Below are 56027 nucleotides of genomic sequence, written 5' to 3'. Positions count from 1 at the left end.
ATTCGGGAAATCCATGGCAGCGAAATGTTACAGGGGATTCTCGTTTCCTTTACGGAACGAAGACTTTGCTACCGTTTGACGTCACTCCTTCGCACGCACTTCGAGCACGATCTTGCCTATGTGATCGCCGCTTTCCATACGCGTATGGGCGGCCGCGACCTCAGCAAGCGGGAAGATCTCGTCCATGATCGGCGCAATCGTCCTGTCCTCGAACAACGGCCAGGCGTGGGTATGGATTTCGTCGGCTAGCAGAGCCTTGAATTCGTCCGAACGCGGCCGCAGGGTCGAACCGGTAAGCGTCTGCCGCTTGCTCATCAGCTTGGCCATGTTGATTTCGGCCTTCAATCCACCGAGCACGGCGATGGTAACGTGGCGTCCATCGACGGCAAGACAATCGAGATTGCGCTGGACGTAATCGCCCGACACCATGTCAAGGATGACGTCAGCCCCTTTGTTGTCCGTGAATGCGTTGACCTTCTCGACGAAATCCTCGCTTTTGTAATTGATCGCAAGGTCCGCCCCCAACTCACGGGCCGCGTTGCATTTTTCGTCCGAGCCGGCCGTTGTTACGACCTTGAGATCGAAAGCCTTGGCAAGCTGGATTGCCATCGTGCCGATGCCGGATGTGCCGCCATGCACGAGCAGCGTCTCCCCTTCCCGCGCCCAGCCGCGCTCGAAGACATTGTGCCATACCGTGAAGAGCGTTTCGGGGATTGCTGCGGCGCTTGCCATGTCCATATGCCTCGGCACCGACAGGCAATGTGCGGCATGGGCCAGGCAATATTCGGCATAGCCGCCCCCGCTGACCAGCGCGCAGACGCGGCGATTGAGCATTTCAGGCGTGACGCCCTGTCCGATGGCAACTATCTTTCCGGATACCTCGAGACCGGGAATTGGCGAGGCCCCCGGCGGAGGGGGATAGAATCCCCGCCGCTGGATCACGTCGGGCCGGTTCACCCCCGCATGGCTGACTTCGATCAGGACCTGACCCTCGCCCGGTTCAGGCATGGCGAGTTCTTCCGGGCGGAAAACATCGGGGCCGCCTAGATTATCATAACCCATTGCAGTCATGGTCGAAGGTAAGTCAGTTGCCAAAAGTGCCCCCTATAGCCTGACGCCATAGTCAATCGAACGGTGCATTACCGTGGGGAATTGTTGACAGCAACCGGAGAGCGGTGGATTGTATTACCCATGGAAGACGATGATCGTCCCAGGCTTAGAGGCGATGCAGCGAGCAAGCTCGCAAGCGAAGATCTCGGCCCCTATTCTCAGGACGAGCTTCAGGAACGGATCGAATTGCTCGAGACCGAGATTGCCCGAGTGGAATCGCACCGCCTCAAGGCCGCGGCACATCGGGACGCTGCCGAATCCCTGTTCGGGCGAAAAGAGTAGCGACAGTGCGGGACCTTCAAACCTGCCGTTTCGCCACCATATCTTCGGAACATACAGCTTTGGCTAACCTTCGAACGGTAGCCTGTCTCTACTTCGCAATGCTGCGAGTCCTTTGGAAAGCAGAAACCTGATGCCCAGTTTTGCCGCCAACCTCGAAAAGACCCTCCACGCCGCGCTTACTGATGCGGCCGAGCGGCGTCACGAATACGCCACCCTGGAGCACCTGCTGCTTTCGCTGATCGGCGACGAGGACGCTGCACAGGTCATGGCCGCATGCGGTGTCGATACCGATGAGCTGGCGGCGGTCGTAAAACAGTATCTCGAGCAGGAATACCAGTCGCTCAAGAGCGAGGAAGGGGCAGATCCGCAGCCAACTGCGGGGTTTCAGCGCGTGATCCAGCGCGCCATCCTGCATGTCCAGTCATCCGGCAAGGATACCGTCACCGGCGCCAATGTGCTGGTGGCGCTGTTTTCCGAACGTGACAGCTATGCTGTCTATTTCCTGCAGCAGCAGGATATGAGCCGTCTCGATGCGGTGAGCTACATCAGCCATGGCATTGGCAAGGGCGGAAAGCAGGTCGACAGCAAGCCGCCGCAAGGGGCGGACGAAGAACAGGCCGGCGAGCCAGGTGCCGAAAGCGGCAAGCCGGGCGACAAGAAGGAAACCGCGCTCGACCAGTTTACCGTCAATCTCAACCAGAAGGCGGAGGACGGCAAGGTCGATCCCTTGATCGGACGCGGACCCGAGGTGGATCGCACTGTGCAGATTCTGTGCCGCCGCTCGAAGAACAACCCGCTTTATGTCGGCGATCCGGGCGTCGGAAAGACCGCGATTGCGGAAGGCCTTGCGCGCAAGATTGTCGAAGGCGACGTCCCCGAAGTGCTCGAAGACGCCGTCATCTACTCGCTGGATATGGGCGCACTGCTCGCCGGGACGCGTTATCGCGGCGATTTCGAGGAGCGTCTCAAGCAGGTCGTGAACGAACTCGAAGGCATGCCCGACGCCGTTCTTTTCATCGATGAAATACATACGGTGATCGGGGCAGGCGCGACCAGCGGCGGGGCGATGGACGCCTCGAACCTGCTCAAGCCGGCGCTCTCTTCCGGCAGCATCCGCTGCATCGGATCGACCACCTATAAGGAATTCCGCAACCACTTCGAGAAGGACCGCGCTCTGCTGCGCCGTTTCCAGAAAATCGACGTCAACGAACCGACGATCGAGGACACGGTTGCCATTCTGAAGGGTCTGCGCAGCGCCTTCGAAGAGCATCACAAGGTCAAGTACACGCCTGATGCGCTCAAAACCGCGGTCGAACTGTCGGCGCGCTATATCAACGACCGCAAGCTGCCAGACAAGGCGATCGACGTGATCGATGAGGTTGGCGCGATGCAGATGCTGGTCCCGCCAAGCCGCCGCAAGAAGAAGATTACCTCGAAGGAGATCGAAGCGGTAATCGCCACCATGGCGCGCATTCCGCCCAAATCGGTGTCGAGCGACGACAAGAAGGCTCTCCAGAATCTCGATCGTGACCTGAAGCATGTCGTGTTCGGACAGGATGCCGCCGTCGACAAGCTTTCGACCGCGATGAAGCTCAGCCGCGCTGGCCTTCGCGATCCGGACAAGCCCATCGGCTCATTCCTGTTCAGCGGGCCCACCGGCGTCGGCAAGACCGAAGTCGCCCGCCAGCTCGCCTCGATCATGGGGATCGAGCTCAAGCGCTTCGACATGTCCGAATATATGGAGCGCCACAGCGTCTCGCGCCTGATCGGTGCGCCTCCCGGCTATGTCGGATACGATCAGGGCGGCTTGCTGACCGATGCGATCGACCAGAACCCGCATTGCGTGCTGCTGCTCGACGAAATCGAGAAGGCGCATCCGGACCTGTTCAACATCCTGTTGCAGGTAATGGATAACGGACGTCTGACCGACCATCACGGCAAAACGGTGGATTTTCGGAACGTGGTGCTGATCATGACCACCAATGCCGGCGCGTCCGACATGGCCAAGCAGGGTATCGGCTTCGGAGACGTGTCGAAGGAAGATGCGAGCGAGGAAGCCGTGAAGCGCATGTTCACACCGGAGTTCCGCAACCGTCTCGATGCGATCGTGCCATTCGCCTATCTCGGAAAGTCCACCGTCGCGCGGGTGGTCGACAAGTTCATCCTCCAGCTCGAATTGCAGCTGGCCGAACAGAATGTCGACATCCAGTTTGACAAGGAAAGCCGCGCCTGGCTGGCCGACAAAGGCTATGACAGGCTCTATGGTGCGCGTCCGATGGGCCGTCTCATCCAGGAAAAGATCAAACAGCCGCTGGCCGAGGAATTGCTGTTTGGCAAGCTGGCCGATGGGGGTGAGGTTGCGGTGACGATGAAGGACGGAAAACCTTCTTTCGAACTCACCCCTTCGCCTCCCAAGGCCAAGCCGAAACCTAAAAAGAAGCCGGCAGCAAAGAAGAAAGTGTCTCCGAAAAAGCCTGGGGCCGACGCCAGCGAAGGCAAGGATCCGGGCGAAGGTGAGAGCTGAAGTTCGCGAGGCTAGAAATCGAGAGGGGTCGACGCAAGTCGGCCCCTTTTGCATTCTCGTCGGTCTATGCCTTGCCCCCTTGTAGATCAGGCCATAGTTTCAACGCTCTGCCGGGCCGGGGAATTTCATGGCAATTCTGGAAGTATCCAATCTCGTCAAGCGCTTCGACGATATATTGGCCGTGGACGATCTGTCTTTTTCGGTCGCGCCTGGCGAAATCTTCGGCTTTCTCGGCGGGAACGGCGCGGGCAAGACGACTACGCTGAGAATGGTGCTCGACATCATCCGTCCGACTTCGGGCACCATATCCGTTCTTGGCGGTGCGCCTGATCGGCGGCAGGCGGGTGCAATCGGCTTCCTGCCGGAAGAACGCGGCCTCTATTCGGGCATGAGTGCGATCGATACCATCGTCTACTTCGGCCGGCTCAAGGGAATGAACTTCGGACTGGCAAAGTCGCGCGGGATGGAATTGCTTGAGCGCTTCGATCTGGCCGATCGGGCCAAGAGCGACATCGGCGACATGTCGAAGGGGATGGCGCAAAAGGTTCAACTGGCCACTTCGCTGGTCAACGATCCCGAGTTGCTGATGCTCGATGAACCGTTTTCCGGGCTGGATCCGGTCAACCAGGGTTTGCTCGAAAACGAAATCCTTCGCGCATCCGAGCGCGGTGCCGCCGTAATATTTTCCACCCATGTCATGCAGCACGCCGAACGCCTTTGCGACCGGCTGCTCTTGCTGCGCAAGGGACGTAAACGTTTCGAAGGCACGCTGGAGCAAGCCCGCGCGCAATTGCCCGTAAGTCTTATCGCCGTATCCAGACATGATCCCAGCACCATTCCAGGCGTTGCCTCAGCCCGCCCTAATGGCGCGGCCGACGATGGCTGGCAGGAATGGGACGTAAAGCTCGATCCGGGCGTCGCGCCGGGAAGCGTGCTAGAACATTGCACGGCGAACGGCATAGGTCTGCGTCGCTGGGACGAACGCCATGCGAGTCTCCACGATGTCTTCGTCGAGCTTGTGGGCGGTGAGGGCGTGGAGCAATGATGAACAATATTCTCCTCGTTGCCCGCCGCGAGATTCGCCAGATTCTGGCAATGAAGAGCTTCTGGCTGACGCTGTTGATCCTGCCTCTCGCGCTTGCACTCGGCCCTATATTGGGGGAAACGCTCGACGATAACGAGCCGACCCGGGTGGTGGTGGTGGATCGCTCCGGCGGTGCAGCAGCTGCAGCGCTCGAAGCCCGTTTTGCCGAAGATGACGACCGCGATGTCCTTCGTAGCCTGTCTCGCTATGTCCAGCGCTACGAACTCGAAAGCGCCGATCCGGCTGCACCCTGGACACAGCACGACCGGTGGTACACCGCCGCCGATATCGACGCATTCCGGGCTAGTGGCGGAGTCGAAGCTGCGCTGAAAAGTATCGATGCGGTGCGGCCCGAAGGTGTCCCCGAATTCGAACCAGATGCTCGCGAATATACCTTCCTTCCCGTTCCGGACGAACTCATCGGCCAAGATGGTGAAGCCTTCGCCGACGTAGCGCAGACCTTGTTCGACAGCGACGCAGAGGACGCGCCCGAAGTGATCGTGCGGGTCGGTGAGAATTATCCCGCCGATCCGAGGATCGGGCTCTATTCGGCCAACCAGCCGCGCTCGAGCTTCGTTACTGCCCTGCAGGAAACCCTTACCGGTGACTTGCGCACACGCCTGCTTGCCGAACGCGGAATTTCCGGCGCGGAAGCCGCGGCGATCCAGGCGGCGGCTCCAGCGATCGAAGTCACCACTCCGCCACCGGGGGACGGCGCGCGCGAGGCCCTGCTGGTGCGTTCGATAGTCCCGCTGGCGCTCGCCTATATCCTGATGATGAGCCTGATGCTCTCTGGAAGCTGGATGTTGCAGGGATCGGTGGAAGAACGCTCGAACAAGCTCCTGGAATCGCTGCTCGCCTGCATCTGGCCCGAAGAGCTGATGTACGGCAAACTCCTCGGCGGCCTCAGCGTGGGTCTGCTGATGATCGCCGTCTGGGCCGGCTGTGCCGGCATTGCAGCTTACGCCACGCAGGGAGTGATTGCGGATATGATCCGGCCCGCACTCGAGCCGGTATCTTCACCCGTTATAATCCTCGCGATCCTCTATTTTTTCATCGCAGGATATATCCTGATTTCGGCCATTTTCGTCGCGATCGGCGCAATGGTGGATTCGATGAGCGAAGCGCAGGGTTACCTCATGCCGGTATTGCTCGCGATCCTGCTCCCGATCACCTTTCTGTTGCAGGCCATTCTGGCAGGCAAGGAAGGACTTCTTGTACAGGTTCTTACCTGGGTGCCGCTATGGACACCCTTCGCCGTGCTGGCGCGATTGGGCATGGGTATCGAGACCTGGGTGCTGGTAGGGACCGGCATCCTGCTCGCGGCCGCCATTGCGCTGGAGCTGGTATTCCTCGGTCGCCTCTTCCGGGCGAGCCTGCTGGCGTCTGGACAGAGGTTGTCAATCAAGCGCTTGATCGAGCGGTTCAGCGCACAGAAACAGTAGGCACTCCTTCAAAGTAGCGGGAACGCAAAGCGAGCCTTTACACTTCACTTAGCAATGGCCGCGCCCTTCTCCTGGATCAAACCCGAACCGCACGGGATCTATGTCGAGCCTGCCGATTGCTGGGTCGATCCGTCCCGCGCCGTGGGCCAGGCGCTGGTGACGCATGGCCATGCCGATCATGCGCGCGGCGGTCACGGACAGACCGTTGCCACCCCCGAGACGCTGGCGATAATGGACCTGCGCTACAACACCCGCGCAGGCGCAACGCCTGTCGAATATGGCGAAACAATCCGGCTCAAGGGCGGCGTAGATGCGACATATATTCCGGCGGGCCATGTTCTCGGCAGCGCGCAGATCCTGCTCGAACATGCTGGCGAGCGCGTGATCGTCACCGGTGATTACAAGCGCCGCGCCGACCCCACCTGCCCGCCCTTCGAAGTGACCGCCTGTGATATTTTTATCACCGAGGCGACCTTCGGCCTTCCGGTATTTTGCCACCCTCCGATCAAGGAGGAGATGACGAAGCTGCTGGATCGGCTCGCTGCCCATCCAGACCGGTGCGTTCTGGTCGGCGCTTATGCTCTGGGCAAGGCGCAGCGCGTAATTGCCGAATTGCGCGCGGCGGGCCACACCCAGCCAATCTACCTCCACGGCGCGATGGAGAAGATGTGCCGCCTTTACGAAGAGCACGGCGTCGACTTGGGCGAGCTGCGATTGGTTATGGACTATTCCAAGGAGGATATCCGCGGGCATATCGTGATCTGCCCGCCAAGCGCACTCAACGACCGCTGGAGTCGGCGTCTCCCCGATCCGGTCACCGCCATGGCGAGCGGGTGGATGCGCGTACGGCAACGTGCCCGCCAGCGTAACGTCGAGCTGCCGCTGGTGATCTCCGACCATGCCGACTGGGGCGAGTTGACCCGCACGATCGAGGAGGTCGATGCGCAGGAGAACTGGATCACCCACGGGCGCGAGGATGCGCTCCTGCGCTGGTGCCAGCTTCACCAGCGCCGTGCCCGAGCCCTGGCCCTTGTCGGCTATGAGGACGAGGACGACTAGCGGTGGAGAAATTTGCCGCCCTGATCGATGCGCTGGTCTACACGCGCAGCCGGAACGAGAAATTGCGGCTTATCGCCGAATATCTCCGTGCAACACCCGATCCCGACCGGGGCTGGGCCTTGGCCGCACTGTCGGACGGGCTCGATTTTCCTGCAGTTAAAAGCTCGACAATCCGCAACCTGCTCAAGGATCGCGTCGATCCGGTGCTGTGGACGCTAAGCCGCGATTTCGTGGGCGACACTGCCGAGACGGCGAGCCTGCTTTGGCCCGCACCGGATACGCCGCCTGCCCCGCCTTCCGTTAGCGAAGCGGTGGAGATTCTCAATGCAATGAACCGCAAGACGGTCGTAACAGAACTGCCCAAGCTGCTGGACCGGCTCGATTCCTCCGGACGGTACGCCCTGCTCAAGTTCGCCACAGGAGGTATGCGGATCGGGGTTTCCTCCCGGCTCGCCAAGACGGCCTTCGCACAGGCCTTCGAAGTCTCGGTGGATGATGTCGAGGAATACTGGCACGGCCTTACCCCGCCCTATGCCGAGCTCTTCGCCTGGGCTGCCGAGGGCGATGCTCCGCCCGATATCGAGAATCTCCCTACCTTCCGACCCTTCATGCTGGCGCATCCGCTGGAAGAAGCAGTGGTCGATCTGGCCGACTACGCCGCGGAATGGAAATGGGACGGGATCAGGGTGCAACTGGTCCGCGCGGGCGGCGAAACGCGGCTGTTTTCGCGGTCCGGGGACGATATTTCGGCGACCTTTCCGGAATTTCTCGGCATTCTTCCCATGAATGCGGTGGTCGATGGCGAGTTGCTGGTACGCGGCAACACCCAGGGCGGAGAGGCAGGCGGGGCAGCAAGTTTCAACGCGCTCCAGCAGCGGCTCGGACGCAAGACCGTTTCGAACAAGATGCTGAAGGATTACCCCGCATTCATAAGGCTTTACGACGTGCTCTTGCTCGAAGGGGAAGATATGCGTCCCCGCCCTTGGACCGAGCGGCGCGGACAGCTCGAGGCGTTGGCGTCACGCCTCCCCGATTCGCATTTCGATATCAGCTCCGTTGTCGAAGCCACGGATTTCAAACATCTTTCGCGAATCCGCGAGGGCAGCCGAGATGACGCCATCGAAGGGCTGATGCTCAAACGCAGGGACAGCCCCTATATCGCAGGGCGGCGCGTCGGATACTGGTACAAATGGAAGCGCGATCCGCTGCTGGTCGATTGCGTGCTGATGTATGCGCAGCGGGGGAGCGGCAAGCGATCGAGCTTCTTTTCCGATTACACCTTCGGCTGCTGGGATGGCGATCCCGATCAGGGTGCAGACCTGCTGCCGGTGGGCAAGGCCTATTCGGGCTTTACCGATGAGGAATTGAAGAAACTCGACCGCCATGTGCGGAGCAATACGGTCAACCGCTTCGGCCCGGTGCGTGAAACCGACAAGAGCCTTGTCTTCGAAGTTGCATTCGACAGCGTTCACGAGAGCAAGCGGCACAAGTCCGGCCTCGCCATGCGTTTCCCGCGTATTCACCGGATACGCTGGGACAAACCGCCGCACGAAGCGGACCGGATCGAAGCCCTGCGTGCCCTGATCGCGGGCTGATCAGCCCAGCGCCTCGTTCACCGCTGCGGAGTGGTGCTTCGCGTTTTCCGCGTAATGGGCCACACCCATGCGCATGCCCGCCACGGCGGCATCGTTGAGATCGCGCATCTTGCGGGCTGGACGGCCGCCCCAGAGCTCGCGTTCGCCCATCACCTTGCCCTCCGTAAGCATGGCGCCTGCCGCCAACATGGCGTCACTACCGATCACCGCCTTGTTCATCGCGATTGCACCGAGACCGACGAAGCCGCGATCCTGGATCACGCAGCCGTGGATCATCGCCATGTGACCGATCAGCACGTCGTCTCCGATCAGCAGGGGGCTACCGTCGGGATCTCCGGGCCGCGGCGGATCGCAGTGAAGCACGCTACCGTCCTGAACATTGGTCCGCTCGCCAATCACTATGCGGCTGACGTCGGCCCGCAGCACGCAATTGTACCAGATGGAGCTTTCCGCACCGATCGTGACATCGCCGACGATGGTGCAGCCGGGCGCGATGAAGGCGCTTTCGTGGATCTTCGGCGTCTTGCCGTGGATGGGGACGATGTTCACACCGGGGCGGCTCGTCATGAATGGCTCTCCCATTGCTCTTGCGTGAGCGAGTACTGGATGACCGGATTGTCCTCCTGCGGATAGTCCGGGTCTTCGAAATCCAGGTCTTCGCGGCGCACCATGCCGAGTTTTTCCATCAGCTTCCAGCTTGGCACATTCGCCTCGCTGGTGAGCGCCACGACATGGGGCGCTCCGACACGGCCGAACGCCCAGTCGATCACAGCGCGGATCGCCTCTTCGGCGTATCCAAGCCGCCAGCGGTCTTCGCGCACCAGCCAGCCGATCTCGTGCTCGCCCTGATTCGGGGCGTGGGGATTGTCGACCAGCTTTATCCCCGCATGGCCTACCATTTCGCCGGTGGCCTTTTCGATCAGGAAGAGGAAACTGAAACCGCGCTGCGCGCAAAGCTGCATGCTCTTGGCGTGCTTCGCTTCGATTTCGTGCAATTCCTTCGGTCCGCCAAGCCGAGCCATGACCGTGGGTGTGTTCAACAGCCGCATCTGCTCCACGGCGTCACCCTCGTCGATGGTGCGCAGGATCAGGCGATCGGTTTCGGCGATAATGTCAGCCATCGCGCGCCAGCCATTTTGCCCGCTCGATCGCATAGACGATGATTGTATCGTCGCCGAATTCGGAGTTGGCGAAATCGAGATCCTCGCGCCGTTCCATGCCGAGCCGCTTCATGAGACCCCAGCTTCCCATGTTGGGCTGGACCGTCAGGGCAATTACTCGCTCAGCCCCGAAACGTTCGAAGGCGAGTTCGAGCGAGGCGGCCGCCGCCTCCTTGGCATAGCCCTGACCCCAGGCATCTTCGCGCAGGCGCCAGCCGACTTCCATTTCGCCAAGCGGACCGCCCTGCTGGTTGCACCGTTTGAGCCCGCAAAAGCCGAGGATGACGCCATCTTCCTTGCGTTCCACCACCCAGAAAGTGTGTCCGTAATCGCGTTGATAGGACGCGATTCTTTCCTGCACTGCCTGACGCTTGGCGTCATCGCATATGCCGCCGAGCCACTCCATGACGGCAGGCGTGTTGGTTGCCTGCCAGAACGGCTCCCAATCATCTTCGCGCCAGTCGCGCAGGATCAGCCGTTCGGTTTCGCAGCGAAATTCAGCCATTGAGGACTCGCGCGGCAACCGGCGCATGATAGGTGAGGATACCCGAGCATCCGGCGCGTTTGAAGGCGATCAGCTTTTCCATCAGCAGCGACTCGCGCTCCGCCACGCCAGCGGCCACACCTGCTTCGATCAGGGCATATTCGCCGCTCACCTGATAGGCGAAGACCGGCACTCCGAATTGCTGCCTGGCGCGCCAGATCACGTCGAGATAGGCGAGCCCCGGCTTGACCATCACACTGTCGGCCCCCTCGGCGATGTCGAGTGCTATTTCTCGCAGGGCCTCATCGCCATTGGCGGGATCCATCTGGTAGCTCTTCTTGTCGCCCTTGAGCAGGCCGCCCGAACCCACGGCGTCGCGGAAGGGGCCGTAGAAGGCGGAAGCGTATTTGGCGGAATAGGCCATGATCTGGACATTGGGGTGGCCCTCCATCTCCAAGGCCATGCGGATGGCTTTGACGCGGCCGTCCATCATGTCCGACGGGGCAATGATATCCGCGCCGGCCGCCGCCTGGTTTACCGCCTGGTCTACGAGGACCGCGACGGTTTCATCGTTGAGAACATAGCCTTGCGCATCGACCAACCCATCCTGCCCGTGGCTGGTGTAGGGATCGAGCGCGACATCGGTGAGGATGCCGATGTCGTTTCCGCAGGCGTCGCGTACAGCCTTTATGGCGCGGCACATCAGATTGTCGGGGTTGAAAGCCTCGTCACCCTCCTCGCTGCGCTTCTCCGGAGGAGTATTGGGGAACAAGGCTATACAGGGAATGCCAAGTTCCACGGCTTCCTTCGCGCGCTTCGCAATACCGTCGATCGACCAGCGCGAAACCCCGGGGAGACTGCCGACCGGTTCCTCCACGTCCACGCCACTGGTGACGAAAAGCGGCCAGATCAGGTCGGCGGGGGTCAGCACGGTTTCGCGGTGCATCGCCCGGCTCCAGGCATGGGCTCGGGTACGGCGGAGGCGCGTGGCGGGATATGCGGCGTCGGTCATGCGGCGAAGCCTTGCCGCAAAGCGGAAAGCTTATCAATCAGCCGATGGGCCGAGGCCTGTCGAGCTTGTCGATCTCACGCTCGGGCTCTTCCGAGGCGGCCTCGTCGGCGGTGGGGGCCAGATCTGCCAGCGCGGCGCCCTCCTCGACATCGCGCAGCGCACTCAGGGCCGAGCGAAAACGTTCTAGCTCGGCTCCCGATAGCTGCTTGCGTGTGACGAAGCTCACCGATGCCGGATTGATGGCCCGTCCGCCACGATACATTTCATAATGGAGGTGGGGTCCGGTAGAGAGACCGGTGGACCCGACGTAGCCGATCACCTGGCCCCGACGTACGCTGGCGCCGCGATTCACCGCCACCCGGCTCATGTGGCAGTAGCGGGTGTCGATGCCATTTGCATGGCGGATGCGAACCGCATTGCCGCAGCCGCCCATCCGCCCCGCACCGGTAACGCGCCCGTCGGTCACTGCGACGATCGGCGTGCCGTAGCTGGCCTTGAAATCGACGCCCGAGTGCATGCGCCTGTAACCGAGGATCGGGTGGCGGCGCATGCCGAAGCTCGAGCTCATCCGGCCCGGGACGGGGGCCAGCAGCCCGCCGCGTTCTTCACCGGTGCCGTCCGCGTCGAAGAAATCGCCTTCGCTACCCCAGCGCATCAGCTGCACAGCTCCGCGCGAGCCCCGTTCGAGCCCGGCGAACAGCAGCTGTCCCGCCTGGCGTTCGCCGGTCGCGGCGCGGCGGTGGGCGACGATGATGTCGAAAGTGTCGGTCGCGCGAACGTCGCGCTGAACGTCGAGCTGCTCGCCCAGCGCCTTGAGGTAGGCCTGAACGGCGCTGGTCGGTGCGCCCGCCGCACGGGCGGAGCGATAAAGGCTGTCCCCGACTGTGCCGCGGATGCGAAGCGGGGTCTCGTCCACGCGAATAATCCGCCGGGTGAGATTGAGTGGACCCGTCTCATCCAGCCGATCGACTTTAAGTTCGAGATCGAACCGCGCGCGAAAACTCAGTTTTTCGAGCGGGCGCGTGGCACCGGGTTCGGGCCGGCGGCCGAGCGTGATATCGATCTGCGTGCCCGGCTCGAGCTCTTCGAGCGGCACGGCGCTGGAGATCAATGACGTCACGAGGTCGGCTTCGTCGCCCCCCAATCCGGCCCGGCGCAGGGTTCGGTCAAGGCTGTCCCCTCGCCCAAGTGTAGCCAGCATCTCCAGCTGGGGTCGTTCTGGCGCCTCGGCGAGCGGTCGGACAAGATCGGTCGGCCCCATCCTGCGCCCCGAATCGGCACCGAGGCCGAGGGGCATGATCATCTGGCTGCGGTACTCGCTGCGGATGGACGCATCCTTGGGCAGGGGCGAGGCCGCTTCCAGCGGCGCGAAATCGGGCCAGAAGGCAAGCGCCACGACGGATAGGCCAACGAATGTCCCCAATCCACGAAACCAGCGCTTAGAGCCGATGTCGGCGCCGAGATCTGGCGCGATGTCGAAGGCTTCTATGTGGCGGTACACCTTGTCGCGCAGGCTGGAGAACGATGCGGAATGCTTGTTGCCAGCGCCCGCACCCGCCGCCGTGGAATCCGCATGTGCGGATTCCGGACCGGCCAAAGCAAAATGCAACTGTTCGTCGTTCTGGCGCTCGGCCAAGACGTACCCTCCGTTTGCGGCCTCGGCGCAAAGAAAACGCGCAAGCCCCCTATCCAATCGACCTGATGCGCTGAAATCATGCAATATCAAAGTAAAGATGCGATTAACCTTCGACAAGCCGATTCCTGACTGCGACAAATCGAGTTCGATGGCGTTGGTCGGTTGCACCGGCGCAGCGGCGCTGCCACCTATGGCCGAGTGAACGACGCCTCGATCAAGGCGGTCCTCGGACCCACCAACACCGGCAAGACTCATCTCGCCATCGAACGCCTATGCGCACATTCGAGCGGGGCGATGGGCTTTCCGCTGCGCCTGCTGGCGCGCGAGGTCTACGATCGGGTCGTGGCGATCAAGGGCGAAAAGCAGGTCGCGCTGATCACCGGAGAACAGTGGATCGAGCCGGAAGGCGCGCGCTATCTGTGCTGCACGGTCGAAGCCATGCCGCGTACGGCGAACGAGCGCGCCTTCGTGGCGCTGGACGAAGCGCAGCTTTCCGCAGACCGCGAGCGGGGGCATGTTTTCACGGACAGGCTGCTGAATGCGCGAGGACGGGAAGAAACCATGCTTCTGGGCGCTGCGACACTAGCCCCTATGGTCAAAGCGCTTATCCCGAGTGCCGAAATTTCCGAACGCCCGCGCTTCTCCACCCTCACCCATATCGGGCCGCGCAAACTGTCTCGGCTCCCTCCGCGGAGCGCCATCGTGGCGTTCAGCGCAGAGCAGGTCTATGCGGTTGCCGAGATGTTGCGGCGCTTTCGGGGCGGGGCAGCGGTCGTGATGGGCGCACTTTCACCGGAAACGCGCAATCGCCAGGTCGAATTGTTCCAGAATGGTGAGGTCGATTATATCGTCGCCACCGATGCCATCGGTATGGGGTTGAACCTCGACGTCAATCATGTCGCCTTCGCAGGATTGACCAAGTTCGACGGCGTTCGCATGAGGCGGCTCTATCCTGCTGAAATGGCACAGATTGCCGGCCGAGCTGGACGCCACCAACGTGATGGGACTTTCGGTACCTTAGCCGGTGGCGGCGGCAAGGCCGGTCCCGCGCCCGAATTTACCGATGAGGAGATCTATGCGATCGAGGAGCATCGTTTCGCTCCGATCACGAAACTGTTCTGGCGCGAGCCGGAGCCGCGTTTTGACAATATTCCGACCTTGATTAACGATCTCGAACGTCCGCCCGAACACGAAGCGCTACGGCTCGCTCCCGAGGCGATCGACCTCGCCACACTGAAGCGCCTTGCCGAAGAGCCCCTCGCCGCCAGCATCCGCGGGGCGGGCATGGTGCGGCGCTTTTGGGAAACCTGTTCCTTGCCGGATTTCCGCCAACGCGGCCCCGACGTCCACGCCCGCTTCGTCGCTCGGCTGTGGCAAGACCTGTCGCAAGGCTATATCGGGGCCGACTATGTTGCTGCGCGCATCTCCGAACTCGACAACTCCAGCGGCGATATCGATACACTGCAAGGGCGAATCGCCGCGATTCGCAGCTGGGCCTATATCTGTCAGCGGCCCGACTGGGTGCTTGCGCGCGACGAGATGGCGTCGCGTGCACGCGGGGTCGAGGCCAAGCTGTCGGATGCGCTCCATGCGCGGCTGACCGAAAGATTCGTGAACCGAAGGACTGCAATCTTGATGAAATCGCTGGGACAGGACGCCTCCATGCTCCCGATAACGCTCGCCGAAGACGGCACACTGCTGGTCGAGGACGAAGCAATGGGCAAGGTAGAAGGCTTCCGCTTCGAGGTTGACCCAGCCGCAAACCACGCCGATCGCAAGATGCTGCTGGCAGCAGCCGAGAAAGGCCTGCCCCGTATACTCGGGGAACGGGCCGAAGAGCTTGCCGCCTCGGATATGGCCGACGTCGAACTATCGCGCGGCGCTATTCTCTGGAAGGGGCATGTTCTTGCCAAGCTCCGGCCGCGCGAAGGGCAGATGAAACCGACACTCGAGCCTTCGCGTGAAATCTCCGCCTTGCCCGAAAAGGCGCGGAAAACACTGCTCGAGGCGATCGATGGATGGCTCGACAAGAAGCTCGAGCCCCTCGAACCTTTGCGCCGGATGCATATCGCGTCAGCCAATCCCGAAGCCGGCAGCCAGGCCCGTGCGCTACTGCTCAACCTTATCTCCGGTCATGGCTTCGTGACGCGCGAGCAGGCCGGTATCGAGCACCTTCCAAAGGACATGCGGCCTTTCTTGCGCAAGATCGGCGTCACATTCGGGGCGCTCGACATCTTTGCGCCCATGCTGCTCAAACCTGCACCACGACAATTATTGAGCGCTTTGGGAATAGACCGCAGGCCGCTGCAAGAGGCGATGCTGCCCGTCATTCCCGGCGCCAAGAAGCTGCCTTCCGGCTATCGCCATGCCGGGAGCCAGGCCATCCGCCTCGATCTGGCGGAAAAAATCTTCCGCGCCGCGCATGAAGCCCGCGCCAAGGTGGACAAGAACCGAAAATTCCGCCTCGATCTCTCGCTACCGATCTCGATCGGGCTTGAGGGAAAGAACGCCGAACGCCTGCTCGGTCAGGCAGGGTTCCGCGTCCAGCGTGCGAAGCCGCTGGCAGAGGATGCCTTCGGCCCGCCGCGCCCGGCCAGTTGGGAGTGGCGCCCATCCCACAGCAGGAAGCAGCGTCAGCGGCCTGCGCGCACCCAGCCCCCGCGCGAAGGCAGCGCCTTTTCCGGCCTTGCCGAGCTGTTGAAGCAAGGCTGAGCTTGCGGATCGACCGTCTGCTCTGCTTCCTGCGGTTCGTGCGCACCCGCAGCGCGGCTCGCAAGCTTATCGAAGAAGGCCATATTCGCCGCAATGGCGAGCGCGTCCGGCGCGCCAGTCGCGATATCGCAGCGGGGGACGTACTCACCCTGCCTATCGGTGGCAGCGTGCGTCTGGTGGAGGTGGTCACCCTCCCCGAACGGCGTGGCCCGCCGCGTGAAGCGCAGGAATGCTATCGGGAACTTGACCCCGGCGCATGAATAGCCATAGCAGCGCTCGAACAACATTATTCTCACGAGGGACCCACACCCCATGACCTATGTCGTCACCGACGCCTGCATCAAATGCAAATACACCGACTGCGTCGAGGTCTGCCCGGTCGATTGCTTCTATGAAGGCGACAATATGCTCGTCATCAACCCCAGCGAATGTATCGATTGCGGCGTGTGCGAACCCGAGTGTCCGGCCGAAGCAATTCTGCCCGATACGGAAGACAATCTCGAAAAATGGCTCGAGCTGAACACCAAGTTCAGCGCCGAATGGCCCAACATCACTCAGAGCAAGGCTCCGCCGGAAGATGCCGACGAGCATAAGGGCGAAGAAGACAAGTACGAGAAGTACTTCAGCGCAGAGCCCGGCGAAGGCGACTGATTGCTGATCCTTTAGTTTCGGATTTCAAACGTGCTTGGGCGACCGGCAACGAAGACATATTCCTCTGATCGCCCCAGTATCCTCGGTCCTGTGCTGACAATCTGGCTGTAAGTCAGCTCGTTGATACTGCTGCCCGCGGCGGAGTTTGTGGCTGGGAAGGGGAGCTCGAACGAGCCTCCGCAAGACAGTCACGCCATAGACTCGCAATAATCGCCAGGTTGTGCTATATAATGCAACAACTGCACCGGTTGCCGCCGGGCAGATGTGAGAATTGAAAGGGCCGTACACCCCCACAACGATACAGGAAGACCGCCGCCGCGTAATCGAAGGTGAGACGCGGTAAAGCTTCTTGTGTCGCTGATTTCCCCCTCGGCCCCGACGAAAGGATTGATGCATGGCGAGCAAGGCAGACGCCTTCGACGTTGGCGATTATGTTGTCTACCCCAAGCACGGCGTGGGCCGTGTCATCGAACTGCAGAGCGAAGAAATCGCAGGTATGCAGCTCGATCTCTATGTCCTCCGCTTCGAGAAAGAGCGCATGACCTTGCGCGTTCCGGTCAACAAGGTCGAATCGATTGGCATGCGCAAGCTGTCGAGCGACAAGACCCTGAAAGAGGCGATGGAAACGCTCAAGGGCAAGCCCAAGGTCAAACGCACCATGTGGAGCCGCCGCGCGCAGGAATATGAAGCGAAGATCAATTCGGGCGAGATCGTGCTGATTGCCGAAGTTACGCGCGACCTCTTCCGCCCCGACGATCAGCCCGAGCAGAGCTATTCGGAGCGCCAGATCTTCGAGGCGGCTTCCAGCCGCCTCGCCCGTGAACTGGCTGCGATGGAGAAGACCGACGAGCCGACAGCGCTCGAAAAGATTCTCGACGTTCTTCGTGAACATGCGCCGCAATATTACGAGAACACCGAAGAAGCCTGATCGGCCAAGCGCCATTAGCACTCGACAAAGGGGCCGCTCCGCAAGGGGTGGCCCCTTTGCTTTGGGTTGAAGTAGATCTATGGCTGTATTATATCACCAATACGGTAACTGGATTGTCGAGCAGGAAGGAAGAAAAATGCTTCACAAGGTTCTCAAGGGCGTGGCTCCGCTGGCGGCATTGGTTGCCGGCGTCCTCCCCGCCGGATGCAATGGCAATATAACAATAGGCGATAGCGAGGGCGTGCCGCTCGCCGAGCTCGACACAAGTGGTGCACCACCCACCAAGCTGGTGCTGGCGGGGCCCGATAATGTGGTCGTCAGTGAAGGGCCGGGCCTCGACATCGATGTCTCGGGTGACCAGAAAGCAGTCGACGCGCTGCGCTTCACGCTCGACGATGGTGCGCTAGGCGTGATGCGAGACAAGAATGCGGACAAAAGGATCGGTAGCGCCACGGTAAGGGTCACCATGCCGAGCCTCAACTCCATCGTCATGGCAGGCTCGGGCGAAATCGAGGCCGATTCGCTGAGCGGAGAGACTGAGGTAACCATTGCCGGTTCGGGCCGTGCGAAGGTGGCCAAGGTCACTGCGACCAAGCTCGATCTCACCATTGCCGGATCGGGTGAGTTCGAAGCGTCCGGCGCTGTCGAGAACCTCGATCTGACGATCGCCGGATCGGGCGCAAGCAAGATGGCAGGATTGCAGGTCGAGCGGGCTGATATCTCTGTCGTCGGCTCTGGTGATGCCGAGTTCGCATCGGATGGCAAGGTCGATGCCAACATCATGGGATCCGGAAGCGTGACGGTGGAAGGCAGCGCCGATTGCACTGTCCAGGCGATGGGTTCGGGCAGGTTGCGCTGCCGTGCAGCAGCTCAGCCCGCCGACACGCGGGAAGCGCCGCAGCCGCCCGAAAATGCCGATGGCTGATTAATCGACGAATCATCCCTCATGGTTTAGGCGGCGCATTGAAAGGAATTCCAATGCGCCGCCTTGCCATTTTTGCCGCCCCTATATGCGCATCGATGCTAGCGGGCTGTCTGGGTACCGTGGCCGATGTCGTTACTGCTCCGGTCAAGGTGGCAAGCAAAGGGGTCGATCTGGCTACCACGAGCCAGTCCGAAGCAGACGAAAAGCGGGGTCGGGAAATCCGGCGGCGCGAAGAACGGCTCGCCAAGCTCGAGCGAGAGTATGACAGGCAACTCGCCGAATGCCAGGATGGCAACCGCCGCGCCTGTGACGAAGCGACAGGGACCTATGCGGAAATGCAGCAAATCATCCCGACTATCCCGGTAGAGCCCGAAGGCAATTAATCCGGCGGCGTTGCGGCACGTCGCAAGCGATCGTTGATGGCCCTTCCAATGCCCTTATCCGGAACGGGCGCCACGGCGATACGTCGCTTTTGCGAAGCAGCCCCCAGATGAAGACAGCCATATAGGCGTGACGCTGCTTCTTCCAGTGAACCTGATGGCGACAGCGAACAATCGCCGCTAACCTCTCCGTATCCGATAAAAAATTCGTCGCTCGCAGCCCTATTGGCGTCGAGGCGGAGGGGCTTGCCCGGTGCATAGTGGCTGGCCAATTGGCCTGGTGCTTCAATCATACCCCTGGCGGCAGCCCCACCGGTTCCTGAGGTGAGCTCGATCGGTCCGGGCCGCAGGACCTGTGTCGAACCGTCACCGCGTACCGCCACAATGGTCGATTCCAAACCTGCCGAGCATATCCCGCCATCGATGACGCCATCGATTCGCCCCTCGAGGGAGGACAAGACATGCTGTGCGCTCGTAGGGCTGATATAGCCGCTGCGATTGGCCGACGGGGCTGCAAGCGGAAAGTCGACGAGTGCCAATATTTCTCGCATTACCGGATGGTTCGGTACACGAAGTGCCACCGTTTCGAGGCCTGCCGTTATTGCAGCCGCCAATCTGGCGTCACGGCGGCGGGGCAGGACGAGCGTCAGCGGTCCTGGCCAATGCGCGTCGGCCAATGCATCGGCCTGGGGGGAGAATTCGGCGATAGTGGAAGCCGCCCGCCTGGAAGGAACGTGGACGATCAATGGGTTGAAGCTCGGCCTTCCCTTGGCTTCGTAGATTTTTGCGACGGCAATGTCGGAATCGGCACGGGCGGCGAGTCCATATACGGTTTCCGTGGGCACAGCTATCAATCCGCCTGCACGCAGGATCTCCGCGGCATGCCCTATGCCACCTTTGTCCGCTGCAAGCGTTTCCGTAGCGTATTTGCCGCTCATGCCTGCGCGCTATATCTGCGGGCTAAGAAAGCCAAGAGGATTACCCGTGACCTATACTCCTGCCACCAAGGACCAGCTGCTCGCCATTCGCGTGAATGCAGGGATCGAAGAACTCGCCAAGAGTGAAAAATTTGCAGCTGCCGAATCTGACATGGTCGATGCAATCGTCGAAGGGGTGGGACAATTCGCAGCAGGCGAATTCGCGCCCTTGAATCGGCTTGGCGACCTGGAGGGGGCGAAGCTCGAGAACGGGGCGGTGCGGCTGCCTGACGGCTTTGCGGAAGCTTATGCGCACTATGTCGAGCAGGGCTGGAACGCGATCGCATCACCCAGCGAGTTCGGCGGACAGGGCCTGCCCTTCACACTCGCCTGCAACGTGCTGGAAAACCTCGGCACGGCCAACATGGCGTTCAACCTGCTTCCTATGCTCAGCGTCGGAGCGATCGAAGCGCTCGAGCATCACGGATCGGAGGAGCTGCAGCAGAAATATCTTCCAGATCTGGTCAGCGGCAAATGGTCGGGCACGATGAACCTGACCGAGCCGCAGGCAGGGTCCGACGTCGGCGCGCTTCGCACCACAGCGAAACCGGTGACCGAAGGGGAGAATGCCGGCAAATACCTGATCAAGGGACAGAAAATCTATATCACCTGGGGTGAGCATGAGCTCGCAGAGAACATCATCCACCTCGTGCTCGCCCGCCTTCCAGACGCGGCCGAAGGAAGTCGCGGAATTTCGCTGTTCATAGTACCCAAATATCATGTGAAGCCTGACGGCTCTCTCGGCGCACGCAACGATCTTCGGAGTGTCAGCCTCGAGCACAAACTCGGAATAAACGCCTCACCAACATGCGTGATGAGCTATGGGGACAATGACGAGTGCATCGGGGAACTGGTCGGCGCGGAGAATCGCGGACTCGCGGCCATGTTCACCATGATGAACAATGCGCGTATCAATGTCGGCAATCAGGGCGTTCAGATTGGCGAGAGAGCCACACAACAAGCGCTCGATTACGCAAAGGAACGGGTCCAGTCGGCCCGGGCCGGGTCACCGGACAAAGCGTCAGTTGCAATTATTGAGCATCCGGATGTCCGGCGCATGTTGCTGCGCATGAAGGCGCTTACCGAAGGTGCACGTGCCCTACTCTATTATACCGCTGGCCAGGTCGATCGCGGGGTGCTGGGGGATGATCTTGCGCGGGCACGTGGCGAAGTCCTGACGCCGCTCATCAAGGCATGGGGTACCGATATCGGTATCGAAGTGGCAAGCCTTGGCATCCAGGTTCATGGCGGAATGGGGTTCATCGAAGAGACCGGAGCTGCACAGCACTGGCGTGATTCCCGAATTGCCCCGATTTACGAAGGCACGAACGGCATCCAGGCCGCCGATCTCGTGACCCGCAAGCTGGGGCTTAACGGCGGCGAATCACTGATTGGCCTGACCGAGGATATCGCGCGCGAATGTGCCGACGAACCGACACTCTTTGCCCTTGCCGGAGACTGCGCGGTAGTGGCGAAATGGATGCGAGAGGACGCCAGCCTGGATGATCGTCTCGCAGGTAGTGTGCCCTTCTGCACCATGCTCGCTGTCGCGACAGCGGGGTGGCAGCTGCTCAGACAGTTGAATGTGGTTCAGCAAACCGAAGCTACGGCGCTCGCCAAGAGCAAGTCTGCCACGGTGCGTTTCTTTCTCGATAGAATCGTTCCCGAGGCCGCCGGCCTCAAGGCCTCGGCGATTGCCGGTAGTGCAGGACTCTACGAGATCGAGACCGAGGCCCTGTTCGTTTAATTTTCCGGCACAATACGAGCGTAGTCGTCCTCGCCGAAGGACGCTTCCTGCCCCCGCAGTTCGCGTTGCGGGGGAAGACGGCGACCGGTCACACGCTCGATATCCGGCTGGGGCGTAGCTCCGGGGGCGGAAACTCGCCAGATGATCCCGGCGGTATCGTCGCTGACGAGCAATGAACCGTCACCTGCCCATTCGACCCAGGTCGGGCGTCCGCGTGTGTCGCCATTGTCTTTGAGAAAGCCGCCGAGGACCGGAATCGGTTGGCCGACGGGATTGCCACGCTCATCGAAGGCGACATACACGACGTCATAGCCCGAAGGCGGTTTGCGATTCCACGAGCCGTGGCGGGCGATGAACGCGCCGCTTGAGAACTTCTCGCCCAGCGCCGCGCCGCTTTTGCTGAAAACGAAGCCGAGCGCCGCCACGTGGGGCCCGAGAGAATATTCGGGACGGCGCACATAGCTGATGTACTGGGGGACCGGGTAATCAACCCGGCGGTCGTAATTGTCGCCCCAGTAGATCCATGGCCAGCCATATTGCGCGCCGACGGGTACATTGGTCAGATAATCGGGTACGAGATCGGAACCGAGCATGTCGCGCTCGTTCACCGTCGTCCAAAGTTCGCCCGACCATGGGCTGAAATCGAGTCCATTGGGATTGCGCAGACCGCCAGCAAACTGACGCATGCTGCCGCTTTCAAGATCGATTTCCCAGATCAGGGCACGGCCATCTTCGGCTTCCATGCCCTTGTCTGCGATATTGGTATCGGAACCCACTGCGACATAAAGCCTGCCTCCATCAGGATGGAGTTCGAGATTGCGCATCCAGTGGCCACCGGCTGGGGCAAGATCGGCCACCTTTCGTGGCTCGGAAGTTACTGCCCCAGCACCCAAATCATAATCAAATGCGAGCACCTCGTCGTGATTGGCGACGTAAAGCGTACCGTCCTCCCAAGCCAGGCCCGAGGGTGAATCCATCCCGTCGAGAAGAATGCGCCGGGCTTCCGCCCGTCCGTCTCCGTCGGCATCGCGCAGCAGCACTACCTGATTGGCTGAGGGACCCGTGGCACCCGCCTTGGTCATCAGCTTGTCGGCGATCCAGCCCATGATGCCGCCACCGCCCTGGCTGGGCGAACGGGTGAGCGAAACAAGAATATCGCCATTCGGAAGCGCGTAGAGCGTTCGCGGATGATCCAGGCCCTCGGCGAAGCGATTGACCGAAAGTCCCTCTGCTGCGTCCGGAGCTTCGCCTTGCCCCCAACCGACCGGGTCGGCAATCGCCACAGTCGGAAAGGTTTCGGCATCCGGCTCGTCCAGCGTAGGGTCGACCCCGGTCACCTCGTCCATGGGCAATTCGGCCGTATCGCCCCGTGTCACGACGAAGGCGAATATCCCGAGTATGACGATCAGGATGAGAAGGGCGATGCCCAGCTTCTTGAGAATGCTCATGGGTTGGGAATAGGCTAGCATCGCCCCTCTCGCAACGCCCCTTGCGTTGCTGTTCGATGTACCTAGATCGTCTGCCATGTTCGATTTCCGACCCGTAGGCGATTGCCCCAAGCCCGATGCCTATCGCCAGCTGCACGACGCAGCCGAGGCCCTTACCTCCGACGAACCCGATGGTGTCGCGAATATGGCCAATATCGCTGCACTATTGTGGGATTTCCTGCCCGACACCAACTGGACGGGTTTCTACCGTATGGTCGGAGGTGAACTGGTGCTTGGACCATTCATAGGCCGGCCGGCTTGCATTCGCATCCCGCTGGGCAAGGGCGTGTGCGGTACGGCTGCTGCCGAAGGTGAAACGCAGCTAGTGGAGGATGTGCACGCTTTCCCCGGCCATATTGCCTGTGATTCGGTCACCAACTCCGAACTTGTAGTGCCTGTCTTGCGTGACGGTGACGTCGTGGCGGTGATCGATCTCGATAGCCCCTTGAAGGCGCGCTTCGACGAGGATGACCGCCAAGGAATTGAAAGGCTTGCCGAGATTATCTCGAACCGGATCTGAAGATCAGATATCGCCGCCGGTCAAGCGCTGGCAAATAAGGTCAAGCTGGTCGAGCGTGCGATAGCCGATCGTTACCGTACCATTGCCTGGCGCGCCCTCGGTCTTGATCCTCACGGGCAGACCGAGAAATTCCTCCAAATGCCCCTGTACCGCAGCAATATCGGCATCGTCGGATGCGTCAGTGATTGACGTGGAAGCTGTGCCGCGGGATTTCTTCGGTCTTTCGCCGCGCGCCAACTTCTCCACCTGGCGGACCGACAAATTATCATTCACCGCCTTATGGGCGATATCTGCAGCCTGGTCGTTTCCGATCAATGGACGTGCGTGACCCATTGAAAGCCTGCCGTCGGCGAGCATATCGAGCACTTCATCGGGCAGAACGAGGAGGCGCTGGAAGTTTGCGACGTGGCTTCGTGATTTATCGACGAGTTGGGCGATTTCGGCCTGCGTCATACCCTCATCTTCGGCAAGCTTCTGATAAGCCCGGGCTTCTTCAAGAGGGTTGAGATCTTCGCGCTGGAGGTTTTCGATCAGGGCCAGCGCCATGATTTCGCGCTTTTCGAGGTCGCGGACGATCGCGGGGATCGTGTGGAGCCGCGCGCGCTGCGCAGCACGCCAACGGCGCTCGCCAGCGACAAGCTGATAGCGCCCCGCCCCCTTTGGCGTGACGATAATGGGCTGGATTACGCCGCGCTGGGCGATCGAAGCGGCAAGCTGATCAAGGGTTTCGTCGTCGAATCGTGTGCGCGGCTGTCCGGGTAGCGGCGAAATATTCGCAATCGGAATATCGGTTAGGCCAGTGCCTGATGGTGCCGAGGCAGGATCCGGCAACTGATTGCTATCGTTACCATTTTCCCGAACCAAGGGCTCTTCACGCTGGATTTCGCCCATCAACGCGCCGAGACCACGGCCAAGTTTCTTTTTGCGATCGATGGCAGTGCTCATGCTGCTTTCCTCTGTTCGGGCAAACGTCCGATAAGCTCACGCGCAAGCCCTATATAGGCACGGCTACCGGGACAATTATGGTCATATATTAGGGCCGGCATGCCGTGGCTGGGCGCCTCCGACAGCCGGACATTTCGCGGAATAACGTTTTCGAACACGAGCTTACCAAGGCAATCGCGCACATCGTCGGCCACCTGGTCGGTCAAGCGATTGCGGCGGTCGAACATGGTCAAAGCGATCCCGACTATACCCAAGTCCGGATTGAAGCGCTGCTGAACTCGTTCTACCGTCTGAAGGAGTTGGCTGAGGCCCTCGAGCGCAAAAAACTCGCATTGCAGGGGAACCATCAGCGTGTCTGCGGCACCAAGTGCGTTGAGGGTCAACAATCCCAAAGACGGCGGGCAATCGATAAAGGCGATATCGTAATCGGTGAAACCGGCTTGCTGCGCGCCAAGCGCCTTCTGCAGACGATGGGTGCGATCGTCGACAGAAACCAGCTCAACTTCGGCACCTGACAGGTCCTGGGTTGCAGGGACAATCTCAAGGCCGGGTATTTCCGTCTTCTGCGCAGCCTGTGCGAGCGTGGCGTCGCCCAGCAGCAAGTCGTATGTGGTATATTCCCGCGCGGAATTTTCGATGCCAAGTCCGGTGGACGCATTGCCTTGGGGATCGAGATCGATCAGCAATGTCTTCCAACCGGAAGCCGCCATAGCTGTGGCGATATTGATCGCGGTCGTGGTTTTCCCCACTCCGCCCTTCTGGTTTGCAATCGCAATTGTGATCATACTTACGCCTCCACCTTGCCTTGCCCGAGAACGATTCCCGCATCCCGGTCGGTGATCGATTGTTCCACGTGGAACATCTTCCGTAGCTTACGCGGCAGTTCATCCACTTCCTGCGCTGCGGAACGGCCTTTGGGCAACACCCAATACGTCCGCTCTGTGGAGAAGCGTGCGGATAAAGTGAGCAGTTTGGGCAAAGGGGCGAACGCTCGCGCTGAGATTACCGCCGCTTTTCGCGTTTCGACATGCTCCAGACGCTTTCCCTCGATTTCACAGTTCGGAAGGTCAAGCTTCACCTTCATCGCCTCAAGCCATTCAATCCTGCGTCGGCGCGATTCGATCAGGATAGTCGGCTCATCGCGCCTCAGGATCGCCAGGACAAGACCGGGAAAGCCGGCACCGCTCCCCAGGTCGAACCATGCCCCGCGCGTTTCACGTGGAACATACCGCATGAGCTGTGCCGAGTCGGCGAAGTGACGAACCCACACTTCCTGCAATGAAGCTCGTGAAACCAGGTTTTGCTTCTCATTCTCTGAACGCAATTCAGCGGCAAGCAATTCAAGCCTTTCGATGGCATCAGACGGACCAAGTTCGTTGAGGGTGGCGCGTGCTTGTTCTTCACTAAATGTCACGCCGCCTGTTCCTTCAGGCGACGCGCATGGACGAGGAGCGCGGCAAGTGCGGCAGGTGTAATGCCCGGAATTCGTCCTGCTGCCGAGAGTGTCTCGGGCTGAGCTTTGGAGAGACGCTCGACCATTTCGTTAGAGAGGCCGGGAACACGCCCATAAGGAAAGTCGGATGGCAGTCTTAGTCGTTCTCCTGCTTTCAAATCCTGGAGTTCTGCGTCCTGCCGTAACAAGTACGGTTCATAGATGGCATCCTCGACCATCTCTATCGTCAGCGCATCCAGAGGATCGATGCCCGTTACAATATCCGCTAGCTCATCGATTGCGATCTGCCCCCCACGAAGCCAATCGCGAACCTTTTGAGATCCTCGGTCGGCTTTCGCCTTTAGGCCCCCCTCGATAAGAGCATTGGCATGCAATTCTTGGTTAAGCTGGGTATCGATCGACGCGCGACGTGCTTCACGCTCGGCAAACCAAGCCGCCCGCTCGGGACCAACCAGCCCTGCTTCTATCCCTAGTCTCGTCAGACGGGTATCCGCATTGGCGGCACGGAGGCGCAAACGGTATTCGGCCCTTGCCGTCAACATTCGATAGGGTTCGCTGACGCCCTGTAAGGTAAGATCGTCGACCATAACGGCAATGTAGGAATTGGCGCGGTCGAGGCCGAGAGGTTCGCGCCCCGACACCTTGGCCGCAGCATTCATCCCGGCGACCAGCCCCTGAGCAGCGGCCTCCTCATAGCCCGTGGTTCCATTAATCTGACCCGCACAATAGAGGCCGGGAATAGCTCGCAGCTCAAGGCTGTGCCGGAGTGCGCGGGGATCTATGTAATCATATTCGACCGCGTAGCCCGGTACTGCCATCTCGACCCGCTCCAGCCCCTTCATTGCGCGTAGCATCTCATGCTGAACATCGACAGGAAGCGAAGTACTGATGCCATTGGGATAAACCAGGTGCGTGCCCAGCCCTTCCGGCTCCAGGAATATTTGATGCCCCTCACGATCCCCGAAGCGATGGATTTTGTCTTCGATCGAGGGGCAGTATCGCGGACCCGCGGCCCCGATGGCCCCTGAGAAAAGCGGCGAGCGGTCAAGATTGGCGCGAATAATATCATGCGCCTTCTGGTTCGTCCGTGTAATGGCGCAGAACACTTGTGCGTTCACTCGGCCGCTGGAGATCGAGGACATGGTCCAGGTTTCTCCATCTGAAGGCTGCTCTTCGAGTGCGGCCCAATCGATGGTTCGTCCATCCAGGCGCGGCGGTGTGCCGGTCTTAAGGCGCGCCATTGGAAGGTCGGCTTCTCGCAGCTGGGACGCCAGAACGCGGGCCGCACCCTCTCCGACCCTCCCGCCCTCGAACCTCTCCTCGCCCCGAAACAAGGTGCCTCCCAGAAAAGTACCGGTGCAAAGCACTACGGCAGAACTCGCGAGGGTATTTCCATCCGCCAGTCGAACGCCACGGATCGAACCACCTTTGATCGACAGCGACGCCGCTTCACCTTCAACCAGGATCAATTTGTCTTGCCTCGAGACGATCTCTTGAACGGCTCGGTGGAACAACGCTCGGTCGGCTTGGACTCGAGGCCCCCAAACCGCACTTCCCTTCGACCGGTTGAGCATTCGATAGTGAATCGCCGCCGCGTCTGCAGCGCGGCCAATGACCCCATCGAGTGCATCGACCTCCCTTACGAGATGACCCTTCCCCAAACCGCCGATTGCCGGATTGCAACTCATCGCACCGATTTTGGATAGGTCGAAACTTACCAGTGCCGTCTTGCACCCCATCCTCGCGGCGGCACAAGCAGCCTCGACGCCAGCATGTCCGCCGCCGACAACGATAATATCGAAACTCTGCATGCTCGCGCCGATACCGCAAAGCACCAATCGTTCAAAGGCCAATCAGTGTTCCACGTGGAACATCGGGCAGTTCTCTACTTCCCGATACAAAAGCGTCCAAACAGGGCGTCGAGCATATCTTCGGTCGAGTGGCGTCCCAAGAATCTGTCCAATTCCAGCCGCGCAATTCGCATGCGCTCGGCGGTGAGCAAGGCATCATCCCCGGATTCGACCCCTTGAATAGCCGTCAAGGCATTGGATAGCGCCGATGACTGTCTGGAATTGAGCGCGGCTTCACCCGGTTGAGGAAGTATGCTTTTGGCCTGAGAAATGAGGCCTTCAATAAGATTACTGACCCCAGAACCAGTTACGGCCGAAACTTCATAATCGGCAGTCGCTTTTGAGCTGGCCTGGAGATCCGATCTCGCTGCGATCTCGATCGCGCCCTCTGGCCCCTCCCCTTCTTCGCCGAGCCAGAGAACGATGTCGGCGCGCTCAACCTGAGCCCGCGCACGATCAATACCAATCCGCTCAATCTCTCCAGCGCCATCTTCCCGCAAGCCCGCCGTATCGACCAAAACGAACGGGACGCCGCCTAGCGCAACTGGCCGCTCGATAACATCACGGGTGGTCCCCGCTTCCGCAGACACGATCGCCGCTCCTTCGTCCAAAAGAGCATTGAACAGAGAGGACTTACCTGTGTTCGGCGGTCCGGCGAGAACGACCCTTACCCCGTCCCGCAATCGCTCTGCTCGTGGAGCATTCAATGCAGCAATCCATTCCTCAAGGAGTTCGGAAAGTTCCACGTGGAACATATCGGGCAATATGCCCACGTCATCTTCGTCCCCGAAATCGAGCTGCGCCTCAACCAATGCGGACAGGCTAAGCAGGCGGGAACGCCAATCTTCCACTTTTGCAGATAAACCGCCGCTTGCCGCGGATTGCGCGGCTCGCCGCTGCAATTCAGTTTCAGCAGAAAGCAAATCGCCGAGCCCCTCTGCCTCGGCAAGATCAATTACCCCATTAGCGAAAGCCCGTCGTGTGAATTCGCCGGGTTCGGCGCGGCGCAATCCGTCCATAGCGGCAAGCTCGCATTCTATGGCGGAGACGACAGCCCTACCTCCGTGACAATGCAATTCGGCAAGATTTTCTCCTGTTGCGGTACGAGGGCCAGGAAACCAAAGCACTAATGCGCGGTCCAGCATCCTTCCGTCTGTCGACCGTAAGGAGCGCAGACTCGCCTTTCGCGCCTCAGGCAACGCCCCGGCCAAACGCATCACTGCTGCATCCGCACATGGCCCGCTAATCCGAACGACTGCGATGGCGGCAGGTGGCGCCCCGCTCGAAAGGGCGAAAATCGTGTCGGCCATGATCGAATCGAGATCAGTCGTCGGTTGGGTCAGGCTTCTTGCCTTGAGCCTTTGCTGCGTTGGCGCCTTCCATGAAACTCTGGAACAGCTTGAATCCGGCCTGCCCCATCGGTGCAAGCTGCTTCGCATATTCCTGCAATTGGTCGGTGTTCGAAACGCCCTTCATAGCTTTCGACATCATATCGACATAAACATCATTCGCTTTGCCCACATCGGGCAGGCCCATGAAGGTCCGCGCCTCCTCCGGCGTACAATCGATCTCGATATGGACCTTCATCGCGTTTCCTCCGTTGTGTCTCGTGTTCGCACTATCTGGGTTTGCCAAGGAAACCGCACAAGGGCTAGGCTCAAACTACGGCAAGGGAGAACGACTGAATGAGCGAAATCGTCAGGCTGGACACGCTGGACAAGAAAAACGGCTTCAACGCCTATGTAGCCCGTCCCCAAGGTAAACCGAAAGCCGCTATCGTAGTCATCCAGGAGATTTTTGGGATTAATGCGGGCATCCGCTGCAAATGCGACAAGCTGGCCGAAGAAGGATATCTCGCCGTCGCCCCGGACCTGTTCTGGCAGTTCGAGGACGGCATCGAACTTGACCCCGATATCGAAGCCGAAATGCAGAAGGCGTTCGACCTCTTCGGCAAGTTCGATCAGGATCAAGGCATTCGCGACATAGAGGCGGCGATCAAATGGGCGCGCAGCCAGGGTTGCCGGAAGGTAGGCGCAGTGGGGTACTGCCTCGGAGGGCGTCTGGCTTATATGACATCTGCCCGAACAGACAGCGATGCAACGGTCGGGTATTACGCCGTGGGAGTGGACAGTCTGCTTCACGAGAAACATGCAATCGCCCACCCCCTGATGCTGCACATTCCGACCGAAGACGGTTTCGTAGACAAGGACACGCAGAAGGCCATGCACGAGGGACTGGACAATCACCCAAAGGTCACGCTGCACGATTACGAAGGTCTGGATCACGGCTTCGCGACAGAATTCGGGAAGCGCCGCAACGAAGAGGCAGCTAATTTGGCGGATAGCCGCACAGCAGAATTCTTCGCCGAGCATCTCGCTTGATCCCGAACAAGGCGAAGTGGCGCGATTCCGCAGAGTTACTGGTCCGTTTCGGCGTACCGATCAGCCTGCTCGCGCTTTCGTTGCTCTTCGTTTCAACAGGTTGGCTGCGTTGGGCGCTTGTTGTCACCCTACCGCTTCTGCTGATCGCAATTTGGGATTTCTTTCAACGTAAACATACGCTTAGGAGGAACTATCCACTTCTGGCGCGTATCCGCTGGATCATGGAAGATCTGCGGCCATTCGCCCGCGCGTATGTTGTCGAAGGCGATCTTGAGGGACGTCCCTTCAATCATGATGAGCGCAGCCTCGTCTATGCCCGCGCCAAGGGCCAGCTGGATTCTCATCCTTTCGGTACCGAACTCGATGTCTATTCCGAAGAATATGAATGGCTTGCCCATTCGATCATACCAAATGAGCAAGCCCCCACGGAATGGCGAGTAAACGTTGGATCCAGCCAGTGCTCGCAGCCCTACTCGGCTTCGCTCTTGAATATCTCCGCCATGAGCTTCGGTTCGCTTTCCGCAAATGCAATCATGGCTCTCAACAAAGGTGCCGCAGTCGGGGGGTTTTACCACGATACCGGCGAAGGCGGGCTGTCACGATACCATCGTTCGCATGGTGGTGATCTGGTCTGGGAAATAGGGAGCGGCTATTTCGGCTGCAGAAATTCGGACGGATCATTCAATCCGGAAAAATTTGCCGAGACTGCGAGCGATCCGCAGGTCAAGATGGTCGAGATCAAGCTCAGTCAGGGTGCGAAGCCCGGTCACGGCGGGGTGCTCCCCGGTCCGAAGGTCACCCGCGAGATCGCCGAAGCTCGGGGAGTTCCTATCGGACGTGACGTGGTGTCTCCCGCCGCACATTCAACCTTCTCGACCCCGATCGGACTACTCGAATGGGCAGTCCAGCTACGCCAGATGTCCGGCGGCAAACCTGTCGGCATCAAGCTCTGCGTAGGGAAACCTCACGAGGTATTCGCCCTCTGCAAGGCGATGATCGAAACCGGCATCAGGCTAGATTATATTGTCGTCGACGGCGCCGAAGGCGGCACCGGTGCAGCTCCTGTCGAATTTTCCAACCGCGTCGGCATGCCTCTGCGAGAAGGGCTGATACTGGTCCGGAATGCACTCGTCGGAACAGGGCTCAAGGACGAGATCAAGATTGCTGCGGCAGGTAAGGTCCATTCGGGCGCCGGATTGGCCATGAATTTCGGGTTGGGGGCCGACTGGTGCAATGCCGGCCGCGCTTTCATGTTCGCTCTGGGCTGCGTTCAGTCGATGCAATGCCATACCGACCGCTGCCCTACTGGAATCACGACCCAGGATGCGACTCGCCAGCGGGGCCTCGTAGTACCTACCAAAACGGAACGCGTCGCGCGCTTCCAGCGACACACCCTCCATGCGCTTCGCGAAATGGTAGTCGCCATGGGTTTGGACAATCCATGGCAGATAGAGCCGTGTCATATCTCGGAACGGCAGAACTCCGCCCGTAGCGATACGATCGACAATATCTACGGATTCATTGAAGATGGACAGCTCGTTTCCGATCCCGAATCTACCCAATATGCGCGGGATTGGACAGCCGCCCAGGCACATAGTTTCGGAGAGGCGATATGTCGGCAGTAAAGGGACTGGAACGCTGGCACACTGTGATCGGAAACGGGAGCAGGCCCGCAGAACTCGCCGCTATTATCCGCGAAGATGCGGTATTCCACTCGCCGGTGGTGCATACGCCGCAACAAGGCCGCGACCTCGTGGTCGCTTATCTATCGGCCGCAGGACAGACGCTTGGCAATAACAGTTTCACCTATGTCCGTGAATTGGTGGATGGCGAAAGCGCGTTGCTCGAATTCACTACGGTGATCGACGGTATACACATCAACGGGATCGACCTGATCCGCTTTGACGAAGACGGAATGATCTCCGATTTCAAGGTGATGGTGCGTCCTCTGAAGGCGGTGAACAAAGTCTGGGAGCAGATGGCAGCCATGCTCAAGACGATGAAAACATCATAACCGGTCAACGATGAATGAAGCACGATCCGATGGCGAAACCAACGGCAAATCAACGATATCGTAGCCATAGCACCGCCAGGCACGGGACACTGCTTCGTCACTCGCAATGGCTTCGTCCCAACCTTGGATGCGTTCTTCGTCGGTCGAATAGATCGCCTCCCAAGGCGACGCCCTGAATACCGGCCCGTCGAACCGCAATTCGCGGCATGTCCAGTCGATCCGGTTAGACACAGGGAGGCCTTCAACCCATAGAAATCCGACAATATCGGCGAATCCGCGATCGAACACGATCGGTCCTGAATTGTCACCGCAATCCCAAGCCATTAGCTGTGCGTCCAACATAGCTTCCGCAAAACCCGTTGGGTCGTCTCGCCGCAATTCCATGCCGCCGCTCCGCTTGAGAATGGAGCGGGCAACTTCGGGGATGACGGAAAAGCCGCGCCTGCCAAGTTCGGCCAACACAGTCGATTTGCCCGCGCCGGGAGCACCCGTGATGACAGCTTTCCGGACGGCAGGCAACGCGACGGGAGCTTTACTGGTTCATCGTCGCGAAGAAGTCCTCGTTGGTCTTGGAATCCTTCATCTTGTCGAGGAGGAATTCCATCGCATCGATCGTACCCATCTGCATGAGGATACGACGCAGGACCCACATCTTCGAGAGCTGATCCTTGCCTACGAGGAGTTCCTCCTTGCGAGTGCCGCTCTTGCCGACATCGAGCGCCGGGAAGATACGCTTGTCGGCGACCTTGCGATCGAGCACGATTTCGCTGTTGCCGGTGCCCTTGAACTCTTCGAAGATCACCTCGTCCATGCGGCTGCCGGTATCGATCAGCGCGGTGGCGATGATCGAGAGGCTGCCGCCTTCTTCGATATTGCGCGCAGCGCCGAAGAAGCGCTTGGGCCGCTGCAGCGCGTTGGCATCAACACCGCCGGTCAGCACCTTGCCCGAAGACGGCACCACGGTGTTGTAAGCACGGCCAAGACGGGTAATCGAATCGAGCAAGATCACCACGTCATGCTTATGTTCGACGAGACGTTTGGCTTTCTCGATTACCATTTCGGCGACCTGGACGTGACGGTTTGCGGGCTCGTCGAAGGTCGAGGAGATCACCTCTCCCTTCACGCTTCGCTGCATGTCGGTGACTTCTTCCGGGCGCTCGTCGACGAGCAACACCAGCAGAAACACTTCGGGATGATTGTCGGTGATCGCCTTGGCGATATTCTGAAGCAGCACCGTCTTACCGGTACGTGGAGGGGCCACGATCAGCGCACGCTGGCCCTTGCCCTGCGGCGAGATGATGTCGATTACGCGGGCCGACTTGTCCTTGACAGTCGGGTCGAGCGTATCGAGTGACAGCTTCTCGTCCGGATAAAGCGGCGTGAGGTTGTCGAAATTGGTCCGGTGACGAACTGCGTCCGGATCGTCGAAATTGACCTTGTAGAGCTTGGTCAGGGCAAAATAGCGCTCGCCTTCCTTCGGCGCGCGAATCTCGCCTTCGACCGTATCGCCGGTGCGAAGGCCCCATTTACGCACCTGATTGGGCGAAACGTAGATATCGTCGGGCCCGGCAAGATAGTTCGCTTCCGGGCTGCGCAGGAAGCCGAAACCATCCTGAAGCACCTCGATCGTGCCGATGCCCATGATCTTTTCTTCGTATTCCTCGTCTTCCGCGAGTTCGCGGAGGATGCAGAACATGAGGTCCTGCCGGCGCATGGTCGAGGCGCCTTCTACACCCAGCTCTTCGGCCATCGCCACAAGATCTGCAGGTGCTTTTTCTTTCAAGTCCTTGAGATGCATTATTTTTCTCGAATTCAAATGTGTGGAATGGCCGACAGGTCGTATGGGCTTGGAGAAAGCGGACCTGGCCCAGTCCGATAGACGGGGCCTCTAGCCGGTAGGTGTGCTTCGAATAATTAGGCGTGCAGCAGACGTCAATCGGCAAACGACGAGTGGTTGGTCAGAAAGGCTTTACGACGACGAGAACCACGATCAGCGCAAGCAATATCCCGGGCACTTCGCCCCACATGCGCAATTGCTTTTCGCTCATTGGGCGTTCGCCCGCGATCATCTTCTTCGATTGCGCCACCATATAACCGTGGAAGCCGCTCAGGAGTATCACGAAGAGCAATTTGGCGTGCAGCCACCCCTCTCCCCACACCTGAAGCGTTTGTGCCAGCAGCAGGCCCAGGATCCACACCACGATGATACTGGGAGTGAGGATAATCTTGCGAAGAAGGCCCATGCGCTTGGCCCATAACTCCGTTTCGACCGATTTCGACTCAGCAGAATGGAGGTAAATCATCTGGCGCGGCAGCATGAACAAGCCCGCCATCCAGAAAACCATGAAGATGATGTGGCCCGCCTTGAGCCATAGATAGATCATGGAAAGCACATCCTGCATGCAGGCGATGTAGCGAAGCGGACCGGCATTTTCACCCCTCCCAGCCCCGTACCGCGGCGATCAGGCGTTCGACATGCTCGATCGGCGTATGACGGTCGATACCATGGCCCAGATTGAATACATGCGGGCGCTCGGCGAAAGCCTCGAGAATGGTTTGCACGCGCTTTTCGAGTTCCCCTGATCCGGCCAGCAGCAACAACGGATCGAGATTGCCTTGAACCGCCATGCTTTCAGGCAATTCTCGTGCGACCCAAACCGGATCTAGCGTCTCGTCCACTCCCACTGCCCCTACCCCGGTCTCGCGTGCATAGGCTGGCAATTTTTCGCCCGAACCCTTCGGAAAGCCGATTACCGGTGTGTCTGGATGCATTTCCGCCAACGCCGCCACGATCTGCGCATTGGGCGCGATGACCCAGCGTTCGAATTCATCGGGCGCGAGACTTCCGGCCCAGCTATCGAACAATTGAACAGCCTCGGCTCCGGCCGCAATCTGACCGGAGAGATAGGTGATCGTCTGCTCGACGACGGCATCGATAATCGCCTGCAGAGCGGCCGGGTCGCGATAGGCCAGCGCCCGCGCTTCGTGCTGGTCGCGGCTCCCCTCACCTGCCACCATATATGTCGCCACGGTCCAGGGACTTCCTGCAAAGCCCAGCATCGTTACCCCTTCGGGAAGTCGCTGGCGGCATAGACGCACGGTCTGGTAGATCGGTTCATAGCGCTCAGGGGCCCGGGCTAACTCGTCGAGCGAGGCATCGATCAGCCTGGGAGAAAGTTTGGGACCTTCACCGGCCTGGAATTCGAGATGCTGGCCGAGCGCATGCGGTACAATCAGGATATCCGAAAACAAGATCGCTCCGTCAAAACCGAAGCGATCGATCGGCTGAAGCGTAATCTCGCAAGCCGCCTCGCTGTCATAGGCCATCGCCAGGAATCCACCCTTTCGTTCCCGAAGCTCGCGATATTCGGGAAGATAGCGACCAGCCTGGCGCATGAGCCAGAGAGGAACCTGCGAAGAGCGCTTGCCGTTTAGCGTGTCGAGAAGGAGGCCGGGCATTCAGGAGTCCAATAATACTAAGTATATATAAGGTTTGATGGAGTCTGTTGGCCCTGTGGATATTGGGCACAACCGGCTCCTGCCCTATTTATCCCGGAGTTAAAAGGGCCGTGAACCGTGTTCCGAATCGCCGGAGTGCATGAGTCGAGTCAAACTTCTCCCCGATGTCCCCAGCCTTCGTAAAAATAGTGATTTGGTGTGCGGGAATCACCCCTTTGCCTGACTCGTAGTGGGTAGCAATTTCGTCCCCGAACTTGTCGGTAGACCTGTGCCGTGGTTTATCCCAAGGCTGTCCACACCCGCATGAGAGGCAATTATCCCCGACCGTATCCATCTCCACCTGCTCTCGGACAGTACCGGCGAAACTCTGGAGATGCTGGCGAAGGCAGCGTTGGCGCAGTTCGATGATGCCGATGTAGTACGCCATTTCTGGCCCATGGTCAGGAGCCGTCAGCATCTCGACCGTATTATACCGGAACTCAACGCCAATCCCGGGCTGGTTCTCTACACGCTGGTCAACCAGGAAGCGCGCACGAAATTGGAGGAAGTCTGCGCGCAGAACGGGTTGCCTGCAGTGCCTATTCTCGATCGCGTCACCGAGGCGCTCGAGAAGGCGCTGGGACAGGAGGCGCATGGTCGCCCTGGTCGCCAGCATCAAATGGACAAGGCCTATTTCGAACGGGTGGAGGCAATCCAGTTCACTATCGCGCATGACGATGGCATCGGCTGGGAAAACTGGGAGCAGGCCGACATCGTACTGGCGGGCGTTTCGCGAAGTTCGAAAACACCTACCAGCATCTACCTCGCCAATCGCGGCTACAAAGTTGCCAACATTCCTCTGGTGGTGGAAAGCCCGCCGCCTCCAAAGCTCTTCGAGCTGAAGAAGCCGCTCGTGGTCGGGCTTACCACCGCGCCCGAGCGGCTGGTGCAAATCCGGCGCAACCGTTTGCTGACGCTTAATGAAAAGACCAAGACATCCTATGTCGACAACCAGAAAGTAAAGGACGAGGTCGCTTTCGCGCGCCGGATGTTTGCGGACAATGGCTGGCCGGTGATCGATGTGACGCGCCGCTCCATTGAGGAAACGGCAGCCGCCATCATCCGTCTTCTCGGAGAGCGTAAATCGCGTGACGGCGATCTGTTCGAGGGAGTGAAAGCGATATGACTGATCTGTCGATCCGCAGTATTGTACTCGCATCCCAATCCGCCTCGCGCAAGGCGATGCTCACCGCCGCGGGCGTGGCCTTCGAAGCGGTAGGAGTCGATTTGGACGAGCGCAGGCTCGAAGCGGAGATGGAAGAGGCCGATCCCGCGGAAGTGGCGCAGGCGCTGGCTGCGGCCAAGGCTGTTGCTGTTACGGACGAGCGCCTTGTCCTGGGAAGCGATTCGCTGATCGAGGTGGACGGACAGCGGTTCGACAAGCCCGCCAGCCGCGAGCAAGCTGCCGAACACCTGCGCTTCTTCTCGGGCAAGGTGATGACGCTCCACAGCGCTGCAGCTCTGGCGAAGGATGGGAAGATCGGCTGGGTCGGCTCAGATTTTGCGCGGCTGCGGGTGCGCGAACTCTCGGAAGACTTCATCGAAGCCTATCTCGGCGCCGAATGGCCCGAAGTTTCCTATTGCGTCGGCGTGTTCCGGATAGAAGGGCCTGGAGTTCAATTGTTCGAAAGCGTCATGGGCGACCAGTTTACGGTGCTAGGAATGCCGCTGCTCCAGGTACTCGCCGCGCTTCGCGAAGAAGGCGTTCTCCGGACGTGACCGACTATGCGGAAGTGATAGGCGATCCGATTTCGCAGTCGAAATCGCCTGCAATTCACGGCTTCTGGATCGAGAAACTGGGACTCGATGCCAAGTATCGGGCTCACCATGTAACCGCTGAAGGTCTGGCCGATTATCTGGCCGCTCGCCGAGAAGATCCTGACTGGTGCGGGTGCAATGTCACCATGCCGCACAAGCAGAAGGTGATTCCGCTGATAAACCGGCTCGACAATGTGGCTGAACGAGTGGGTGCTGTGAACACGGTCCACCGGGCGAAAGACGGTGCATTGGTAGGGCGCAATACTGATGTTGCGGGATTCCTGGAGCCTTTGCGAGATCATCTTGCGCGCCAGCATTATTTCCGAATGGCGCGAGTGCTGGGGACAGGCGGCGCTGCGCGGGCAATCGTCGCCGGATTGGATGAAGCCGGCTTTACCATTGTGTTGACCGGCCGCGATCCGGAGAAAGCACAAGCGCTGCTGAATGAGTTGAGCGGAGGCGAGCATCACGTGGCGCCGCTGTCCCATTTCGCCGAGCCGACCGATTTCGCCTTCGACGACCGTGAAGGATGCTGCGATCTCGTGATCAACGCCAGCCCCCTTGGCATGCGCGGCCAGCCCCCGCTTGCATTCGATTGGAGCCATGCTCCGCCCGGCTCGATCGCCTATGACATTGTCACCGATCCCGTCGAAACCGATTTTCTCAAATCCGCACGAGAAACCGGGTTCGGGACCATCGACGGACTTTCCATGCTGATCGGGCAGGCCGCCGCAGCATTCGTGCATTTCTTCGGAGTTGAGCCGCCGCGCGAATTCGATACCGAGCTGCGGGAAAGGTTGGTTGCATGACCAAGCCGCTCATTGTGGGTCTCACCGGCTCCATCGGCATGGGGAAGTCGACCGTTGCCGCCATGTTCGAGGCGGCTGGCGTGCCGGTCTTCGATGCCGATGCCGAAGTGCGCGCGATGCAGGGCCCCGGGGGCAGTCTGGTTGAGGAAATAGAGGCTGCATTTCCCGGCAGCACCGGGAAAGAAGGCGTGCTGCGTGACAAGCTGGGGGATCAGGTTTTCGGTGACAAGCGGGCATTGGCCCGCCTTGAAGCGATCGTACATCCGGCGGTGGCCCGGAAGCGCGAAGCTTTCCTGTTCGAACATTACGGGACACCCTTCGTCGTCTTCGATATACCTTTGCTGTTCGAGAAGGGGGGACACAATGAGGTGGACCGTGTGGTGGTTGTCTCCGCCCCGGCCGAAGTCCAGCGCCGCCGAGTGTTGGCCCGGCCGGACATGACGACCGAAAAATTCGCCCACATCCTTTCACTCCAGATGCCGGACGCCGAAAAGCGCCAGCGTGCCGACCACGTCATCGATACCGGCCAGTCGCTGGCGGAAACCGAGCGCGAGGTCATTGCTCTTATCGATCTGCTGCGCAGGGAGATAGCTGGCGAACGGCTCTTGTAATCTTCGTCCGCGAGTCCGATAGATTAACCGATGCGTGAAATCGTTTTCGACACCGAAACCACCGGACTCGACCCGAAGACGGGCGATCGGATGGTGGAAATCGGCTGCGTGGAGCTGTTCAATCTCGTCCCCACCGGAAAAACCTATCACGCCTATTACAATCCGGAACGGGATATGCCCGCAGGCGCAGAGGCTGTGCATGGCCTTTCGAGCGCATTTCTTGCAGACAAGCCGCTGTTCCGGGACATCTTCCATGAGCTCCTCGAATTTATCGGGGATGCTCCGCTCATCGCGCACAACGCCGGGTTCGATTTCGGGTTTCTCAACGCCGAACTGGCGCTCTGCAAATGCGAGCCAGTCTGCATGACCCGGATGATCGATACCGTAGCCTTGGCCAAAAAACGCCATCCCGGAGCCAAGCTTTCGCTCGATGCACTCTGCACCCGCTATGGCATCGACCGCAGCCACCGCGTGAAGCACGGTGCCCTGCTCGATGCCGAGCTGCTCGCGCAGGTCTATGTCGAACTGAAAGGTGGGCGTCAGATTGGACTGGAACTTGCGGCCGAAGCGGTCGATCCAGTTACCACACAGGATTTGATCGCCGTGCGCAAAGCCCCGGAAGGGCCGCGGCGTGCACCGCGACCGCATGCTCCGACGGCTGAAGAACTTGTACGGCACAGGCAGTTCATGGCCGGGATCGAAAACCCTCTCTGGGGATAAGGTCATGGCCCTGCATTCCGTCCGGGCGGAGCCGGGCGAGAGGAAAAGCCGGGGCGCGATATAAGGAGAAAGACTTTATGGATATCCGTGTTTCGGGCCACCAGATCGACACCGGCGCAGCCTTGCAGACCCATGTCGAGGACCGAATGCAGGGCATCGTCGCGAAATATTTCAATCGCGCCATTTCGAGTAATGTCACTTTCGGCAAGGCGGCAGGCGGTGCTTTTTCTTCCGATATCGTCACGCACGTCATGCAGGGCCTGATCCTGAAGGGTCATGCCGAGGCACATGATGTCCATCAGGCGTTCGACCAGGCGGCAGCGAAGATCGAAAAGCAGCTGCGCCGTTACAAGCGCCGGATCAAGGATCGACATGAGCAGGCCGACCACGCTATGCGCGAACAGGAAGCCGCCTACACCATTTTCGCCGCTCCAGAGCCCGACAATGAGGACGAGGTCGAGCATGACAGCCCGCCAGTCATTGCCGAAACCAGTGCCATGATCCCGGAATGCTCGGTTGCGGATGCGGTCATGCTTCTGGATTTGCAGAATGCTAACGCACTGCTGTTCAAGAACGGGGCTACCGAGGTGCACAATATGGTTTACCGCCGTGCCGATGGTTCGATCGGCTGGGTCGAACCCCGCAGCTGATTAGGGATTCGAGAGGAAAGATGGGCGGAGCGTCAGGCAGCGGAGCCGAACTTCATTGGCGGGCGCTCGAAGGTCTTTATTCTTCCGCTCCGGTCAATGCACTTTTCGATTCGACGCTTGAGGTTACGGGCGAAGGCACGGCACGTATTACGTTCGAAGTCACCGAATCAGTCTATCATGCCGCCGGTGCGGCGCACGGTACCATCTATTTCAAGATGCTCGACGATGCGGCCTTCTATGCCGCAAACACGCTGGTGACCGACCGATTCCTCCTTACGACGTCGTTCAATCTCCACTTCACCAAGCCGGTACGCGAGGGGAAAGTCGTGGCGGAAGGGCGCTGGATCAGCGGTCGCCGCCGGGTCTTCGTTGCCGAATCGAAGCTCGTCGATGCCGAAGGGGAGGAAATCGGCCGGGGCACCGGGACTTTCATGAAATCCCGTATCCCGCTGTCGAGCTTGCCCGGATACGCAGCGTGACTGGTGATCAGAGGCTTCCGGCTCACCTTGAAGTCGCGGGATTGCTTAAACTTGTCCAAGCCCTCGGGGGTTTTGGAATGGTTTTGCAGAAGGGCGAACGTGATGCCGGAACGCTTGTGATATTAACCACAAATGGTGGCAAAAATACCCGCCTGTGGGAGCGGATGCCGCAGATGGATGGCTCCCGCACCTTCGTCTGCACTCGCGAACAAGACGAGGAAAACGCTCAAGAATTCTACGATTATATTGCCAGAAGGCAGCGTCAGGATTCGGATTGCTGGTTCATCGAACTCGATGGTCCCGAAGTGGAACGGTTGATAGATCCCGGCGCGCGTTAACTTGACACAGTTTCAAATGTGACTATTTGGCCCGCCAGCTTCGATGCGCAGGCGGTCGGGTTGGCAATGGTGTCGACGGACTAGCGCGCAGACGGGGAGCAAGCGGCAGGCCCGCAAACGGATCCAAGTTTAAAGACGCATATAACGCGCACCGGATCCCAGCCTGCGCAGCTACTCACCGCCCAGATAAGCGGGATCATGCGTAAATCACTTTTTGGAATTGCGGCTGCCGCCGCAACTATGATTGCAACGTTTGCCGGTGCGGAAGAAACCGGCGCCGAGGTCGCTGAAGCGACCGTAGAGACCACCACCGAAGAAACTGCCCTCACTGAAGAGGTGGTTCCGGTCTTCGTCAGCGAAGAAGTGGTCCAGGAGCTTCCCGAGGAAGCCACAGCAGAATTTCCAGGAAACGTGCCGCAGGCGAACAGCCTGCGCGAACTCGTGGCCCAAATGCCGGCTTCGGGTGAACTTTCCGATGAGATGCGCTGCCTTGCCGGCGCAGTATATTTCGAATCGCGCGGTGAGCCGCTGTCTGGCCAGCTGGCCGTGGCGCAGGTGGTCATCAACCGCAGCGAATCCAGCAGCTTTCCTTCCAGCTATTGCGGTGTGGTCTATCAACGCGCGCAATTCAGTTTCGTGCGCGGTGGCACGATGCCCCGAATCAAGACTGGGTCGAACGCGTGGAAGCGCGCGACAGCTATCGCCCGGATAGCCCACCAGGGCCTGTGGGATAGCGAAGCGGATGATTCGCTTTATTTCCACGCAAAATATGTAAGGCCCAGCTGGGCCCGCAAGAAGGTCGCCCGCGCGACCATCAATACGCACATCTTCTATCGCTGATTGAATGCGGCAAGCGCTCAGGGGCCGTCGCTACCAAGCGGCGGCCCTTTGTCGTTGATACATCAGTCGGAAATTTCGACCCAGACCGGTGTGTGGTCGCTGGCCTTCTCCCGCCCGCGATATTCCTTGTCGACACCGGCGGCGATCATCCGGTCGGCCAGCTCTGGCGAAAGCAGCAAGTGGTCGATCCGGAACCCGTGGTCGCGCTGCCATGCACCGGCCTGGTAATCCCAGTAGGTCCACACGCCTCCCCGCGGGTTGAGCGTATCGATCGCGTCGGTCCAGCCATCGGCCAGCATTCGCTTGTAGGCATTGCGAGATTCGGGCTGCATCAAGGCGTCGCTGGCCATCGCCTTAGGCGACCAGACGTCCTTGTCTTCAGGTATCACGTTATAGTCGCCCAGCACCACAGCAGGGATTTCCTCGTCCCAGATGGCGCGCATGCGATCGCGCAGCCGTTCCATCCATGCGAGCTTGTATTCGAATTTCGGGCCTGGATGCGGATTGCCGTTGGGCAGGTAGAGATTACAGATGCGGACGCCGTTCACCTCTGCCTCGAGGTAACGGGCCTGCTCGCCCTCGCCGTCCTTCGGTCCATTGATGCCCAGCCCGCGCTGCACTTCGATCGGCTTCACTCCGTCGGCGAGAATTGCAACACCGTTGAAGCTCTTCTGGCCGTGCCAGATGGCCTGATAGCCGATCTTCTCGAACTCGTCGGCTGGAAAGCCGTCGTCCATGGTCTTGATTTCCTGCAGGCAGGCGACAGTTGGACGGGTCTCGTCGAGCCACTCGAGCAGGCGCGGCAGGCGGGCCTTGATACCGTTGATGTTGAAGCTGGAAATACGCATGGACCGATCCATGCCCGAAGCAGCGTCGCGGGTCTAACCTAAATCCCGAAACTGGAACCGCAGCCACATCCGGCGGCTGCATTGGGATTCTCGACCCGAAAGGCGGCACCGCCAAGCGATTCGACGAAGTCCACGACGCTTCCGGCCACGAGATCGAGACTTATGGGATCGACGACAAGCCGAACACCATCGGTATCGCTGACTGAATCGTCTTCCTCGGCACCCTCGGCAAGATCGAACTTGTACTGGAAGCCAGAGCATCCCCCGCCTTCCACCGACAGGCGAAGGATTGCCGGCTTGGCCTGCTTTTCGGCAATGGCGGCGACGCGCTTCGCAGCGGCTGGAGTAAGGGTGAGCATTTCGGCCATGCAGGGGATGTAGGAAGTGTGAGGCCCGGGCTCAAGCAGTCCGGATATATTCGCGCATGGCTTCGGCTTCGTGTTGGATTTCGTCGAGGCGAGCCTTGACGAGGTCGCCGATGGAAATGAAGCCGCACATCGCAGATCCCTCGACTACCGGCAAATGCCGGATCCGCCGCTTGGTCATGAGCGCCAGGGCATCGAGAATTGCTGTCTCGCGGTTTGCCGTAATGGCGGGGGACGTCATCACTTGGCCGACAGGTTTGTCGAGGCAGCTCTGTCCTTCCTCGGCAAGGCGATAAATCACATCGCGTTCGGAAAAAATCCCAACAACGGAACCGCCTGCCATAACCGGAAGGGCGCCGATGCGTTTGGCTGCGAGCAGGCCAACTGCGTCGCGGACCGGCCTGTCGACATCGATCGAAATAATGTCTGCACTCGTGCGACCCTCGATAAGTTTTCCGATGTTCATGCCTGCCTCCTCAGTTCCGTGTTGCAGAATGCCATTGATACCATGAATTGGCCAGCCGGGCACAGACGCCCCGTTGAAAGCTTGTCCCCGGCGCGCCATTAGATCGGTCATGGTAGACAAATCACCTCTCGACGATCCGAAGGCGGCGGCCTTCGCCTGGGCGCGCTATCGCCGGATCATGCGCTTCCTGTTCCTGCTGACCGTCGGACTCGTCGCAATCGCCATGGCGTTGCTATGGAAGTTCGAGGATGTGTCGGTGCATTTCTACATTGCCACGGCGCTCGGCATCGGCTTCACGATGTTGCTGACCGGGGCGCTGATGGGACTGGTATTCCTGTCCTCGGGAACGGGGCATGACGAAGCGGTCGACAACCGCCTGCCGGACAATTCCATCGACGAGGATTAGGCCTCGTCCACCCCCCGCAGGCGATACTCTTCAACCGGAACGCCGCCGATAAGGTGGCGCTGGATGATCGCTTCGAGCACTTCCTCGGTGCAGGAATGGTACCAGACGTTCTCCGGCCAAACGACCGCGATGGGTCCGTGCGCGCAGATTTGCAGGCAGTCGGCCTTGGTTCGCTGAACGGTTCCGCCCCGTCCGACGAGCCCCAGCTCCTTGAGCCGTTTCTTGAGGTAGTTCCAGGCTGCCTTGCCGTCTTCGCGTGAACAGCATTTCTGTTTTTCGCTGACCGCGCAGAGGAAGATTTGCCGCTCGACCGTCTCGCCGCCAATCTTGGCGAGTGCGTTTTCGGCCTTTGCGAGGCCTCTTTTACTCATCCGGTTTCAGCCAGCGGTCGAGCCAGGCAAAGACCGTATTGTGCCATTGCAGCGAGTTCTTCGCGCCGAGCACCCAGTGATTTTCTTCCGGGAAGACAAGCAGCTGGCTCGGGATCTGGCGCTCTTGCAGGGCAGTGAAGCTGGCGAGACCCTGGCTATAGGGCACACGGAAGTCCTTCTGGCCGGTAACAACGAGCATCGGGGTCTTCCACTTGTCGACATGGTTCACCGGGTTCCAGCGTTCGTAGAGTTCGCTGTTTTCGGAATAGCTGCCGCCGAAATCCCACTTGGGAAACCACAGTTCTTCGGTCGTGTAATAGAAGCTGCGCATGTCGAAGAGGCCGTCATGCTGCACGAGGCAATCGAACCGGTCGGGCCAGTTGCCTGCTATCCAGTTCATCATATAGCCTCCGTAGCTCGCCCCCATGGCGCAGGCACGGCTGCCGTCGATCTGGCCGTCACGTTCGAGCGCCGCAGCAAGGCCCAGCTGCAGGTCTTCGAGCGGTTTTCCGCCCCAGTCGCGATTGATGCTGTCGGTGAAGGCTTGCCCGTATCCGGTCGAGCCGTGGAAATCGACCGAAATCACCGCATAGCCCTGGCTCGCGAGAACGCGCGGATTCCAGCGGCTGGACCAGCCGTCGTTGAAGGAGCCCTGGGGGCCGCCATGCACGTAAAGGATGGCCGGCATCTTGCCGGTTTGCCCTTCCAGCTTGGTGATCTGGCCCCATACGGTATCGCCATTTGCGCCGGAGAAGCTGAACCGCTCGACCGATACCGGTGCGAACTTGCCCACCGTGGGGCTGGCTACCTGCGTAAGCGGTTCCGCCTGGCCCCAATCGCTGGACAGGAACATCTCGGCCGGGGCGCCGATGGAATCGCGAGTGAACAGCAAGTCTCCGTCCGCCAGCGGTGTGACATTGCCGATATGGGCTTCGTTGCCCGCCATCAGGTCGAGCTCTTCCACGGCGCCGCTGCGCGGATCGATGCGATAGGCCGGTGTGTCGAGAACATCCTGCGCCGTTGCGACCAGCCAGCGCGAATCGGGCGTCCATGCGAGCGAACCGAAGCTGCGGTCGAAATCGGCGGTCAATGCGGTGGTGACGCCGCTCTGCAGATCGCGCAGCATGACCACCTGCCGGTCGCTTTCATAGCCAGGCCGCGCCATTGCGACATAGGCGAGATACTGGCCGTCGGGCGACGGGGTCGGCAGCGCATCAAGCGCTTCATTGGCGGCGGTAAGGTTGGTCGGAGCCGCACCGGAAAGATCGGACCACCAGATGTCGAGATTTGTCGAATAGGGTTCGCTGGCCCCGCCTTCGCGCGCCACGAAATACAGGCCCGACCCGTCTGGAGCCCAGGCTATATCTTCGTCGCCGCCGAAAGGCATGGTCGGCGTATCCCCTTGCGGTCCGCCTGCACCCAGTGGTCCATCTGCTGGAGTGAAATCACCTTCGGCTATGCCGTCTACCAAATCGGCGGTGAATACGCGGCTATAGGTTCCCGGCGTTTCCCATGTGTCCCAATGGCGATAGAAGCCGTCATCGCCTTCGTAGAGGCGCCCGTCACCCGGGCCCGGAAGATAGGGTTTGGCGCTATCGTCGCACGACAATTCGGCGCAGCTGCGTGCCACATCCGTCCAGATCGCGATCTTGTCGCCGCTATCTGCAATGCTGTATCCATTCACTCCGCGGGTAACATCGGTAACCTGCGACTTCGCCGTTACCGTTCCGTTTGCGCCGATCCTTGCGCGCCAGACCTGCATCGTGTCGCCGCCAGCACCGCCGGCCATATAGTAGAGCCACCCGTCGCCGCCGAAGCTTGCGCTGCTTCCTTCGAGATCGAGCGCAACCGGTGCAGCATTCCGGTTCACGAGCGAACGCAGGTACATCTGCCCGGAGCGTTCGTAGGTTTCGCTGTCCGTCGTGGTGACGGAATAGATTGCCATGGACCCGTCCGGCGAAACGGTCGGGCTGCCAAGGCGGGGCATGGTCACCAGGTCTTCGGCCTGCATCGGCCTGGCCGCATCCTGCGCGGCGAGCGGCGTGGCGAAAAGCGCAAATGCGCTGGCGAGCGGGAATGCGACCCTGTTGCGTGTTGTCATGGCTGCGCGGTGTAGCGCGCAACCGTGCGCAAGGTAAGGGGTTTAGCGCTTCTTCCCGGCGATCCGGGCGATCTCTGCCTTGACCAGGTCTTCGACCATGCCCGGCAGATTCTCGTCCAGCCATTTGGCGAGCATGGGGCGCAGCATGTCGCGCACCAGCCCTTCGAGCGAAGTCTCACCCTGGCGCACGATCTGGGGTTGCTTGCCGGGCTTGGAGAGCATGGTGAGCGCAGCGAAGTTCTGCTGCATCGCACTTCGCGTGGCGTCGGCGATCAGACCTTCGTCCTCATCCTCGCCGGGTTCCTCGCCATAGATGGCATCGAGGCCGGCATTGTCTTCGATGATCAGGTCTTCTTCGAGCCCCGCACCAAGTTCGAGAACGTCTTCGTCCTCATCCGGACCGTTCGAGTCGGCGCCGCCCGCGACCAGCCCGCGACGGCGTTGCGGCGTCTCCGCGCGCGTCACGCTGTCGCGCGCGATCACCTTCTTGATAGAGTCGAGGATTTCCTCGACCGACGGTTCGTCGTGGTTCTGCATCTTGCGCCCTACCCCTTGGCTCTATCGCAATCCCGAATCGGGACCTGCTTTATTGCTAAGGGGTATCTTCCGGCTCGGCAATCTCGGGAATATCGGCGGTGGGTGCCTCGACATCGACTGTGCTGGTGCTCGTTGCCTGCGGAGCCGGGTCGCGATCCCAGTCCCATATGCTCCCGCTCACGCGCTCGTAATTGTCGATCGGATCGTAGAGAACGCCTTCATCGGCAAGGCCGAGGTCCCGGGCTTCGGCCCGGCCCATGGCTGCAAGCAGAGAAAAGCCGGCCACATAGGCATTGCGCCGCGCGGTCACCAACTGGACGCGGCTCTGCAGTAGCTCCTGCTCCGCATTCAATACGTCCAGGATCGTCCGGTTTCCGATCGAATTTTCGGCCCGCACGCCTTCCAGGCTCAGCTCCGCTGCGGAAACTGCGCTTTGTGAACTTTCGATGATGGCGAGGGACGCCTGCCAGCTCGAATAGGCGGACCGGACCTGTGCGATCACGTCGCGTTCGGCAGCAATGACCTGTTCGAGGGCGGCTGTCGCCCGCGCGGTCGCCTGCCGCTGCAAGGCTGCGGGACGGCCGCCCTGGAAAAGCGGGATACGCAGCGAAACACCTGCCGAAGCGGCGGTGGCCGACTGGTCGCTGGAAACGACGGGGCTTCCGGGGTCCGAAGGATCGAGCGGCCCATCCGCGACGCTGCCGAGATAATTGTCGTAATCGTAACCGGCAAAAACCGACACGCTGGGCAGGCGGCTGGAACCTGCAACCTCTATATCATAGCCCGCCGCCGCGGCACTTTCACGTGCAGCGATGAGATCGGGATTGTTCTCCAGGGCGACTTCGACGGCAGTGGCGGCGTCGCTCGGCAATCCGGGAAGCGGCGGCGGTGCCTGCAAATCAGTCGGAGCCTTGCCAACCAGAGCAATATAATCTTCCCGCGCAGCGATCAGATTGGCCTGTGCGCTGCGCAGATCGCCCTGCGCCAAGGCAAGGCGCGCCTCGGATTGGGCCACGTCGGTACGGGTCAGATCGCCGATTTCGAAGCGGTCGCTGGTGGCTTCGACATCGATCGACAGCACGTCGACCTGATTTGCCGACAAGGATACGAGAGCCTGCCCGCGAAGCACATCCATATACGCGGCCACCACCTGGGTGAAAACCGCGCTCTCGGTGGCTCGAAGATCGGCCCGGCCAGCTTCCACCCGTTCTTTCGCGGCGCGCACGGAATTCTTCACCGCGCCGCCGGAATAGATGGGAACGCTTAGGTCGATTCCCGCTGTAAGGGCGCGGTCGGGCGTGAAAAAACTGGTCGACCGCTGCTTGAGGAATTCGGTCACCGAAGCGCTCGCTTCGGCAGAGGGCAGCCCCGACGCACGCTCGATCGGAACGTTCTCGTCGGTAGCGCGCAATCCGGCACGTGCCCCTTCCAGTGTCGGGTTATTGTAATAGGCGTCGGTCAGCGCTTCCTGCAGCGTATCGGCCGATGCCGGAACTGCAACGAGGGCGAGCGCGATGAGACTGCCCGAAACTGTCAGGTGTTTCACGACCCCTCCCTTGTGCATTCAGAAACTCCAGCTCTCCGGTTTGTCGAAAGCGCCCATCCGCGGCACGCCCATTTCGGCGAGCGGAAGAAGCGCGAGTGCATTCCCGGATTTCCGACCGGTGGCGAGACGGGTTACGCCGCGTTCGACGAGCCCGGTTACTATCCGGCCGCCTTCGACAACCGATTTTGCCAAATTGGCCGGCATCTGTTCGATCGCGCCGTCGACCAGCACCAGGGTAAAATCGTCCTTCTTCACCTTGAGTGCTTCTGCGGGCGACACGGTCTTCACCGATTTTACCAGCGGTTCGACCAGGGCGGTCAGATAGCCGCTGCCGCCGTCGATCACGAGGACCCTGTCCTCGCCCGTTGGGCGGGCTTCGGCCAGCATCGCACCGTGAAACAGCGGCGCAGGAAGGTAGCCACCCTCGCCCAGCCGGATCGCGCGGTCCATATAGGCCGTGCCCTTCGCGCCTTCGGGCACGAAATCCTCGCGGGGGACGGTGCCCATGCGATCGAGCACGAAGGCTTCGTTGACGCCGCTGGTGCGCAGCTGGCTGTCGATCATCGCCTTGCGGGCGGCGGTGTAGTCGGGGCGTGTCTTGGTGATGGTCATGTCAATTCCGAACGCTGTATTACATCTATAACACGGCTTTGCAAGCTCCCCGTTGCCTTAGGCGCAAGACCTTTTGCTTCCAAGCGCTTTGACCGATGGCCGCAAACCCGCCTATCGGGGAGCGCAAATCTGCAACATGGGAACGCGCGGCGATGAGCGACATGACCGTCATCAAGGAAGAAGACCTGATCGAGAGCGTGAAGGACGCTCTCCAGTACATATCCTACTATCATCCGATGGATTACATCCGCGCATTGGGAAAAGCCTATGAAGCGGAGCAGGGGCCGGCAGCCAAGGACGCGATCGCGCAGATCCTCACCAACAGCCGCATGTGCGCCGAAGGCCACCGTCCGATCTGCCAGGACACTGGCATCGTCAATGTTTTCGTCAAATGGGGGATGAACTGCCGTCTCGACACGCAGCGCAGCCTGCAGGAAGTGGTCGATGAAGGCGTGCGCCAGGCCTACAACCACCCGGACAACAAGCTGCGCGCTTCGATCCTTGCCGACCCGGCCTTCACCCGCCGCAACACCCGCGATAACACGCCCTGCGTCCTGTCGGTAGAAATGGTGGCCGGCGATACGATCGACATCGATGTCGCGGCCAAAGGCGGCGGCAGCGAAAACAAGTCGAAATTCAAGATGATGAACCCGTCGGACAATATCGTAGACTGGGTGGTCGAACAGCTTCCTTCGATGGGTGCGGGCTGGTGTCCGCCGGGCATGCTCGGCATCGGTATCGGCGGCACGGCGGAACATTGCATGAAGCTTGCCAAGCTGAGCCTGATGGAGCCGATCGACATGGGCCAGCTCAAGCAACGCGGCGCGCAGACCGACCTCGAGCAATTGCGCATCGACATATTCGACGCCGTCAATGCGCAGGGCATCGGCGCTCAGGGCCTGGGGGGCCTATCGACCGTTCTCGACGTCAAGATTCTCGATGCGCCCTGTCACGCGGCGGGCAAGCCGGTGGCGATGATCCCCAACTGTGCCGCGACGCGCCATGCGCATTTCACGCTCGACGGTTCGGGCCCGGCCTATCTCGAACCCCCGAAGCTCGAGGAGTACCCCGACGTGACCTGGCAGCCCGACGCGGCTGCGAAGAAGGTCGATCTGGACAATCTCACCCCCGAGCAGGTCGCCAGCTGGGAGCATGGTGACCGCCTGCTGCTGTCGGGCAAGATGCTGACCGGTCGCGACGCAGCCCACAAGCGCATCCACGATATGCTTGAGAATGGTGAGGAACTGCCGGTCGAATTCAAGGGCCGCGCAATCTATTACGTCGGTCCCGTCGATCCGGTAATGGGCGAAGTCGTCGGCCCCGCGGGCCCCACCACCGCCACGCGGATGGACAAATTCACCGAGATGATGCTCGATCTCGGATTGCTCGCGATGATCGGCAAGGCCGAACGCGGACATGACGCGGTGGAGGTCATCAGCCGCTTCAAGGTCGCCTATCTGATGGCGACAGGCGGCGCTGCCTATCTCGTCAGCCGTGCGATCAAGGGTGCCGAGGTGGTCGCTTTCGAAGATCTTGGCATGGAAGCAATTTACGAATTCGAGGTGCAGGACATGCCGGTCACGGTGGCCGTCGATGCGCAGGGCAACAATGTCCACACGCTTGCTCCGGCCCGCTGGCGCGAAAGGATTGCAGCGGGTGAGGTCGAGCCCGCCGAATAGCATTTCGGCTCGACCAACGTCCTAGCGCGGTCGATGGCGGCGCTGGCCATTTGTCTCGGCTGGGAGCAGAAGCTACCTGTTTTGGACAGTGAACCCCAGATTAATCCGGAATCGCCGCGCGTAGCGGCGAAGGTCGTGCTTTTCTCAATCTTCGGATTGTGGGTGGCTTATTTCCTGCTGATCACCGCGCGGGGTGCCGTAGTCGGACTGGAACTGCAGGACGAACTTCTCTGGCGCCGCGTTATCGTGTCCCTTGCCGGCGGGGGAGTAACCGTACTCCTCTGGCAATTCCTGCGCTTCTTCGACGATCGAAGTCTTTCCGTAAAGGTGGCCGTAGCCATCGTTGCGGCCCTGCCCGCATCCCTTGCCATTGCCCAAATCAATACGATGATCTTTGCGCCGATCGAAGACCAGGTGCGCAAAAAGATCGGCGAAGAGCGCGGCCTCAACATCCGCCGCGATGAGTCGGGTAACCTGCTGCTTGATATTCCCGGCCAGATGACAGGCGCTGAATTGCCGGGAAGCGATGCATCGGCGGGTCCCAGGTCCATCGTCATCGAGCCCGCACCTACTCCGGCAGACTATTGGCGAAGGCTGACCGATCTGGCTCTGAGCCGCTATTTTCTCCTTCTGGCTTGGGCCGCTCTCTATCTGGCAATGGTGGCAGGTGCGCGGGCCAGAGCTGCTGAACGTCGCGGCGAGAGATTTCGGAGCGCGGCAAAGGCAGCGGAACTAAGAAGCCTGCGCTACCAGGTGAACCCGCACTTCCTGTTCAATACCCTCAATTCGCTCTCCGCTCTCGTGCTTACGGGCAAAGAAGACCGGGCAGAACAGATGATCCAGTCGATCTCGCGTTTCTACCGGCATTCGCTGGCCGACGATTCCACTGGTGACGTGAGCCTGGAAGACGAAATCGACCTGCAGGAACACTATCTCGAGATTGAAGCCGTCCGGTTTCCCGAGCGGCTCAGAACCCGCGTCGATCTTCCGCCCGAGCTGAGTCAGCTGAAGGTTCCGGGCATGATCCTGCAGCCGCTGGTCGAAAACTCGGTCAAATACGGTGTTTCGGCCAGCAACCGCCCCGTGACGATCTGTATCGTCGCACGCGAAGAATATGGTCGGCTGGTTCTCCGCGTAAGCGATGATGGGCCCGGTCTGCCAAGCGGGCATTCGGGCGGTTTCGGAATTGGCCTTGCCAACGTTCGCGATCGGCTCGAAGCTCGGTTCGGGCGCGAAGCGACGATTTCTTCGGGCCAGACAATTGACGGATACGAAACCGAACTCAGGCTACCGATGGTGAAACATGGCTGAGGAAGCAGGCGACACACTGCGTACGCTGATTGTCGACGACGAGCCGCTCGCAGTAGAGCGTATGCAGGTGATCTGTGCCAAGATGGATGACCTGAACGTGGTCGGCACGGCTAGCGATGGGGCGCAGGCATTGCGACTCGTGGAGGCGCTTCAGCCCGATCTCATCCTGCTGGATATGACGATGCCGGAAGTCGACGGACTTTCGGTTGCAAGGGCCTTGGCGGAAGCAGACGAGCCGCGTCCCGCCGTCGTCTTCGTCACAGCCCACGACAATTACGCAGTCGAGGCCTTCGATCTCGATGCCGTCGATTATGTTCTCAAACCCGTGAAGCCCGAGCGGCTGGAGCGCGCCATACAGCGCGCGATTGCGCGACGCGGCGAAGGGAGTGCGAAGGACGGCAAATGGCTGGAAGAGCTCTGGATACCCCATCGTAGCGAGCTGATCCGGATCGACACCGAAGAAGTGTCGCGGATCGATGCGGAACGCGACTACGTCCGCCTGCATGTCGAGGATCGGAGTTATCTTCTACTCCAGACAATCGCGGGGTTGGAGAAACGGCTCGATCCGGAAAAGTTCATCCGGATCCACCGTTCGACGATCTTGCGTAAGGATCGGATCAAGGGCCTTCGCCACGATGGTCTGGGTGTCTGGTCTGCCGAGATGGAAGGTGGAGAGGCGCTGCGGATCGGGCGGACCTATCTGCCCAAGGTCAAGGCAATGGCAGGCCGCTAGACTCCAAAAGCCAAGAGACACCCCGACCGGGGGACTGCAATCCGGTCGGGGTGCCAGGTACGGCTGACTCGGGTGTCAGCCGCCCTTGCCTTCCTGTTCAATGAGAGTGGCGAACTGCTGCTTGGCCTTCGTCTTCATTTCGACGTAGCATTCTTGCTTATCGCCCGACCGGATCCGTGTTCCGGTCGTCAATGTGTCGAAACCGCAGGCTTTTCTCGCGGCCCTGTCGATCCTCCGATCGAGTTCCTTTTGGCCCTTCGCGCTGGCAAGATCGAGATCGCGGTAGGTCACTTCGAAGTGAACTTCCTGGGCGCTCGCGGGCAGGACGATGCCGGCGGCAGCAATTGCTGCAATTAGCGTTTTCATGGCAATTTCTCCTCGTTTGCGGCGGACCCCTTCGGGGTTTGGGGGACTGGACTGTCGAGGTCCGCCGCGTTTGTGTATTGAACGGTTACAACAGTAATTGCACTGCCCGGTCGACCGGTGTCGTGAGTTTCTGGACCGAGACCGGTTCGGCTCGACCAAGCGCGATTGGCAATCGGCGAACGGCATCCCTATGTATTCTGCATGCTGCTCTTCGCCTTGTTTCTCTTGGGGATCGGCAATTTCGCCGTTCACAAGGCGGTTCTGGAAAGCCGCCATCCCATGCTCGACGCCCTGCCTGGCTTCTATAGGTCTGGAGGAGGTCGCTTTTCGCTGTGGTTCGAATTCGTGATACTGCTCGCGGCGATGCTTCTGACTGGCAACGGATGGCCGGGAATGGCGATCGCCTACGGCATCTACAGCCTGCTCAATTTCGGCACTGGCTGGCTGATCCTTTCCGGAAGGGTCTGACCCTTGGGAACCTCGTGCGGGAGCGCGCGCTTCTGCAGCATGCTAAACGACCAAACGATCTGGCTGCTCGTGAATGCGCGATCCGGCAGCAATAGTGACGAGGCGATCGAAGCATTGGAGAGGCATTGCCTTCAGCACGGCTTCGAGATCGACCGGAAAATACGCTTCCCCGATGACGAACTGCCGGGCGCCGATGATCTGGATGCCGCTGGGATCGGGCGGTTGGCAATCTTCACCGGGGACGGTTCACTGAATGCGGCAATCACGAATCTCGGCGGTTGGGCTGGCGAAGTCATCGTTCTTCCGGGTGGCACGATGAATCTCCTTTGCAAGCGTTTGCACGGCCCGGATGCGGATCTCGAAACGATTGTCGAGCGTTTGGCGAAGGGTGCCTCGCGTGCGGTCCGTCCGCTCGTGGCTCGCTGCGAAGCTGGCGACGCGCTGGCAGGTTTGCTGGCCGGCCCGGGCACCTCGTGGGTCAGTGTTCGCGAAGCCATGCGCGATTTCGATCTGCCGGCGATGGCCGAAGGAACGAGCGAGGCCTGGTCGGAAACGATCGGGGGATCGATGGTGCGTTGCTGCGATCCTTCGCTCGGCCGCGAAGATGGTTATCCCCTGATCGAGTTCACCCCCAGCCACCGTGGACTCCAGCTCGACGCATTTCACGCGGAAGGAGCCGGCGAGTTGCTGCAGCAAAGCTTTGCACTGCTTCGCAGAAGCTTTCGGGAAGGTCCTCATACGCGGCTGGGTCTGGTGGATGAAATCACCCTGGAAACCTGCGACGGATCCCCGTTCCAGATACTTATCGACGGTGAACCGGCGACCTTGCCCGCCAAGGCAAAGTTCACGGTGGCCCCTTGCGAGGTCGATCTGCTAGCGACGCATCATGGCTTCTGAAGCGCGGCGCATTTTTCACCTTTCCGATATCCATTTCGGTCTCGAGAACAATCGTGCGCTCGATTGGGTAAAACAGGAAATCGAAGAAAAGCGTCCGGACGCAGTCGCGATCACGGGCGACCTCACCATGCGTGCGCGTCATCGCGAATTCAAAGCGGCAACGCACTGGATCAATTCGCTGACCGCGCCTGTCACCGTGGAAGTGGGCAATCACGATATGCCCTATTTCAATCCGATCGAGCGCTTTTTTTCGCCTTACAAGCGGTTCCGCGGAATGGCGGAGAAAGTCGAAAAGGAACTGGATCTCGGCAGCCTCGCGGTTGTGCCCCTCAAGACAGCCGTCCGTGCCCAGCCGCGGTTGAATTGGTCCAAGGGTTGGGTGACCGATGCGGCCCTCGAGAAATGTCTTGCTGCCATCGATTCACTGCCCGATGGTACGCAAGCATTGGTGGCCGTCCACCATCCCCTGCGCGAAGTCGGGACGGAGGGAACGGCCTTGACGAAGAACGGTGACAAGGCCCTCCGCGCCCTCGCGAAACGCCCTGTCGCTGCGGTGCTGTCCGGCCATGTTCACGATGCATTCGATATACTGGAAAGCACCACTGATGGTCCGGTCCGCATGATCGGCGCTGGCACGCTGTCGAAGCGGACCCGCTCCACTCCGCCCAGCTTCAACGAAATCGATTGGGACGGAGAGACGCTGACTGTTCGCGTCCGTAATCTCGAAGACATCGACACTCGTGCGATGCAGATAGACGACGTACCCGAGGATGCGATGCCTCCGCGTGGACCGGCCGACCCCGTCGCTCCGGTCCGACAGGTGCCACGGGTTGATCCACCCGTGCATTAACCGGGGGCAATTGCGCTACCCCAACCATTAGCTGCGACAATTCCGGCGCATATTGGCGGAAGCGATGGGACTCTTGTCTACGCTTGCAGCGAGTCCCGGGAGGGCGGATTTCCGGACACGAAAAAGGGCGGCACCTTGCGGAACCGCCCTTCTTGCTGATCCTGCGATCTGTATCGAGGCGAATTAACGCTTCGAGAACTGGAAGCTGCGGCGTGCCTTCGCACGGCCGTACTTCTTACGCTCGACCACGCGGCTGTCGCGGGTCAGGAACCCGGCAGCCTTGACCGTCGAACGAAGCGCCGGTTCGTATTTCGTGAGAGCCTGCGAAATGCCGTGCTTGACCGCACCTGCCTGGCCCGAGAGACCGCCGCCCTTTACGGTGGCGACCACGTCGTACTGGCCCTGAC

Annotated in this window: 61 protein-coding genes (1 of these 61 cut by a window edge); 33 read left to right on the top strand and 28 right to left on the bottom strand. The window is 60.2% G+C overall.

The genetic code is table 11. The features are described from left to right. Window positions 1-81: 81 nt before the first annotated feature. Entirely contained in the window at window positions 82-1095 is a 1014-nt protein-coding gene (locus K3180_RS03000; protein ID WP_247710264.1) for an NAD(P)H-quinone oxidoreductase, read from the bottom strand. Window positions 1096-1191: 96 nt separating this feature from the next. On the opposite strand from K3180_RS03000, the gene K3180_RS02995 reads away from it, so the two are divergent. The 6 genes from K3180_RS02995 to K3180_RS02970 all read left to right on the top strand — a co-directional run bounded on the left by K3180_RS02995 (window position 1192) and on the right by K3180_RS02970 (window position 9099). Continuing rightward, a complete protein-coding gene (locus K3180_RS02995; RefSeq protein ID WP_221538191.1) occupies window positions 1192-1392 on the top strand; it encodes a DUF1192 domain-containing protein in 201 nt (66 codons plus the stop codon). Between the two features lie 130 nt (window positions 1393-1522). Further along, window positions 1523-3916, top strand: a complete 2394-nt coding sequence (gene clpA, locus K3180_RS02990; protein ID WP_221538190.1) for an ATP-dependent Clp protease ATP-binding subunit ClpA — start codon at window positions 1523-1525, stop codon at window positions 3914-3916. A gap of 127 nt (window positions 3917-4043) precedes the next feature. Then, window positions 4044-4961, top strand: coding sequence for an ABC transporter ATP-binding protein (locus K3180_RS02985; RefSeq protein WP_221538189.1), 918 nt, complete (start codon window positions 4044-4046; stop codon window positions 4959-4961). Further along, window positions 4958-6445: an ABC transporter permease gene (locus K3180_RS02980; protein WP_221538188.1), complete on the top strand. Its 1488-nt coding sequence runs from the start codon at window positions 4958-4960 to the stop codon at window positions 6443-6445. Before K3180_RS02985 ends, K3180_RS02980 begins: the two co-directional genes overlap by 4 nt. 54 nt (window positions 6446-6499) lie before the next feature. Next, complete coding sequence (locus K3180_RS02975) at window positions 6500-7504, top strand: ligase-associated DNA damage response exonuclease (RefSeq protein ID WP_221538187.1); 1005 nt, start codon at window positions 6500-6502, stop codon at window positions 7502-7504. A gap of 2 nt (window positions 7505-7506) precedes the next feature. Beyond that, window positions 7507-9099: a cisplatin damage response ATP-dependent DNA ligase gene (locus K3180_RS02970; RefSeq protein WP_221538186.1), complete on the top strand. Its 1593-nt coding sequence runs from the start codon at window positions 7507-7509 to the stop codon at window positions 9097-9099. Here the strand turns inward: K3180_RS02970 and K3180_RS02965 are convergent, their stop codons facing one another. From K3180_RS02965 to K3180_RS02945, 5 genes are read right to left on the bottom strand one after another with little or no spacing between them, the layout of a single operon-like run. After that, window positions 9100-9666, bottom strand: a complete 567-nt coding sequence (locus tag K3180_RS02965; protein WP_221538185.1) for a gamma carbonic anhydrase family protein — start codon at window positions 9664-9666, stop codon at window positions 9100-9102. Next, a complete protein-coding gene (locus K3180_RS02960; RefSeq protein WP_221538184.1) occupies window positions 9663-10220 on the bottom strand; it encodes a GNAT family N-acetyltransferase in 558 nt (185 codons plus the stop codon). The genes K3180_RS02965 and K3180_RS02960 overlap by 4 nt, the downstream gene beginning before the upstream one ends. Further along, window positions 10213-10764 carry a GNAT family N-acetyltransferase gene (locus tag K3180_RS02955; RefSeq protein ID WP_221538183.1) on the bottom strand — a complete coding sequence of 184 codons (552 nt, stop codon included), beginning with the start codon at window positions 10762-10764 and terminating at the stop codon, window positions 10213-10215. Before K3180_RS02955 ends, K3180_RS02960 begins: the two co-directional genes overlap by 8 nt. Then, on the bottom strand, window positions 10757-11755 hold the full coding sequence (gene hemB, locus K3180_RS02950) for a porphobilinogen synthase (protein WP_221538182.1): 999 nt from the start codon (window positions 11753-11755) through the stop codon (window positions 10757-10759). Before hemB ends, K3180_RS02955 begins: the two co-directional genes overlap by 8 nt. A gap of 37 nt (window positions 11756-11792) precedes the next feature. Next, entirely contained in the window at window positions 11793-13391 is a 1599-nt protein-coding gene (locus K3180_RS02945) for a M23 family metallopeptidase (protein WP_247710263.1), read from the bottom strand. 198 nt (window positions 13392-13589) lie between these two features. Here K3180_RS02945 and K3180_RS02940 point away from each other — a divergent pair, with 198 nt between their 5' ends. From K3180_RS02940 to K3180_RS02915, 6 genes are all read left to right on the top strand, one after another. After that, window positions 13590-16103 carry a helicase-related protein gene (locus K3180_RS02940; RefSeq protein WP_221538181.1) on the top strand — a complete coding sequence of 838 codons (2514 nt, stop codon included), beginning with the start codon at window positions 13590-13592 and terminating at the stop codon, window positions 16101-16103. A gap of 2 nt (window positions 16104-16105) precedes the next feature. Next, entirely contained in the window at window positions 16106-16363 is a 258-nt protein-coding gene (locus K3180_RS02935) for an RNA-binding S4 domain-containing protein (protein ID WP_221538180.1), read from the top strand. A 52-nt stretch (window positions 16364-16415) separates the two neighbouring features. Beyond that, window positions 16416-16754, top strand: a complete 339-nt coding sequence (fdxA, locus tag K3180_RS02930; RefSeq protein WP_221538179.1) for a ferredoxin FdxA — start codon at window positions 16416-16418, stop codon at window positions 16752-16754. Between the two features lie 394 nt (window positions 16755-17148). After that, window positions 17149-17682 (top strand): CarD family transcriptional regulator, encoded by a 534-nt coding sequence (locus K3180_RS02925; protein ID WP_221538178.1) that lies wholly within the window; start codon window positions 17149-17151, stop codon window positions 17680-17682. Window positions 17683-17818: 136 nt separating this feature from the next. Beyond that, window positions 17819-18607 carry a head GIN domain-containing protein gene (locus tag K3180_RS02920; protein WP_221538177.1) on the top strand — a complete coding sequence of 263 codons (789 nt, stop codon included), beginning with the start codon at window positions 17819-17821 and terminating at the stop codon, window positions 18605-18607. 95 nt (window positions 18608-18702) lie between these two features. Then, on the top strand, window positions 18703-18990 hold the full coding sequence (locus K3180_RS02915; RefSeq protein ID WP_221538176.1) for a hypothetical protein: 288 nt from the start codon (window positions 18703-18705) through the stop codon (window positions 18988-18990). On the opposite strand, the gene K3180_RS02910 is transcribed toward K3180_RS02915, so the two are convergent. Further along, window positions 18987-19925, bottom strand: a complete 939-nt coding sequence (locus K3180_RS02910) for an L-threonylcarbamoyladenylate synthase (RefSeq protein WP_221538175.1) — start codon at window positions 19923-19925, stop codon at window positions 18987-18989. The two genes, K3180_RS02915 and K3180_RS02910, sit on opposite strands and share 4 nt — an antisense overlap. Window positions 19926-19971: 46 nt before the next feature. Here K3180_RS02910 and K3180_RS02905 point away from each other — a divergent pair, with 46 nt between their 5' ends. After that, on the top strand, window positions 19972-21711 hold the full coding sequence (locus K3180_RS02905; protein ID WP_221538174.1) for an acyl-CoA dehydrogenase family protein: 1740 nt from the start codon (window positions 19972-19974) through the stop codon (window positions 21709-21711). Here K3180_RS02905 and K3180_RS02900 read toward each other — a convergent pair. Then, the gene (locus K3180_RS02900; protein WP_221538173.1) at window positions 21708-23159 is read right to left on the bottom strand and encodes a PQQ-dependent sugar dehydrogenase; all 1452 of its coding nucleotides are present in this window, start codon (window positions 23157-23159) and stop codon (window positions 21708-21710) included. The genes K3180_RS02905 and K3180_RS02900 overlap by 4 nt on opposite strands. Before the next feature lie 76 nt (window positions 23160-23235). Here K3180_RS02900 and K3180_RS02895 point away from each other — a divergent pair, with 76 nt between their 5' ends. Next, window positions 23236-23718: a GAF domain-containing protein gene (locus K3180_RS02895; RefSeq protein WP_221538172.1), complete on the top strand. Its 483-nt coding sequence runs from the start codon at window positions 23236-23238 to the stop codon at window positions 23716-23718. 3 nt (window positions 23719-23721) lie between these two features. Here K3180_RS02895 and K3180_RS02890 read toward each other — a convergent pair whose 3' ends face one another. The 6 genes from K3180_RS02890 to K3180_RS02865 form a co-directional block, all read right to left on the bottom strand. Further along, window positions 23722-24663, bottom strand: coding sequence for a ParB/RepB/Spo0J family partition protein (locus K3180_RS02890; protein ID WP_221538171.1), 942 nt, complete (start codon window positions 24661-24663; stop codon window positions 23722-23724). Continuing rightward, window positions 24660-25448, bottom strand: a complete 789-nt coding sequence (locus K3180_RS02885; RefSeq protein ID WP_221538170.1) for a ParA family protein — start codon at window positions 25446-25448, stop codon at window positions 24660-24662. The genes K3180_RS02890 and K3180_RS02885 overlap by 4 nt, the downstream gene beginning before the upstream one ends. Window positions 25449-25450: 2 nt before the next feature. Beyond that, window positions 25451-26077 carry a 16S rRNA (guanine(527)-N(7))-methyltransferase RsmG gene (gene rsmG, locus K3180_RS02880; RefSeq protein ID WP_221538169.1) on the bottom strand — a complete coding sequence of 209 codons (627 nt, stop codon included), beginning with the start codon at window positions 26075-26077 and terminating at the stop codon, window positions 25451-25453. Further along, window positions 26074-27927 (bottom strand): tRNA uridine-5-carboxymethylaminomethyl(34) synthesis enzyme MnmG, encoded by a 1854-nt coding sequence (gene mnmG / locus K3180_RS02875; RefSeq protein WP_221538168.1) that lies wholly within the window; start codon window positions 27925-27927, stop codon window positions 26074-26076. The genes rsmG and mnmG overlap by 4 nt, the downstream gene beginning before the upstream one ends. A gap of 74 nt (window positions 27928-28001) precedes the next feature. Next, the gene (gene mnmE, locus K3180_RS02870) at window positions 28002-29276 is read right to left on the bottom strand and encodes a tRNA uridine-5-carboxymethylaminomethyl(34) synthesis GTPase MnmE (protein WP_221538167.1); all 1275 of its coding nucleotides are present in this window, start codon (window positions 29274-29276) and stop codon (window positions 28002-28004) included. Window positions 29277-29289: 13 nt separating this feature from the next. Further along, entirely contained in the window at window positions 29290-29553 is a 264-nt protein-coding gene (locus tag K3180_RS02865; RefSeq protein ID WP_221538166.1) for a DUF6489 family protein, read from the bottom strand. A gap of 98 nt (window positions 29554-29651) precedes the next feature. Between K3180_RS02865 and K3180_RS02860 the strand changes: the two genes are divergently transcribed. From K3180_RS02860 to K3180_RS02850, 3 genes are read left to right on the top strand one after another with little or no spacing between them, the layout of a single operon-like run. Further along, window positions 29652-30347, top strand: a complete 696-nt coding sequence (locus tag K3180_RS02860; protein ID WP_221538165.1) for a dienelactone hydrolase family protein — start codon at window positions 29652-29654, stop codon at window positions 30345-30347. Continuing rightward, window positions 30347-31972, top strand: a complete 1626-nt coding sequence (locus tag K3180_RS02855) for an FMN-binding glutamate synthase family protein (protein ID WP_425594514.1) — start codon at window positions 30347-30349, stop codon at window positions 31970-31972. Before K3180_RS02860 ends, K3180_RS02855 begins: the two co-directional genes overlap by 1 nt. Next, complete coding sequence (locus K3180_RS02850; protein WP_221538163.1) at window positions 31960-32361, top strand: nuclear transport factor 2 family protein; 402 nt, start codon at window positions 31960-31962, stop codon at window positions 32359-32361. The genes K3180_RS02855 and K3180_RS02850 overlap by 13 nt, the downstream gene beginning before the upstream one ends. Here the strand turns inward: K3180_RS02850 and K3180_RS02845 are convergent. The 4 genes from K3180_RS02845 to hemE all read right to left on the bottom strand — a co-directional run bounded on the left by K3180_RS02845 (window position 32356) and on the right by hemE (window position 35820). Further along, complete coding sequence (locus tag K3180_RS02845) at window positions 32356-32880, bottom strand: AAA family ATPase (RefSeq protein ID WP_221538162.1); 525 nt, start codon at window positions 32878-32880, stop codon at window positions 32356-32358. The genes K3180_RS02850 and K3180_RS02845 overlap by 6 nt on opposite strands. Window positions 32881-32893: 13 nt before the next feature. Then, on the bottom strand, window positions 32894-34159 hold the full coding sequence (gene rho / locus K3180_RS02840) for a transcription termination factor Rho (protein ID WP_221538161.1): 1266 nt from the start codon (window positions 34157-34159) through the stop codon (window positions 32894-32896). Between the two features lie 160 nt (window positions 34160-34319). Then, window positions 34320-34763 carry a CopD family protein gene (locus tag K3180_RS02835; protein ID WP_221538160.1) on the bottom strand — a complete coding sequence of 148 codons (444 nt, stop codon included), beginning with the start codon at window positions 34761-34763 and terminating at the stop codon, window positions 34320-34322. Window positions 34764-34794: 31 nt separating this feature from the next. Then, window positions 34795-35820 carry a uroporphyrinogen decarboxylase gene (hemE, locus tag K3180_RS02830; RefSeq protein ID WP_221538159.1) on the bottom strand — a complete coding sequence of 342 codons (1026 nt, stop codon included), beginning with the start codon at window positions 35818-35820 and terminating at the stop codon, window positions 34795-34797. Window positions 35821-36193: 373 nt separating this feature from the next. Here hemE and K3180_RS02825 point away from each other — a divergent pair, with 373 nt between their 5' ends. From K3180_RS02825 to K3180_RS02785, 9 genes are all read left to right on the top strand, one after another. Beyond that, the gene (locus K3180_RS02825) at window positions 36194-36985 is read left to right on the top strand and encodes a pyruvate, water dikinase regulatory protein (protein WP_247710262.1); all 792 of its coding nucleotides are present in this window, start codon (window positions 36194-36196) and stop codon (window positions 36983-36985) included. Beyond that, window positions 36982-37578: a Maf family protein gene (locus tag K3180_RS02820; protein ID WP_221538158.1), complete on the top strand. Its 597-nt coding sequence runs from the start codon at window positions 36982-36984 to the stop codon at window positions 37576-37578. Before K3180_RS02825 ends, K3180_RS02820 begins: the two co-directional genes overlap by 4 nt. After that, window positions 37575-38426, top strand: a complete 852-nt coding sequence (locus tag K3180_RS02815) for a shikimate dehydrogenase (RefSeq protein ID WP_221538157.1) — start codon at window positions 37575-37577, stop codon at window positions 38424-38426. The genes K3180_RS02820 and K3180_RS02815 overlap by 4 nt, the downstream gene beginning before the upstream one ends. Further along, window positions 38423-39037: a dephospho-CoA kinase gene (gene coaE, locus K3180_RS02810; protein WP_221538156.1), complete on the top strand. Its 615-nt coding sequence runs from the start codon at window positions 38423-38425 to the stop codon at window positions 39035-39037. The genes K3180_RS02815 and coaE overlap by 4 nt, the downstream gene beginning before the upstream one ends. A 30-nt stretch (window positions 39038-39067) precedes the next feature. Then, window positions 39068-39757 carry a DNA polymerase III subunit epsilon gene (dnaQ, locus tag K3180_RS02805; RefSeq protein WP_221538155.1) on the top strand — a complete coding sequence of 230 codons (690 nt, stop codon included), beginning with the start codon at window positions 39068-39070 and terminating at the stop codon, window positions 39755-39757. 77 nt (window positions 39758-39834) lie between these two features. Then, complete coding sequence (gene hpf / locus K3180_RS02800) at window positions 39835-40407, top strand: ribosome hibernation-promoting factor, HPF/YfiA family (protein WP_221538154.1); 573 nt, start codon at window positions 39835-39837, stop codon at window positions 40405-40407. Window positions 40408-40427: 20 nt separating this feature from the next. After that, window positions 40428-40886: a PaaI family thioesterase gene (locus tag K3180_RS02795; RefSeq protein WP_221538153.1), complete on the top strand. Its 459-nt coding sequence runs from the start codon at window positions 40428-40430 to the stop codon at window positions 40884-40886. After that, a complete protein-coding gene (locus K3180_RS02790) occupies window positions 40883-41224 on the top strand; it encodes a DUF1491 family protein (RefSeq protein ID WP_221538152.1) in 342 nt (113 codons plus the stop codon). The genes K3180_RS02795 and K3180_RS02790 overlap by 4 nt, the downstream gene beginning before the upstream one ends. Before the next feature lie 198 nt (window positions 41225-41422). After that, the gene (locus K3180_RS02785; protein ID WP_247710261.1) at window positions 41423-42064 is read left to right on the top strand and encodes a cell wall hydrolase; all 642 of its coding nucleotides are present in this window, start codon (window positions 41423-41425) and stop codon (window positions 42062-42064) included. Between the two features lie 62 nt (window positions 42065-42126). Here the strand turns inward: K3180_RS02785 and xth are convergent, their stop codons facing one another. The 3 genes from xth to K3180_RS02770 are packed head-to-tail and all read right to left on the bottom strand — an operon-like array spanning window position 42127 to window position 43743. After that, the gene (gene xth / locus K3180_RS02780; RefSeq protein WP_221538151.1) at window positions 42127-42912 is read right to left on the bottom strand and encodes an exodeoxyribonuclease III; all 786 of its coding nucleotides are present in this window, start codon (window positions 42910-42912) and stop codon (window positions 42127-42129) included. Window positions 42913-42950: 38 nt separating this feature from the next. Next, on the bottom strand, window positions 42951-43280 hold the full coding sequence (erpA, locus tag K3180_RS02775) for an iron-sulfur cluster insertion protein ErpA (protein WP_221538150.1): 330 nt from the start codon (window positions 43278-43280) through the stop codon (window positions 42951-42953). A gap of 31 nt (window positions 43281-43311) precedes the next feature. Beyond that, entirely contained in the window at window positions 43312-43743 is a 432-nt protein-coding gene (locus K3180_RS02770) for a CBS domain-containing protein (RefSeq protein ID WP_221538149.1), read from the bottom strand. A gap of 109 nt (window positions 43744-43852) precedes the next feature. Between K3180_RS02770 and K3180_RS02765 the strand changes: the two genes are divergently transcribed. Further along, a complete protein-coding gene (locus K3180_RS02765) occupies window positions 43853-44149 on the top strand; it encodes a hypothetical protein (protein ID WP_221538148.1) in 297 nt (98 codons plus the stop codon). Here the strand turns inward: K3180_RS02765 and K3180_RS02760 are convergent. The 5 genes from K3180_RS02760 to K3180_RS02740 are packed head-to-tail and all read right to left on the bottom strand — an operon-like array spanning window position 44146 to window position 49316. Beyond that, window positions 44146-44520: a (2Fe-2S) ferredoxin domain-containing protein gene (locus K3180_RS02760; RefSeq protein ID WP_221538147.1), complete on the bottom strand. Its 375-nt coding sequence runs from the start codon at window positions 44518-44520 to the stop codon at window positions 44146-44148. The genes K3180_RS02765 and K3180_RS02760 overlap by 4 nt on opposite strands. Further along, window positions 44513-46621 carry an alpha/beta hydrolase family protein gene (locus tag K3180_RS02755; RefSeq protein WP_221538146.1) on the bottom strand — a complete coding sequence of 703 codons (2109 nt, stop codon included), beginning with the start codon at window positions 46619-46621 and terminating at the stop codon, window positions 44513-44515. The genes K3180_RS02760 and K3180_RS02755 overlap by 8 nt, the downstream gene beginning before the upstream one ends. Before the next feature lie 42 nt (window positions 46622-46663). After that, a complete protein-coding gene (locus K3180_RS02750; protein WP_221538145.1) occupies window positions 46664-47158 on the bottom strand; it encodes a DUF2497 domain-containing protein in 495 nt (164 codons plus the stop codon). Between the two features lie 55 nt (window positions 47159-47213). Further along, window positions 47214-48704 carry a TolC family outer membrane protein gene (locus tag K3180_RS02745; RefSeq protein WP_345719419.1) on the bottom strand — a complete coding sequence of 497 codons (1491 nt, stop codon included), beginning with the start codon at window positions 48702-48704 and terminating at the stop codon, window positions 47214-47216. 18 nt (window positions 48705-48722) lie between these two features. Continuing rightward, on the bottom strand, window positions 48723-49316 hold the full coding sequence (locus tag K3180_RS02740) for a protein-L-isoaspartate O-methyltransferase family protein (RefSeq protein WP_221538143.1): 594 nt from the start codon (window positions 49314-49316) through the stop codon (window positions 48723-48725). Window positions 49317-49477: 161 nt separating this feature from the next. Here K3180_RS02740 and K3180_RS02735 point away from each other — a divergent pair, with 161 nt between their 5' ends. From K3180_RS02735 to K3180_RS02725, 3 genes are all read left to right on the top strand, one after another. Beyond that, window positions 49478-50995, top strand: a complete 1518-nt coding sequence (locus tag K3180_RS02735) for a fumarate hydratase (protein ID WP_221538390.1) — start codon at window positions 49478-49480, stop codon at window positions 50993-50995. 99 nt (window positions 50996-51094) lie between these two features. Beyond that, window positions 51095-52306 (top strand): sensor histidine kinase, encoded by a 1212-nt coding sequence (locus K3180_RS02730; protein ID WP_345719422.1) that lies wholly within the window; start codon window positions 51095-51097, stop codon window positions 52304-52306. Further along, complete coding sequence (locus K3180_RS02725) at window positions 52299-53039, top strand: LytR/AlgR family response regulator transcription factor (RefSeq protein WP_221538141.1); 741 nt, start codon at window positions 52299-52301, stop codon at window positions 53037-53039. Before K3180_RS02730 ends, K3180_RS02725 begins: the two co-directional genes overlap by 8 nt. Before the next feature lie 75 nt (window positions 53040-53114). On the opposite strand, the gene K3180_RS02720 is transcribed toward K3180_RS02725, so the two are convergent. Next, window positions 53115-53405 (bottom strand): UrcA family protein, encoded by a 291-nt coding sequence (locus K3180_RS02720; RefSeq protein WP_221538140.1) that lies wholly within the window; start codon window positions 53403-53405, stop codon window positions 53115-53117. A 201-nt stretch (window positions 53406-53606) separates the two neighbouring features. Here K3180_RS02720 and K3180_RS02715 point away from each other — a divergent pair, with 201 nt between their 5' ends. Genes K3180_RS02715 through K3180_RS02705 form a run of 3 tightly spaced genes read left to right on the top strand, consistent with a single transcriptional unit; the run spans window position 53607 to window position 55620 of the window. Next, window positions 53607-53873 (top strand): hypothetical protein, encoded by a 267-nt coding sequence (locus tag K3180_RS02715; RefSeq protein WP_221538139.1) that lies wholly within the window; start codon window positions 53607-53609, stop codon window positions 53871-53873. Window positions 53874-53912: 39 nt separating this feature from the next. Beyond that, entirely contained in the window at window positions 53913-54770 is an 858-nt protein-coding gene (locus tag K3180_RS02710; RefSeq protein WP_221538138.1) for a diacylglycerol/lipid kinase family protein, read from the top strand. After that, window positions 54760-55620, top strand: a complete 861-nt coding sequence (locus K3180_RS02705; protein WP_221538137.1) for a metallophosphoesterase family protein — start codon at window positions 54760-54762, stop codon at window positions 55618-55620. Before K3180_RS02710 ends, K3180_RS02705 begins: the two co-directional genes overlap by 11 nt. A 183-nt stretch (window positions 55621-55803) precedes the next feature. Here K3180_RS02705 and rpsI read toward each other — a convergent pair whose 3' ends face one another. After that, a protein-coding gene (rpsI, locus tag K3180_RS02700; RefSeq protein WP_247710259.1) for a 30S ribosomal protein S9 crosses the window boundary here: on the bottom strand, window positions 55804-56027 show its 3' portion. The gene runs 301 nt beyond the window's last position; only the last 224 of its 525 coding nucleotides appear in the window; the start codon falls outside the window, past its right edge; the stop codon is at window positions 55804-55806.

It is taken from the genome of Qipengyuania huizhouensis, assembly GCF_019711635.1.
GTDB lineage: Bacteria > Pseudomonadota > Alphaproteobacteria > Sphingomonadales > Sphingomonadaceae > Qipengyuania > Qipengyuania huizhouensis.
The sequence above is the reverse complement of the archived record's forward strand: the minus strand, read 5'-3'. Positions and strand labels throughout refer to the sequence as shown.

Coding starts and splice junctions, on each gene's coding strand:
- K3180_RS02995 (WP_221538191.1), top strand. CDS start 1,192: ATGGAAGACGATGATCGTCCCAGGCTTAGAGGCGATGCAGCGAGCAAG.
- clpA (WP_221538190.1), top strand. CDS start 1,523: ATGCCCAGTTTTGCCGCCAACCTCGAAAAGACCCTCCACGCCGCGCTT.
- K3180_RS02985 (WP_221538189.1), top strand. CDS start 4,044: ATGGCAATTCTGGAAGTATCCAATCTCGTCAAGCGCTTCGACGATATA.
- K3180_RS02980 (WP_221538188.1), top strand. CDS start 4,958: ATGATGAACAATATTCTCCTCGTTGCCCGCCGCGAGATTCGCCAGATT.
- K3180_RS02975 (WP_221538187.1), top strand. CDS start 6,500: ATGGCCGCGCCCTTCTCCTGGATCAAACCCGAACCGCACGGGATCTAT.
- K3180_RS02965 (WP_221538185.1), bottom strand. CDS start 9,666: ATGACGAGCCGCCCCGGTGTGAACATCGTCCCCATCCACGGCAAGACG.
- K3180_RS02960 (WP_221538184.1), bottom strand. CDS start 10,220: ATGGCTGACATTATCGCCGAAACCGATCGCCTGATCCTGCGCACCATC.
- K3180_RS02955 (WP_221538183.1), bottom strand. CDS start 10,764: ATGGCTGAATTTCGCTGCGAAACCGAACGGCTGATCCTGCGCGACTGG.
- hemB (WP_221538182.1), bottom strand. CDS start 11,755: ATGACCGACGCCGCATATCCCGCCACGCGCCTCCGCCGTACCCGAGCC.
- fdxA (WP_221538179.1), top strand. CDS start 16,416: ATGACCTATGTCGTCACCGACGCCTGCATCAAATGCAAATACACCGAC.
- K3180_RS02925 (WP_221538178.1), top strand. CDS start 17,149: ATGGCGAGCAAGGCAGACGCCTTCGACGTTGGCGATTATGTTGTCTAC.
- K3180_RS02920 (WP_221538177.1), top strand. CDS start 17,819: ATGCTTCACAAGGTTCTCAAGGGCGTGGCTCCGCTGGCGGCATTGGTT.
- K3180_RS02915 (WP_221538176.1), top strand. CDS start 18,703: ATGCTAGCGGGCTGTCTGGGTACCGTGGCCGATGTCGTTACTGCTCCG.
- K3180_RS02910 (WP_221538175.1), bottom strand. CDS start 19,925: ATGAGCGGCAAATACGCTACGGAAACGCTTGCAGCGGACAAAGGTGGC.
- K3180_RS02900 (WP_221538173.1), bottom strand. CDS start 23,159: ATGAGCATTCTCAAGAAGCTGGGCATCGCCCTTCTCATCCTGATCGTC.
- K3180_RS02895 (WP_221538172.1), top strand. CDS start 23,236: ATGTTCGATTTCCGACCCGTAGGCGATTGCCCCAAGCCCGATGCCTAT.
- K3180_RS02890 (WP_221538171.1), bottom strand. CDS start 24,663: ATGAGCACTGCCATCGATCGCAAAAAGAAACTTGGCCGTGGTCTCGGC.
- K3180_RS02885 (WP_221538170.1), bottom strand. CDS start 25,448: ATGATCACAATTGCGATTGCAAACCAGAAGGGCGGAGTGGGGAAAACC.
- mnmG (WP_221538168.1), bottom strand. CDS start 27,927: ATGCAGAGTTTCGATATTATCGTTGTCGGCGGCGGACATGCTGGCGTC.
- mnmE (WP_221538167.1), bottom strand. CDS start 29,276: ATGGCCGACACGATTTTCGCCCTTTCGAGCGGGGCGCCACCTGCCGCC.
- K3180_RS02865 (WP_221538166.1), bottom strand. CDS start 29,553: ATGAAGGTCCATATCGAGATCGATTGTACGCCGGAGGAGGCGCGGACC.
- K3180_RS02860 (WP_221538165.1), top strand. CDS start 29,652: ATGAGCGAAATCGTCAGGCTGGACACGCTGGACAAGAAAAACGGCTTC.
- K3180_RS02850 (WP_221538163.1), top strand. CDS start 31,960: ATGTCGGCAGTAAAGGGACTGGAACGCTGGCACACTGTGATCGGAAAC.
- rho (WP_221538161.1), bottom strand. CDS start 34,159: ATGCATCTCAAGGACTTGAAAGAAAAAGCACCTGCAGATCTTGTGGCG.
- K3180_RS02835 (WP_221538160.1), bottom strand. CDS start 34,763: ATGCAGGATGTGCTTTCCATGATCTATCTATGGCTCAAGGCGGGCCAC.
- hemE (WP_221538159.1), bottom strand. CDS start 35,820: ATGCCCGGCCTCCTTCTCGACACGCTAAACGGCAAGCGCTCTTCGCAG.
- K3180_RS02825 (WP_247710262.1), top strand. CDS start 36,194: ATGCTGGCGAAGGCAGCGTTGGCGCAGTTCGATGATGCCGATGTAGTA.
- K3180_RS02820 (WP_221538158.1), top strand. CDS start 36,982: ATGACTGATCTGTCGATCCGCAGTATTGTACTCGCATCCCAATCCGCC.
- coaE (WP_221538156.1), top strand. CDS start 38,423: ATGACCAAGCCGCTCATTGTGGGTCTCACCGGCTCCATCGGCATGGGG.
- dnaQ (WP_221538155.1), top strand. CDS start 39,068: ATGCGTGAAATCGTTTTCGACACCGAAACCACCGGACTCGACCCGAAG.
- hpf (WP_221538154.1), top strand. CDS start 39,835: ATGGATATCCGTGTTTCGGGCCACCAGATCGACACCGGCGCAGCCTTG.
- K3180_RS02795 (WP_221538153.1), top strand. CDS start 40,428: ATGGGCGGAGCGTCAGGCAGCGGAGCCGAACTTCATTGGCGGGCGCTC.
- K3180_RS02785 (WP_247710261.1), top strand. CDS start 41,423: ATGCGTAAATCACTTTTTGGAATTGCGGCTGCCGCCGCAACTATGATT.
- xth (WP_221538151.1), bottom strand. CDS start 42,912: ATGCGTATTTCCAGCTTCAACATCAACGGTATCAAGGCCCGCCTGCCG.
- erpA (WP_221538150.1), bottom strand. CDS start 43,280: ATGGCCGAAATGCTCACCCTTACTCCAGCCGCTGCGAAGCGCGTCGCC.
- K3180_RS02770 (WP_221538149.1), bottom strand. CDS start 43,743: ATGAACATCGGAAAACTTATCGAGGGTCGCACGAGTGCAGACATTATT.
- K3180_RS02765 (WP_221538148.1), top strand. CDS start 43,853: ATGGTAGACAAATCACCTCTCGACGATCCGAAGGCGGCGGCCTTCGCC.
- K3180_RS02760 (WP_221538147.1), bottom strand. CDS start 44,520: ATGAGTAAAAGAGGCCTCGCAAAGGCCGAAAACGCACTCGCCAAGATT.
- K3180_RS02755 (WP_221538146.1), bottom strand. CDS start 46,621: ATGACAACACGCAACAGGGTCGCATTCCCGCTCGCCAGCGCATTTGCG.
- K3180_RS02750 (WP_221538145.1), bottom strand. CDS start 47,158: ATGCAGAACCACGACGAACCGTCGGTCGAGGAAATCCTCGACTCTATC.
- K3180_RS02740 (WP_221538143.1), bottom strand. CDS start 49,316: ATGACCATCACCAAGACACGCCCCGACTACACCGCCGCCCGCAAGGCG.
- K3180_RS02735 (WP_221538390.1), top strand. CDS start 49,478: ATGACCGTCATCAAGGAAGAAGACCTGATCGAGAGCGTGAAGGACGCT.
- K3180_RS02725 (WP_221538141.1), top strand. CDS start 52,299: ATGGCTGAGGAAGCAGGCGACACACTGCGTACGCTGATTGTCGACGAC.
- K3180_RS02720 (WP_221538140.1), bottom strand. CDS start 53,405: ATGAAAACGCTAATTGCAGCAATTGCTGCCGCCGGCATCGTCCTGCCC.
- K3180_RS02715 (WP_221538139.1), top strand. CDS start 53,607: ATGCTGCTCTTCGCCTTGTTTCTCTTGGGGATCGGCAATTTCGCCGTT.
- K3180_RS02710 (WP_221538138.1), top strand. CDS start 53,913: ATGCTAAACGACCAAACGATCTGGCTGCTCGTGAATGCGCGATCCGGC.
- K3180_RS02705 (WP_221538137.1), top strand. CDS start 54,760: ATGGCTTCTGAAGCGCGGCGCATTTTTCACCTTTCCGATATCCATTTC.